Source organism: Rhodocaloribacter litoris (assembly GCF_011682235.2).
GTDB classification, from domain to species: Bacteria; Bacteroidota; Rhodothermia; order Rhodothermales; family ISCAR-4553; genus Rhodocaloribacter; species Rhodocaloribacter litoris.
On the sequence record NZ_CP076718.1, the window covers coordinates 956938 to 1014608 of the forward strand.

Annotated in this window: 42 protein-coding genes (2 of these 42 only partly in view); 9 read left to right on the forward strand and 33 right to left on the reverse strand. The window is 65.8% G+C overall.

The features are described from left to right. Positions 1–230, reverse strand: partial view of a S1C family serine protease gene (locus GQ464_RS04045; protein WP_166980704.1) — the start only. It extends 889 nt beyond the left edge of the window; only the first 230 of its 1119 coding nucleotides appear in the window; its start codon is at positions 228–230; its stop codon lies off the left edge, out of view. Positions 231–427: 197 nt separating this feature from the next. On the opposite strand from GQ464_RS04045, the gene GQ464_RS04050 reads away from it, so the two are divergent. The 9 genes from GQ464_RS04050 (at position 428) to GQ464_RS04090 (ending at position 14596) form a co-directional block, all read left to right on the forward strand. After that, complete coding sequence (locus tag GQ464_RS04050; RefSeq protein ID WP_166980702.1) at positions 428–1336, forward strand: dihydrodipicolinate synthase family protein; 909 nt, start codon at positions 428–430, stop codon at positions 1334–1336. Further along, the gene (locus GQ464_RS04055) at positions 1333–1998 is read left to right on the forward strand and encodes a GntR family transcriptional regulator (protein WP_228350577.1); all 666 of its coding nucleotides are present in this window, start codon (positions 1333–1335) and stop codon (positions 1996–1998) included. The genes GQ464_RS04050 and GQ464_RS04055 overlap by 4 nt, the downstream gene beginning before the upstream one ends. Before the next feature lie 77 nt (positions 1999–2075). After that, positions 2076–3674: an aldehyde dehydrogenase (NADP(+)) gene (locus tag GQ464_RS04060; protein ID WP_166979658.1), complete on the forward strand. Its 1599-nt coding sequence runs from the start codon at positions 2076–2078 to the stop codon at positions 3672–3674. A gap of 185 nt (positions 3675–3859) precedes the next feature. Next, positions 3860–4861, forward strand: coding sequence for a 4-hydroxyproline epimerase (locus tag GQ464_RS04065; protein ID WP_166979660.1), 1002 nt, complete (start codon positions 3860–3862; stop codon positions 4859–4861). 93 nt (positions 4862–4954) lie between these two features. Further along, complete coding sequence (locus GQ464_RS04070; RefSeq protein ID WP_166979662.1) at positions 4955–6181, forward strand: NAD(P)/FAD-dependent oxidoreductase; 1227 nt, start codon at positions 4955–4957, stop codon at positions 6179–6181. 421 nt (positions 6182–6602) lie between these two features. After that, a complete protein-coding gene (locus tag GQ464_RS04075; RefSeq protein ID WP_228350578.1) occupies positions 6603–9233 on the forward strand; it encodes a protein kinase domain-containing protein in 2631 nt (876 codons plus the stop codon). Positions 9234–9390: 157 nt separating this feature from the next. Next, positions 9391–9702, forward strand: a complete 312-nt coding sequence (locus tag GQ464_RS04080; protein WP_166979666.1) for a hypothetical protein — start codon at positions 9391–9393, stop codon at positions 9700–9702. Between the two features lie 114 nt (positions 9703–9816). Then, positions 9817–11898 carry a caspase family protein gene (locus GQ464_RS04085; RefSeq protein ID WP_166979668.1) on the forward strand — a complete coding sequence of 694 codons (2082 nt, stop codon included), beginning with the start codon at positions 9817–9819 and terminating at the stop codon, positions 11896–11898. A 55-nt stretch (positions 11899–11953) separates the two neighbouring features. Then, complete coding sequence (locus GQ464_RS04090; RefSeq protein ID WP_166979670.1) at positions 11954–14596, forward strand: caspase family protein; 2643 nt, start codon at positions 11954–11956, stop codon at positions 14594–14596. A gap of 10 nt (positions 14597–14606) precedes the next feature. Here the strand turns inward: GQ464_RS04090 and GQ464_RS04095 are convergent, their stop codons facing one another. The 32 genes from GQ464_RS04095 to GQ464_RS04250 all read right to left on the reverse strand — a co-directional run. Beyond that, entirely contained in the window at positions 14607–15005 is a 399-nt protein-coding gene (locus GQ464_RS04095) for an SWIM zinc finger family protein (RefSeq protein ID WP_166979671.1), read from the reverse strand. Positions 15006–15260: 255 nt separating this feature from the next. Then, the gene (locus GQ464_RS04100) at positions 15261–16508 is read right to left on the reverse strand and encodes a hypothetical protein (RefSeq protein WP_166979673.1); all 1248 of its coding nucleotides are present in this window, start codon (positions 16506–16508) and stop codon (positions 15261–15263) included. Positions 16509–17183: 675 nt separating this feature from the next. Beyond that, positions 17184–17651, reverse strand: a complete 468-nt coding sequence (locus GQ464_RS04105) for a hypothetical protein (protein ID WP_166979675.1) — start codon at positions 17649–17651, stop codon at positions 17184–17186. Between the two features lie 112 nt (positions 17652–17763). After that, positions 17764–18759: an NAD(P)H-dependent amine dehydrogenase family protein gene (locus GQ464_RS04110; RefSeq protein ID WP_166979677.1), complete on the reverse strand. Its 996-nt coding sequence runs from the start codon at positions 18757–18759 to the stop codon at positions 17764–17766. 70 nt (positions 18760–18829) lie between these two features. After that, positions 18830–20221: an aminotransferase class III-fold pyridoxal phosphate-dependent enzyme gene (locus GQ464_RS04115; protein WP_166979679.1), complete on the reverse strand. Its 1392-nt coding sequence runs from the start codon at positions 20219–20221 to the stop codon at positions 18830–18832. 170 nt (positions 20222–20391) lie between these two features. Beyond that, positions 20392–21492, reverse strand: a complete 1101-nt coding sequence (locus GQ464_RS04120; protein ID WP_166979680.1) for a nucleotidyltransferase domain-containing protein — start codon at positions 21490–21492, stop codon at positions 20392–20394. Positions 21493–21625: 133 nt separating this feature from the next. Beyond that, a complete protein-coding gene (locus GQ464_RS04125; RefSeq protein ID WP_228350579.1) occupies positions 21626–22924 on the reverse strand; it encodes an NAD(P)H-dependent oxidoreductase in 1299 nt (432 codons plus the stop codon). Between the two features lie 57 nt (positions 22925–22981). Beyond that, positions 22982–23836, reverse strand: coding sequence for a glycosyltransferase family 2 protein (locus GQ464_RS04130; protein ID WP_166979682.1), 855 nt, complete (start codon positions 23834–23836; stop codon positions 22982–22984). A 12-nt stretch (positions 23837–23848) separates the two neighbouring features. After that, complete coding sequence (locus GQ464_RS04135) at positions 23849–24772, reverse strand: hypothetical protein (RefSeq protein ID WP_166979684.1); 924 nt, start codon at positions 24770–24772, stop codon at positions 23849–23851. 21 nt (positions 24773–24793) lie between these two features. Further along, on the reverse strand, positions 24794–26593 hold the full coding sequence (locus GQ464_RS04140; RefSeq protein ID WP_166979686.1) for an asparagine synthase-related protein: 1800 nt from the start codon (positions 26591–26593) through the stop codon (positions 24794–24796). Positions 26594–26607: 14 nt separating this feature from the next. Further along, entirely contained in the window at positions 26608–28428 is a 1821-nt protein-coding gene (locus GQ464_RS04145) for an asparagine synthetase B family protein (protein ID WP_166979688.1), read from the reverse strand. Further along, positions 28425–29519 (reverse strand): endonuclease/exonuclease/phosphatase family protein, encoded by a 1095-nt coding sequence (locus tag GQ464_RS04150; protein ID WP_166979690.1) that lies wholly within the window; start codon positions 29517–29519, stop codon positions 28425–28427. Before GQ464_RS04150 ends, GQ464_RS04145 begins: the two co-directional genes overlap by 4 nt. After that, positions 29516–30559 carry a glycosyltransferase family 2 protein gene (locus tag GQ464_RS04155; RefSeq protein WP_166979692.1) on the reverse strand — a complete coding sequence of 348 codons (1044 nt, stop codon included), beginning with the start codon at positions 30557–30559 and terminating at the stop codon, positions 29516–29518. The genes GQ464_RS04150 and GQ464_RS04155 overlap by 4 nt, the downstream gene beginning before the upstream one ends. Beyond that, positions 30556–31593, reverse strand: a complete 1038-nt coding sequence (locus GQ464_RS04160) for a glycosyltransferase family 2 protein (RefSeq protein WP_166979694.1) — start codon at positions 31591–31593, stop codon at positions 30556–30558. The genes GQ464_RS04155 and GQ464_RS04160 overlap by 4 nt, the downstream gene beginning before the upstream one ends. A 3-nt stretch (positions 31594–31596) precedes the next feature. Then, positions 31597–32724: an SGNH/GDSL hydrolase family protein gene (locus GQ464_RS04165; RefSeq protein ID WP_166979712.1), complete on the reverse strand. Its 1128-nt coding sequence runs from the start codon at positions 32722–32724 to the stop codon at positions 31597–31599. Positions 32725–32788: 64 nt separating this feature from the next. Next, a complete protein-coding gene (locus GQ464_RS04170) occupies positions 32789–34669 on the reverse strand; it encodes an ABC transporter ATP-binding protein (RefSeq protein WP_166979714.1) in 1881 nt (626 codons plus the stop codon). Next, a complete protein-coding gene (locus GQ464_RS04175) occupies positions 34666–35649 on the reverse strand; it encodes a phosphoenolpyruvate carboxykinase (ATP) (RefSeq protein ID WP_166979717.1) in 984 nt (327 codons plus the stop codon). The genes GQ464_RS04170 and GQ464_RS04175 overlap by 4 nt, the downstream gene beginning before the upstream one ends. Before the next feature lie 286 nt (positions 35650–35935). Further along, positions 35936–36091 carry a lasso RiPP family leader peptide-containing protein gene (locus GQ464_RS04180; protein ID WP_166979725.1) on the reverse strand — a complete coding sequence of 52 codons (156 nt, stop codon included), beginning with the start codon at positions 36089–36091 and terminating at the stop codon, positions 35936–35938. After that, a complete protein-coding gene (locus GQ464_RS04185) occupies positions 36088–38175 on the reverse strand; it encodes a lasso peptide isopeptide bond-forming cyclase (RefSeq protein WP_166979727.1) in 2088 nt (695 codons plus the stop codon). The genes GQ464_RS04180 and GQ464_RS04185 overlap by 4 nt, the downstream gene beginning before the upstream one ends. A 104-nt stretch (positions 38176–38279) precedes the next feature. Further along, positions 38280–38720, reverse strand: coding sequence for a lasso peptide biosynthesis B2 protein (locus GQ464_RS04190; protein WP_166979729.1), 441 nt, complete (start codon positions 38718–38720; stop codon positions 38280–38282). Next, entirely contained in the window at positions 38704–38994 is a 291-nt protein-coding gene (locus GQ464_RS04195; RefSeq protein ID WP_166979731.1) for a PqqD family protein, read from the reverse strand. Before GQ464_RS04195 ends, GQ464_RS04190 begins: the two co-directional genes overlap by 17 nt. A 30-nt stretch (positions 38995–39024) precedes the next feature. After that, complete coding sequence (locus GQ464_RS04200) at positions 39025–40446, reverse strand: nucleotide sugar dehydrogenase (protein ID WP_228350580.1); 1422 nt, start codon at positions 40444–40446, stop codon at positions 39025–39027. Between the two features lie 40 nt (positions 40447–40486). Beyond that, positions 40487–41680: a glycosyltransferase family 4 protein gene (locus GQ464_RS04205; protein WP_166979315.1), complete on the reverse strand. Its 1194-nt coding sequence runs from the start codon at positions 41678–41680 to the stop codon at positions 40487–40489. A gap of 661 nt (positions 41681–42341) precedes the next feature. Continuing rightward, positions 42342–43028 (reverse strand): T9SS type A sorting domain-containing protein, encoded by a 687-nt coding sequence (locus tag GQ464_RS04210; protein ID WP_228350581.1) that lies wholly within the window; start codon positions 43026–43028, stop codon positions 42342–42344. Between the two features lie 627 nt (positions 43029–43655). Further along, positions 43656–47546, reverse strand: a complete 3891-nt coding sequence (locus tag GQ464_RS04215) for an arabinofuranosidase catalytic domain-containing protein (RefSeq protein ID WP_228350582.1) — start codon at positions 47544–47546, stop codon at positions 43656–43658. 279 nt (positions 47547–47825) lie between these two features. Then, a complete protein-coding gene (gene wecB / locus GQ464_RS04220) occupies positions 47826–48977 on the reverse strand; it encodes a non-hydrolyzing UDP-N-acetylglucosamine 2-epimerase (protein ID WP_228350583.1) in 1152 nt (383 codons plus the stop codon). A gap of 83 nt (positions 48978–49060) precedes the next feature. Then, complete coding sequence (locus tag GQ464_RS04225) at positions 49061–50335, reverse strand: glycosyltransferase family 4 protein (protein ID WP_166979309.1); 1275 nt, start codon at positions 50333–50335, stop codon at positions 49061–49063. Positions 50336–50474: 139 nt separating this feature from the next. Further along, the gene (locus tag GQ464_RS04230; RefSeq protein WP_166979307.1) at positions 50475–52166 is read right to left on the reverse strand and encodes a heparinase II/III family protein; all 1692 of its coding nucleotides are present in this window, start codon (positions 52164–52166) and stop codon (positions 50475–50477) included. After that, positions 52163–52987, reverse strand: a complete 825-nt coding sequence (locus GQ464_RS04235) for a formyltransferase family protein (protein ID WP_166979304.1) — start codon at positions 52985–52987, stop codon at positions 52163–52165. Before GQ464_RS04235 ends, GQ464_RS04230 begins: the two co-directional genes overlap by 4 nt. Further along, on the reverse strand, positions 52984–54060 hold the full coding sequence (locus tag GQ464_RS04240; protein WP_228350584.1) for a prenyltransferase/squalene oxidase repeat-containing protein: 1077 nt from the start codon (positions 54058–54060) through the stop codon (positions 52984–52986). Before GQ464_RS04240 ends, GQ464_RS04235 begins: the two co-directional genes overlap by 4 nt. A gap of 77 nt (positions 54061–54137) precedes the next feature. After that, the gene (locus tag GQ464_RS04245) at positions 54138–56330 is read right to left on the reverse strand and encodes a bi-domain-containing oxidoreductase (protein WP_166979298.1); all 2193 of its coding nucleotides are present in this window, start codon (positions 56328–56330) and stop codon (positions 54138–54140) included. Between the two features lie 297 nt (positions 56331–56627). Then, a protein-coding gene (locus tag GQ464_RS04250; protein ID WP_166979295.1) for an SGNH/GDSL hydrolase family protein crosses the window boundary here: on the reverse strand, positions 56628–57671 show its end. It continues 1560 nt past the right edge of the window; only the last 1044 of its 2604 coding nucleotides appear in the window; its start codon lies off the right edge, out of view; it ends in the stop codon at positions 56628–56630.

The window sequence follows — 57671 nt, forward strand, 5'->3', positions numbered from 1 at the left end:
ACCGTCAGCGAGGTGATGTAGACCACCGAGGGGGAGGCCTGCTCGAAGAGGGCGATGGTGGCCTTCTCCGCCTCGGTGAGGTCGGCCCGCGGCGTCACCGGGCGCGGGGCCGCCTGCTGCGCGGCCTGCCGGGTGGCCGACTGCCAGGCCACCCCGCCCACGAAGCCGAGGACACCGATCAACAGGGCCACCACCAGGTGCCCCACGCGTACCGTGATCTGTCGATTCATGATGCTGCTCCGCTGAATATTCCGGGTCAATATAGGGGGACAGCAGAAACAACGCAGTGATCCCCCTACCGGTTAGGCCCTTTACCCCCAATCTTCCCGAAAAAAATTCCTTTCCGCACGCAGCTTTGACATGCAACTGATATATCAACGGTGTATATTCTAAATCAACCCACTCACCATTCCTGCAAACACGCATCATGACGACTCCCTGGCGCGGCGTCTTTCCCGCTGTCACCACCAAGTTTACGGAAGACGGTCGCCTGGACCCCGAGGCCCAGGTGCGCCACACCGAAGCCATGATCGCGGCCGGCGTGCACGGCCTGATCGTGTGCGGCTCGCTGGGCGAGAGCAGCACCCTCTCGCCCGAGGACAAGCTGGAGGTGCTCCGCACGGTCCGCGAGGCGGCGGGCGGGCGCGTGCCGGTCCTCACCGGCATCGCCGAGCGCACCACCGCAGACGCCTGCCGCTTCGCCGAGCGGGCCGCGGCCGAAGGCGCCGACGGCTTCATGCTCCTGCCGCCCATGCTATACCGCTCCGACCGCCGCGAGACGCTCACCTTCCTCCGCACCGTCGCCGCGGCCACCGACCGGCCCATCATGCTCTACAACAACCCCGTCTCCTACGGGGTCGACGTCACGCCGGAGATGTTCGCGGAGCTGGCCGATGAGCCCGGGTTCGTCGCCATCAAGGAGTCGTCCGACGACGTGCGGCGCATCACGGACATCATCAACCTGGTGGGCGACCGCTACCGGATCTTCTGCGGGGTGGACGACCTCGCGCTGGAGGCCCTCCTTCTGGGGGCCGAGGGCTGGGTGGCCGGGCTGGTCTGCGCCTTTCCCGAGGAGACGGTGGCCCTCTACGAGCTGGCCCGGGCGGGGCGGCTGGCGGAGGCCCGGGCCCTCTACCGCTGGTTCATGCCGCTGCTGCACCTGGACGTCTCGACGAAGCTGGTGCAGAACATCAAGCTGGCCGAGGCGATGGTGGGGCTGGGCACCGAACACGTCCGTCCCCCGCGCCTGCCGCTCGAAGGAGAGGAACGGGCGCGGATCCGGGAGATCATTGAGGCGGCGCTGGCGAAGCGTCCCTCCCTGCCGGTGACGCCATGAGCGAGACGCCTGCCGCCGCCACACCGACGCTGGCCGCCCGCGCCTACGACGTCGTCGAGGAGATGATCGTCACGCTGAAGCTGCCGCCCGGCCACGTCTTCTCCGAGGCCGAGCTGAGCCGGCGGATCGGCATCGGCCGCACGCCCCTGCGCGAGGCGCTCCAGCGGCTGGCCGCCGAGGGCCTCGTGGTGGCCCTCCCCCGCCGGGGCATGATGGTGACCGAGATCAAGCTCCAGGACATCTTCGCCCTGCTGGAGACGCGCCGCGTCCTCGACCGGCTCGTGGCCGAGCGGGCCGCCCGCCGCGCCATCCCGGACCAGCGCGAGGCCCTCGCTGCCTGCGCCGGCCGCCTCCGCGACGCCGCCGCCCGCGACGACCTCGACGCCTTCATGCGGGCCGACCATGCCGGGGACGACCTGCTGGCCGCCGCCGCCCGCAACCCGTTCGCCACGCAGGCGCTCGCCCCCCTCCACGCCCACAGCCGCCGGTTCTGGTACCAGTACCGCCACGAGGGCGACCTGCGCCGCTCGGCCGACCTCCACGCCCACCTGCTCGACGCCGTGGCCGCCGGCGACCCGGACGCCGCCGTCGCCGCCTCCGACGCCCTCATCGACTACCTCGACGCCTTCGCCCGAACCGTCACCTTCGGCGTGGCACCGTAAACGGGTCCACGTTGAACGTTCACCGTTGACCCACCCGAACGTGCACCGCGCAACGTCCAACCTGTAACGTGAAACGCATGACCCTCCACGGAAAGCATCTGATCGCCGGCACCCCTTCGGGGGCGGGGCCGGCCGTGATCCAGGCCGTCAACCCCGTCACCGGCGAGGCGCTGGCGCCGGCCTATCCCGAAGCCACCCCCGACGAGATCGACCGGGCGTTGGACGCCGCCACGGAAGCCTTCCACACGGGGCGCACACGGACGGCCGATGAACGGGCCGCGCTCCTCGAACGCATCGCCGACGAGATCGAGGCCCTCGGCGACGTGCTCATCGAGCGGGTGATGGCCGAGACGGGCCTGCCCGAGGGGCGCGTGCGCGGCGAGCGGGGCCGGACCACCGGCCAGCTCCGCCTCTTCGCCGGGGTCGTCCGCGACGGCTCGTGGGTTGGCGCCCGCATCGACACGGCCGACCCAGACCGCCGGCCCGTGCCGAAGCCGGACGTGCGGCGGATGCTCATCCCCCTCGGTCCCGTGGTCGTCTTCGGCGCCAGCAACTTCCCGCTGGCCTTCTCCGTGGCCGGCGGCGACACCGCCTCGGCGCTGGCAGCGGGCTGCCCGGTGGTGTGCAAGGCCCACCCGGCGCATCCCGGCACCTCGGAGCTGGTGGGCCGCGCCATCGACCGGGCCGTGGCGGCCACCGGCTTCCCGCCCGGCACCTTCTCCCTCCTCCATGGCGCCACCCCCGAGACGGGGCTGGCGCTGGTGCGGCACCCGCAGACGCGGGCCGTGGGCTTCACCGGCTCGCTCCGCGCCGGCCGCGCCCTCTTCGACGCCGCCGCTGCGCGTCCCGACCCCATCCCGGTCTATGCCGAGATGGGGAGCGTCAACCCGGTCTTCCTCCTCCCCGGCGCCCTGAGCGAGCGGGGCGAGGCGCTGGCCGAAGGGCTCGCCGCCTCGGTGACCCTAGGCGCCGGGCAGTTCTGCACCAACCCCGGCCTCGTCTTCGCCCCGCGCGGCGACGCCCTCGACGCCTTCCTCGGCCACCTGGGCGCCGTGCTGGCCACCACCTCCGCCGGGACGATGCTCCACGCCGGCATCCGGGCCGCCTACGAGGCCGGCCTCGGCCGCTGGCAGGCCACCGAGGGCGTCCGCCCCGTCGCCGCCGGCCCGGCCGGCGACACCGCCACCCCCGCCCGGCCCGCTGTCTTCACCACCGACGCCGAGACCTTCGCCCGGACCCCCCACCTGCACGAGGAGGTCTTCGGCCCGGCCACGCTGGTGGTACAGTGCGACGACCCCGCCACGTTCGAGCGCCTCGCCCGAAGGCTCGAAGGCAACCTGACGGCCTCGCTCCACGGCACCGGAGACGACCTCCGCGCCCACGCGGGCCTCGTCCGACTCCTCGAGGACCGCGTCGGGCGGCTCATCTTCAACGGCTTCCCCACGGGCGTGGAGGTGTGCCACGCCATGCACCACGGCGGCCCCTACCCCGCCACCACCGACGTGCGCTCCACCTCGGTCGGCACCGCCGCCATCTTCCGCTTCGCACGGCCTGTCTGCTACCAGAACTTCCCGCAAGAGGCTCTCCCCCCCGAACTTCGCGACGACAACCCGCACGGCCTCTGGCGCCTCGTCGACGGCACGTTCACGCGGGAGCCGTTGCACGTTGCACGTTGAAACGTTGCACGTTGGGGTTCCCGAACGACGCATACGTGTAACCCGAAACGCACAACGTGTAACCCGAAACGCACAACGTGTAACCCGAAACGCACAACGTGTAACCCGAAACGCACAACGTGTAACCCGAAACGCACAACGTGTAACCCGAAACGCACAACGTGTAACCCGAAACGCACGACCCCATGTCCCGCCACACCTTCTTCTGCATCGACGCCCACACGTGCGGCAACCCGGTGCGGGTCGTCGCCGGGGGCGGGCCGCCGCTCGAAGGCGACACGATGCGTGCGCGCCGGCAGCACTTCCTGGCCGAGTACGACTGGATCCGCACCGGGCTGATGTTCGAGCCGCGCGGGCACGACATGATGTCCGGCGCGATCCTCTACCCGCCCACCCGCGACGACTGCGACGTGGCGATCCTGTTCATCGAGACGAGCGGCTGCCTGCCCATGTGCGGCCACGGCACCATCGGCACGGTGACGGTGATGATCGAGCACGGGCTGGTGACCCCGCGCACCCCCGGCGTGGTGCGGCTGGACACCCCCGCCGGCCGCGTCGACGCCCACTACACGATGGAGGGCACGCGCGTCCGGTCGGTGCGGCTGGTCAACGTGCCGGCCTTCCTCGCCGCCGAGGGGCTGACCGTCGAATGCCCCGACCTGGGCACGCTGACCGTGGACGTGGCCTACGGGGGAAATTTCTACGCCATCGTCGACCCGCAGGAAAACTACCGCGACCTGGCCGACCACACCGCCGCCGACCTGATCCGGTGGAGCCCCGTGATCCGGGCCCGGCTGAACGAGGCGCACACGTTCGTCCACCCCGAGGATCCGACGATCCGGGGGCTGAGCCACGTCCTCTGGACCGGCGCACCCACGAAGCAGGAGGCCCACGCCCGCAACGCCGTCTTCTACGGCGACAAGGCCATCGACCGCTCGCCGTGCGGCACGGGCACCTCGGCCCGCATGGCGCAGTGGGTCGCCCGGGGACGCCTCGACGTGGGCGACACGTTCGTACACGAGAGCATCATCGGGAGCCTCTTCCACGGGCGCGTGGAGGGACGCACCACCGTCGGCGGGCGTGAGGCCATCATCCCCAGCATCGCCGGCTGGGCCATCGTCACCGGGCTGAATACCATCTTCATCGACGACGAAGACCCGTACGCCCACGGGTTTCTGGTGGTGTGACACGCCATCGTTGAACGTTGATCGTTGAACGTTTCACGTTGCCTGTAATCCGAACGTTCAACCTTGAACGTGAAACCCGAAACGCAAAACGCCATGCCGGATGTGATCGTCGTGGGAGCGGGGGCCGTGGGGTTGTGCACGGCGTACTTCCTCCGGGATGAAGGCTTCGACGTGGCCGTGGTGGCGCGGGAGCCGGTGGGCACGGGCGCTTCGGCGGGCAACGCGGGGATGATCGTGCCGAGCCACGTGGTGCCGCTGGCCGCGCCGGGCGTCGTGAAGCAGGGGCTCCGCTGGCTCCTCCGTCCGGACAGCCCCTTCTACCTCCGTCCCCGCACCGACCTCGACCTGGCGCACTGGCTGTGGACGTTTCGCCGGCACTGTACCGCAACCCATGTCACCCGAAGCGCCCCCCTGCTGCGCGACCTGAGCCTGGCTTCGGTCGAGCTCTTCGAAGCCCTGCAGACCGACCTGGGCGACATCGGCTACGCACAGACGGGCCTGCTGATGCTTTTTCACACGGAGAAGGGGCGGCGGGCAAACCTGGAGGCGGCGGACCTGGCCGAGCGCTGCGGGCTGCGCGTCGAGCGGCTCGACGCCGGGGCCGTGCGTGAACGCGAGCCGGCCCTGCGCACGCCAGCCACGGGCGCGGTGCTTTACCACGACGATGGCCGTGTAGACCCCGACGCCTTCCTCCGCGCACTCGCCGCCGCCCTCGAAGCGCGGGGGGTGATTTTCCACACGGGACAGACGGTCACCGGGCTCCTGCGGGAGGGCGGCGGCGTGGCCGGCGTGCAGACCGATGCGGGCGCTCTCCGGGCGCCGCACGTGGTGCTGGCCGCCGGCGCGTGGTCCGGCCGGCTGGTACGGGACGCCGGCCTGCGCCTGCCGCTCCAGCCGGCCCTCGGCTACAGCCTCACCGTCCCCACACCGGAAAGCGGCCCCCGCCTCCCCATGATCCTCACCGAAGAGAAGCTCACCGTCACCCCGATGCCCGGACGGCTCCGCTTCGCCGGGACGCTGTCCCTGGTCGGCTTCGACGCCCGCATCGACCCGCGCCGGGTGGAGCCGCTGCGCCGCCTGGCCCGGACCTACACGCCCGACACCGACGCGCCGGTCTGGGCGGGCTTCCGCCCCTGCTCGCCGGACGGCCTCCCTTACCTCGGCCCCGTCCCCGGCGTGACGGGCCTGTACGTCGCCACCGGCCACGGCATGATGGGCCTGACGCTCGCCCCCGTTACCGGACGGCTCATCGCGGCCCTGCTCGCGGGCACCCCGCCCCCGCTCGACCTGGCCCCCTTCGCCCCCGGCCGCTTCGGCTGAAGTGCAACCGTCCCGCTCCCGGCACGTACTAGCTTTTTGCATATCGGATGCCCCTTCAAATCCCTGTGGCATCACCACATCTGTACAATGCGGGGGCATTTCCTTATGTTATTACTTCATCTACGCGGAAACCCTGGCGCGTTCTTGCCCGCGACCCCGGTCTGCTCCCGGCTTCCCGCCTCTTCGGGTCCTCTGGTACCCTTCCATGCAGCCTCCTCCGTCTCCAGACCGCTGGGAGCGTGCGCAACGGATCGTCCGGGAAGTTGCTTCTCTGAACGCCGCGGCCCGTGCGACAAGGCTTACGCAGGCTTGTGGGAATGACCCGGGCCTGCGCGGGCTGGTGGATTCGCTCCTGGATAGCCAGGCCGGCGCAGTCTCGGCACCGTCCTCTGCCGCATCGCCGGGGGATATGACCGGCCGGATGCTGAACCAGTATGAGGTGCAGGAGACGCTGGGCGCCGGTGGGATGGGCACAGTCTACCGCGCGTTCGATCACACCCTCGAGCGAACTGTCGCCCTGAAGTTTCTCGCCCCCGGTCTGAGCCGGACTCCCACGGCCCGCGCCCGCTTCATGCAGGAAGCCCGTACGGCCGCCACGCTCGACCACCCCAACATCGGCACCATCCACGACATCGGAGACGTCGACGGGCTGGTCTTCATCGTGATGGCGCTCTACGAAGGCGAGACGCTCCGCGACAGGATCGAACGCGGCCCGTTGCCCCCTTCGACCGCCCTTGACTATACAGGGCAGATCGCCCGGGGGCTGGCCCGGGCCCACGCACAGGGCATCATCCACCGGGACATCAAACCCGCCAACCTGATCGTCACCCCGCCCTCGCCCGCATACCCCTCCGGCCTGCTCAAGATCGTGGATTTCGGCCTGGCCAAGACACGCGACCTGGTCCTGACCCAGACGGGGATGGCGCCGGGCACCGTCGTCTACATGAGCCCGGAGCAGGCACGGGGCGAGGCCGTCGACCACCGTACGGACATCTGGGCGCTCGGCGTGGTGCTCTACGAGATGCTCACGGGCCGGCGTCCCTTCGGCGGCGAGTACGAGATGGCCGTACTGTACACCATTCTGAACACCGACCCGGAGCCGGTCACCTCCTGCAACCCCGAGGTACCCGACGGCATGGCACACATCGTGTCGATGTGCCTGGAAAAGGACCCCGCGCATCGCTACCCCGGCATGGCCGACGTGCTGGCCGACCTGGACGTGCTGGCGTCGGATCAGGCAACCCCCGCGGCACGGTCCACCCCCCATACCGGAAGGAAGGTGCCGGCTCCCGGACCCGTCGCCGGCCCCCCTCGCACGGCCTGGCTTCGCGAGCGCTTCGGGGCGCTCTGGATCGGGCTCACCGCCCTCGCCGCCGTGTCGCTCCTGTTTGCGCTGACGCCCCTGCGCGGCGTCCTCCCCGGCTTCGGCCTGCCGGAGCAGCAGAGCCTGGCCGTCCTCCCCTTCGACAATGTCGGCGGCGACGTGGCCAACCGGGCCTTCATCGACGGGCTCGTCTACACGGTCACGAGCAAGCTGACCGAGATGGAGACGTTCCGGGAAGCCCTCTCGGTGGTGCCCGCACGGGACATGCTCCAGGCCGGACTCATCGGCACGCGGCAGGCAGCCGAGCGGTTCAACGTGAACCTCGTGGTGGCCGGCAGCGTCGAGCGCTCGGCGACCGATCTCCGGCTCTCCCTCCAGCTGATCGACCCCCGCCGGGAAAAGGTGCTGGCGAGCCGGCAGCTTCAGGCACCGCTGAGCGACCTGTCGTCCCTGCAGGCAGGTGTGGTTCACACCCTGGCCGAGTTGCTGGCGCTGGAACTCGACCCGGACGCCCGGGCCACGCTCACGGCCGGCGGCACCACCGTCCCCCTCGCCTTCGAGTTCTACACCCGCGCTCTCGGCTACCTCCAGCGGTTCGAGGAAGAAACCCACATCGACCTCGCCGTCAACCTGTTCGAACTGGCCGTGCAGGAGGATCCCGGCTACGCCCTGGCCTACGCGGGGCTGGGAGAAGCCTACCTGCACAAGTACCAGGTCCACCGGGACCGTACGTGGATCGACGCCGCCGTTCGCAACGGTGAGCAGGCCGTGGCGCTCAACGACCGGCTGGCCCCGGTGCAGGTGACCCTCGGGATGATTTACGCCGAGACGGGCTTTCCGCAGAAGGCCGAGCGCGCGTACCGGCACGCCCTCACCCTCGATCCGCGTAACGCAGCGGCCCACTACCTCCTGGGCGACGTCTACGTCCAGCTCGGCCAGGACGACCGGGCCGAGGCGAGCTACCTCCGGGCCATCGACCTGAAGCCCTCCTACTGGCTCTACCACAATGCCCTCGGGCAACTCTACAGCCGCCTCGGGCATCACGAAGAGGCCATCCCCGCGTTCAAGCAGGTCATCGTCCTGCAGCCGGACAACCCGTGGGGCTACAACAACGTGGGCGTCCAGTACAACCGCATGAACCGGCTCGACGAGGCCATCACGTGGTATGAGCGGGCCACCCGCGCCAACCCCGACGCCCGGCGGGCCACCGCCTTCGCCTACATGAACCTGGCCGGGATCTACTATGCTCGCGACCAGTTTGCCGAGGCCGCCCGCATGTATGAGCAGGCCGTACAGAACCAGCCGGCCAACCGCCTGGCCTGGATGGACCTGGGTGACGCCCGCTTCTGGGCCGGCGACGCCGGGGCGGCCGCGACGGCCTGGCGCGAGGCGGAACGCCTCGCACGCGAGCGCCTGGCCGTCAACACGCAGGACCTCGAGGCCCGCGCCCTGCTGGCAGCCCTCCTGGCCCGCCTGGGCGACAAAGCCCGGGCCCGCGCCCTCCTCCTCGACCTGCCTCCCCGCCCCGACCTCTCGCCCGACGCCCTGATCGACCTGGCCAAGGCCTGGGAGATCCTGGGCGACCGCCCACGCGCCCTCCATTACATTCAGGCGGCCCTCGAACGCGGGCACGCCCCGGCCGTCCTCGCCTTCTCCACCTGGCTCGACGACCTCCGTACCGACCCGGCCTATATGCGCCTGCTCGACCAGCCGCCTCCTCTACACTGACGCCTACCCACAAACCACCGCCCCGGCTCCTGCCATGAAAAACCACGTCCAAGGCCCGCTCCTCGCCCTCCTGCTCTGCACCCTCATCCTGGGTACCGGCTGCCAGAATCGACAGGAAAGCACACCGGACACGTCTGACACTCCTGATCCAAGAGCTATGACCACGGCGCCCCGGACCCTTACCGTCACCATCTCGGCCGACGGCACCTTCTCCCCGGACCCGATCAGTCCCAACCCCGGCGACACGGTCGAGTTCATGGCCGATGGGACCGACGTGGTCCTGTGCGTGGAGCCGGCCTCCCTCTTCGGCGGCGAGCGCTATGAGATCCCGGCGGGGACGAGCCTGCCGCTGGAGGTGCAGCCCGACGCCATCAATATTTCGTTTGCCTACGTAGCCATCCTGGGCGACCTCTCGGCCGGCTGCGAGGGCGCTCGCGGGGGTGAAGGCGGCGGCACCACCGGCCCGTGACCCGCGCCCGTCCGGCCGACCCGTGCTGGCGTGCGGCTTCCTCCCCGTCGGGGGGCATCGTGTGCCACGGCCAGACCGCCGTCCTCTCTCTCTGATGCCAACCCCGACCGCCCCATGTCTCCTCGTCCCGCCCTCTCGACCCTGCTCCTCGGGCTCCTCCTCGCCGGCTGCGTCCCGGGCGAGACGCCGTCCCCGCAAGCCGCCCCGACGACGGCCACCACCTTCGCTTCGGAACACCCGGAGACACCCCCGCTCCCCGATTCGACGCCGTCAACGCCTCTCCAGGCTCCGGCCGCCTGTGCGCCGGGCGGCAACGGCGCGAGGGCAGTCCGCGCCCCCGACGGCAGTCCCACCCGGCTGGCCCTGCTCGTGGGGATCGACGCCTACCCCAACCTGTCCCGCTTCTCCCAGTTGAAGGGAGCCGTCAACGACGTGGCACGGATGCAGGCGATGCTCACCACCCGGTTCGACTTTCCCCCGGAGAACGTGTGGACGCTCTGCGACGGGGACGCCACGCGCAAGGGCATCCTCGACGCCTTCGAGCACCACCTGATTGCCCGGTCCCGCCCCGGCGACATCGTCGTCTTCCACTACAGCGGCCACGGGTCGATGCTTCCCGACGCCTCCGGCGACGAGCTCGACGGGCTCGACGAGACGCTCGTCCCCAGCGACAGCGACCGGCACGGCGCCCGCGACATCCGGGACGACGAGATCCAGGCGTTGCTGGGCCGGCTGCCCGAGGGGGTGCACCTGACCCTCATCTTCGACAGTTGCCACTCCGGCACCGCCACCCGCGACCTCGAAGGGGGACGCCCCCGCCGCCTCGACCGGGACAGCCTGCTGCAGGCCGCCGGCACGCGGAGCCTGGCCGGCGCCGACGCCGCCACCCTGGACGCTCCCGTCCGCGACTACGTGCTCATCTCCGGTGCCCGGGCCGACCAGCAGGCCAAGGAGCTGAAGGACCGGCCCAACGGGGCCCTCACCTACTACCTCACCGAGACGCTGAGCCGCGCCGACTCGGCCCTCACCTATACCGACCTGATGGATGTGGTGCGGGGCCGGGTCAACGAGCAGTTCGCCAACCAGACGCCCCAGCTGGAGGGCACCGGGCGGGAACGCTATGCCTTCAGCGACGCCTCCAGCCTGGCCGAGCCGCATCTGCTGGTGAAGCCCCTCCCCGACGGCCGGGCCCGCCTGCAGGCCGGGGCCGTGCACGGCATGACCGCCGGCTCCCGGTTCGACGTCTACCCGCCCGGCACCAAGCGGTTTGCGCCCCCGGCCGAGCCCATCGCCTCGCTCCGGCTGACCCACGTCGACGCCTTCACCTCCGAGGCCGAGGTCCTCTCCGCCCCGCCGGACGGCCTGCCCGAGGCGGCGCGGGCCGTAGAACGGGAGCACCGCTACCCCGAGCTGCACATGCAGCTGCGCTACGAAGGGCTGGCGGCCTCGCCCACCCTGCAGGCCGTCAGGCAGCGGCTGGACGCCCTGCCCCACATCCAGGCCGTCGCCGAAGACGCCGACACCTACCACCTGCGCCTCTACGAACACGAGGGCCGGATCCACGTCCGCCAGGATGAGGTGGTCTTCTCCACGCCCGTCCCCCTCGACGAAGCCGACGCCGTGGACCACGTCGTTCGCCAGGTCAGCCAGTGGGCACGGTGGTTCAACGTGCTGGCCCTCGAAGCCGCCGACGACCGCGCCCAGGTGGTGCTGCACCTGCGCTTCGACGACCCCAACCACGACGGCAGCCGCCCGTGGAACGACGTCTCGGAAGGCGCCACGATGTTCTATTCGTTCGAGAACCGGACCGAAAAGGACCTCTACATCACCGGCGTGGCCCTCTTTGCCACCGGCAAGATCCAGCCGTTCTACCCGTTCCCGCCCGGCGCCGGCGAGCGCCTCAAGGCCGGGCAGAAGAGCGACGAGTTCCGCATCCGCAACCTGAAGCTACCCGAGGGGGACGACCGCCCCTACACCCGCGACGTCCTGAAGGTGTTTGCCACCACCGCCCCCGTCGACCTCAGCAGCCTGATGCAGGAGGGAATCCGGGGAGAGGATCCCACCGGCCGGCTGGCCGAAGATCCCCTCGGCCTCTTGCTGCTGCAGGCCACCGGCAACACCACCCGCGACTTCACCCCGGAGGAGGTGGGCGACTGGTTCACCGCCCAGACGGCCTACGTCGTCCGCCGCCGCTGACCCCCGTTCCCTCCCCCCTGTCCCTTTCCGGAACCAACCCCGCTGGAGGCCCGCCATGTGCGCTCCCCGTGCCTGCCTCATCGTCGCCTGCCTGACCACGTTGCTGCTGGCGGCGCCTCCCGCCGACGCCCAGCGCTTCCGGACCGATAACGCCGAGGTCACGCTCCACCTCACGAACGCCACCGGGGCCCCCGTCCAGGTCTACTGGCTCAACTTCTCCGGCGAGGAACAGGATTACGGCGTGCTGGAGCCGGACATGACGTGGCAACAGGGCACCTTTGCCACCCACGAATGGCGCTTCCGGCAGGAGGGCCGCCTGCTGATGACCTACGTGGCCACCGACGAGCCCCGGCAACACGTGACCGTCCGCACCGCACCCCTGCGGGAGCTGAAGCCGCCGGCCTTCGTGGCCCGTCCCCCCTACCCGTCCATCGAACGCGGCGATAACGAAGTCCGGCTCCCCTATCGCCCGCTGACCCTGTGGACCCGGCAGCCCGTCTACGACCTCGACCGCAACCCCGCCTTCTCCGTCACCTTCGACGCCCTCCTCGACGATCCCCGCCAGGAACTCATCATTGCCTTCTCCGAGAACCGTATCCCGTGGGGCATCCCCGGCGCCGACGCCCTCACCCTGCGGGCCTCCCCCTCCGACCAGGACTTCTGGTTCCGCACCAATTTCTACGAAGGCTGGCTGGACGCCTGGCTCAACTTCGAGAGCGGCGAGGAGGTGATGCGGGCCGGCCAGTGGCAACACTACGAGCTGATCCTGACCGGCACCACGTTCAAGGTGATGATCGACGGCCGGCAGGTGGCCGAGGCCAGCCTGCGCCGTGCCAACATCCCGCGCAGCGGCCACGTGGGCCTCGTCGTCTTCGGCCACGAAGCGCTGGGCGGCACGACGATCGCGTTCCGCAACGTCGCCGTGTCCGACCACTTCGGCGACGCCCTGGTGGAGACGGCCCCCGCGCCGGCCCTCGTGCGCGACGCCCCGGTTCCCCTGCCCCTCGACCGGCTCGAAGCCCTACCCGCCGTCGCCGGCATCGAGGCCACGGCCGACGGCTTCAGCCTCCCCTACCGCCCCCTGTACCTCTGGACCGGGAGACCCGTGTATGACCTCGACGCGGCCGCCGCGTTCACGCTGGCCTTCGAGGCCCGGCTGGACGATCCCCGCCAGGAGCTCATCGTCGCCTTCTCCGAGAGCCGTCGGCCCTGGGGCGACCCCGAGGCCGATGCCCTCACCTTCCGCACCGCCCCCACCGACCAGGGCTTCTGGTTCCGCACCGGCTTCTATGCCGAGGGCCTCGACGCCTGGCTCGACTTCGAGGAAGGCGAGGAGATCGTCCGTGCCGGCCAGTGGCAGCACTACGAGGTGACCCTCACCCCCCGCGCCGTGGCCGTTTCCGTCGACGGGCGGCCGGTGGCGCAGGCCAGCCTGGAAGGCACCCCGCTCGCCCCGCGCGGATATGCCGGCTTCGTCGTCTACGGCAACGAGGCGCTGGACGGCACCCGCCTGGCCTTCCGCAACGTGCGCTACGTCACCGCCCGCGAAGCCGATCTGGCCGTTGTCAGCCCCGGCCCGCCCCTGCCCGAAGACGAACCCGAAGTGGACCCCGACGAGCCGCCCGAGGACCCGGCCCCCCTCGACCTGACCGGCGCCGAGCCGCCCCAGCCCGTGGCCGTCACGTTCGTCAACACCGCCAGTGCCCCCCTCGACCTGTTCTGGGTGGATGAGGCCGGCGTGGAGCACGAGTATGGCGTCGTCCCGAAAGACTCGATCCGGGTGCAGGAGACCCTGCCCACCCACACCTGGCGGCTCAAGCTCCTCGACGAACTCATCGACACCTACGAAGCCGGTACCGGGGCTTCCCAGGTCCATCTGATCAAGCCGCCCCCGCCCGACCTCCTAGCCCGCGCCACCGCTACCCGCGACTTCGAGTCCGAGACGACCCGGGACGACGCCGTCGATCCCGCCGCCGTTGGCAAGTACTACGCCTTCGTCATCGGCGTGCAGGACTATACCTCCGACGCGATCAACGACCTCACCTACCCGCTGCAGGACGCGCAGAACCTCATCAACACCCTGACCGAACACTTTACCTTCGAGCAGGAGGACATCGTCTTCCTGAAGAACCCGAAGAAAGACGACATCATGAACGAGCTGGACCGGCTGGCCCAGACGGTGACCGCCCGGGACAACCTCCTCATCTTCTACGCCGGGCACGGCACCTGGGATGACCGGATGGAGCAGGGCTTCTGGCTGCCGGCCGACGCCGAGAAGGAGCGGCGCTCCAAGTGGGTCTCGAACAACACCCTGCAGACCTACCTCAAGGGCATCCCTGCCCGGCACACGCTGCTCATCTCCGACGCCTGCTTCAGCGGCGGCATCTTCCGCACGCGTGACGCCTTCAGCACCGCCGACCGGGCCATCCGCGAGCTCTACAAGATCCCCAGCCGCCAGGCCATGACCAGCGGCACGTTGACCGTGGTGCCCGACAAGAGCATCTTCGTGCACTACCTGCTCAAGACGCTGCGCGAGAGCGACGCCGCCTTCCTCACGGCCCGGGCCGTTTTCGACCGCCTGCAGGAGCCCGTCATCAGCAATGCGCCGCCGGAGTTGCAGGCCACCGTCCCGCAGTACGGGGTGGTGCAGGGGACCGGGCACGAAGGCGGGGAGTTCGTGTTCATCCGTCGCCAGTGACCCGCAGCCCCTAGTCGCCACGCAGGAGCCGTTCCGCCTCGGCCTTCACCCGCTCGGCCAGCAGCGGGTCGTCCTCGACCAGACGCCCGACGAGCTGCACCAGCGCCGCCCGGTCCAGCGCTTCGAGCCGTGCCATGACCGGTTCCGCCCCTCTTTCGTGCAGGCACGCCAGGGCCACGGCCACGATGTGCTTGCACCAGGCCCCTGCATGATAAGGACAGGTGCACCGGGCTTCCACGAGGCCGCGCTCGTCGTGCCGCAGGCGAACCGTATAGGGCGTCGGTGCGCCGCCCCGCACGTACGCCTCGACCACATCCGGCCCCGCCCGCCGCAGCGACCGTACCGCCCCTGCCTGAAAGTATGCCCGCCCCCGTTCGATGGAATCTCCGGTCGCGTGGGTCTGGATCATCGCTTCACTCAAGCCCGGTATTTCCAGTACACCGCCCATGTGCGCACTTCTTGCTTTCGGTCCAGCCTATCGTCTTCCCTTCAGTATCCGACAAAGACCGGCAAAAGAAAAGGGGGGCGAAGAGGGATTCTGGCGTTTGATCCGGACCCACCGGGAAGAAAAAGACCGGGCTCCCGCCGCATTTCCACGACGGGAGCCCGGTCCCCGAGAGGGGGAAACGCCCACCTTGACGGCGTCGCCCGGCCGGGTGACTACCTAGTTCGTTGCCAGCAGGGCGAGGACGCGGCCGCCAAGCTCGGCCTTGCTGCTCGTCGCCAGGGCCGCGGCGGCTGTCGTCTCGGCATTGCTGTAGAAGCTGGCATGTGCCGAGGCCACGACCTCGGCCGACGTCGCCGCCTCGACGGCGGCATCGAGCGTGCCCTTGAGCGTATTCAGGGAGGTTTTGACCGTCGTGATGAGTGTGGTATCGACGTTCAGCTCGGCGGCCAGCTCCGCCTCGACGGTCGTCCGGTAATCCGCCTCGGCATCGGCCAGTGCCTCCTCGCTGGCTGCGGCGCGGAGACGTGCCATCAACGTGTTCCGTGCTTCGACGAGCGCATTGACCCGTGCCGAAGCAGCCCCGGAAGCTTCGAATGCCGTCTCAACGGCGCGGGCACGGGCATAGGCCGCCAGCAGGGTGGCACGCTTGCGAAGCGCGAACCGCGCCCGGGCCGAGGTGCCGGTGTAAAACTTCAGCAGGGCCGCCTTGCCGGCCTGCCGGGCCTTGGCCTGTACCTCGGCCGAGGCGCCGGCGTCGACATAGGCCCGGGCGACGGCCTCCTCCAGCGCCTGCAGCGCCGAGGCTTCGGCCTGCGCGTTGGCGGCCGCATGCAGCGCCGCCTGCAGGTTCAGAAACGCCTCGCGCTTGCGCTCGCGGCTACGGCCCACCGTCTCGTCGTCGACCTCGCCCTCATCCCGGGCATACTCTTCCTCGGCCTCCGTGCCGCGGGCCAGCGCCACGGCCACCTCGGCCGCCGTCGTAGTGCCGGCCTCGATCTCCGCGGCGACGTCCGCATCCACATGCACGGCCACCTCGGCCGCCGTCACCTCGTCTCCGGCGCGGGACCGGGCTTCCACATAGACGTCCGCCTCGGCCTTCGACTCGGTGGTCATCGGCATCGCCCGCACGGTGGCCTCTCCCCGGCGCTGTACGAGCACCTTCGTCGTGAAGGCTTCCTTGGTTGCCGTCAACACCATCACCTCGGCGTCGGTCTGGACGTCCAGCGCAAAGCGCCCGCCGGCGTCGGTGGTGGCCTGGCCGTCGAGGGCACGGGTCGAACCGTTGGCGGTCACCTCGGCCGCCGTCACCACGGCCCCCTCGACGTCCGCCATCGTCTTCCCGTACCCGGCCTCGTCGGTCACCCGGCCCTCCAGGCGAACCCGCTCGCCGTCATCCGGACCGGCCACCTCGTTGCTGTCGCATCCCCACAGCGCAAGCAGGCCCACCAGGACCAGCACCGGCATACTTCTTTTCCCAAGAGCGTTCAAACTTCTCATGGCTCTCCTTTGTCTTGTTAAAACGACACAACCGAATATTTTTGCCACCAAATCGTGACAAAAATATATTTCTCAAAGAGAAACAAGGTTGCACACGCCTATTCTGTCCGATTTTCGGACAAACAACGTGCACTATGGTAAAGGACGACCACCCGGCGCTCTTTTATTTCAAGAAACTGTCACAGATCGGCCACTTTTCCATACCGCCCTCGACGCGCCATTGTCACAAATTTCATACTAAATAAAGCATCTGCCGGAAATGCACCGGCCGTCCTGTGAAGGAGCGTATAGCGTTGGTCAATGCTATTGAGGGCGTCATGGTGAAGAGCGATGTAGTCGCACCCTTCACGGGTGCGCCCCCTGGTCCACAGGAGAGCCCGGGCTGCCCACATGTAGCCGCGGGCTTCCGCCCGGGCCCATCCAGCAGCCGGCAGGGCGCACTCTTCGCAACGACGCCTTCAACACGAATGGCCCACGCTATACCACGGCCTCCGGACCCTCCTTTCCCGTGGTTTTGCCCCCAGACCGGCACGTGGTCTCACATGGCCGGAGTGCTCCCCTTCGGCGTCTCCCGGAAAGAAGAAATGCCGCACCGGGAGAGCGAAGCGTCCCCTGATCATCAAAAGCCCTTCGGAGCTCGCCTCAATCCCCGCTGCCGTAATCCTGGAAGTAGACGTCCTGGAGGAGGCGATTCTCGGCCGACTCGTGTCGCTCGAACAGGGTGATCACGTCGGTGAAGCGCTCGCGGAGGCGACGGGTCCGGGCGGGCGACGGGGCCCGGATGTCCTTCAGGACGTTGAGCACGTGGTTGAGATCGGCCACCACCTTGTGGTGCTCCTCCTGAAGCGTCTCGACCCGGGCGGCATACTGCGGTGCCAGGCGCACCACGTCCTGGATGAACCCGCCCTCCTCCTCGAGATCGAACTGTTTGAGCAGGAGGGTCTGGAAATCCCGCAGGCGCCACAACAGATCGAGCTTCCACCGGACGAAATCGTCCGCCGGCATCTCCCAGGTTTCCGGCCGGGTGAGGGTTTCGATACTTTCCCCGATCCGCCGGTATCCGTCCTCGATCTGACGGGCAATGGCCATATCGACCTCGCGCGTTTCCATGACGTCCTCCTCCCGTTGAAGCTTGTGCCGGTGGGTCCCCGCTCTCCCATCAATCTTAAGAAAAACAGATCCCTGTCACAAGCCCCCGGGCGGCGACGCGGCAGGCGAGGGACTACCAGGCCGAGACCACCGGCAGGTCGCGCATGGTCACCAGCCCCGGCGCCGCCTCGTGGACGCGGCGGACGGCATTGACGGCGATGGCGACGGTGGAGAGGTCGCCGTTGGTGCCCCGGAGACGGACCTCCAGGTCGGGCCGGCCCGTCAGGCGGATCGTGTCGCCGTCATCCTCTTCGGCCAGCGCGGCGATGAAGGTGAGCACGGCGAACTCGCCCGTGTCGGTGAAGCCACGCGCCACCTGCCGGAGCCCGCGTACCTGCCCGGCCCCGACGCGGACGTGCTCCGTCTCGACGGGCGTCTCGGCCACGACCGGTTCGACGCCGTCCTCGTAGCGCACCAGCCTCTGCCCGAGCGTGTCGAACAGCATCGCCATCGACTCAGGCAGGCCCACGTGGCCCATGCGCCCCGCGGCCATCTGCTCCCGGAACGCTTCGACGGTCATCCCCGCGCCGATCTTCTTCTGGAACGGCCCGCGCCGCGTCGAGGCATTGATGACGCGGGTGACGGCCACGTGGCGCACCTCCTGGCAGATGCCCGAGAGCGCCAGCGGCAGCGTGTCCATCAGAAAGCCCGGGTTGACGCCCGTGCCGAGGACCGTCTTGCCGGCCTTCCGGGCGGCGGCGTCGATCTCCTCGGCCTCGGCCCGGTGATCGCGCCAGGGGAACGACAGCTCCTCGGCCGTGGAAACGACGTCGAGGCCGGCTTCGAGGATCTCCAGGATCTGCGGCTTGAAGAGATCGAAATAGGAGCTGGTGGTGTGCAGGACGACGTCGGCTCCGGTGCGGTCGAGCGTTTCGGCGAGCGTCCGGGTGACGGGGACGCCGAGCGGTGCGGGCAGGCCGGCCACCTCGCCCACGTCGCGGCCGGCCTTGGCCGGGTCGATGTCCACGCCGCCGACGAGGGTGAGGCCGTCGCGGGAGGCGGCCAGGCGCGCCACGGCACAGCCGATGGGGCCGAGGCCATACTGAATGACACGAATCGGTTGCGTCATGGAAAAGAAGACGTTGGTTCGCTGGTTTGCAAGGTAAAAAAACGGGCGCATCACGCGTCCGTAAAGGGGTTCAGGACAAAAAGGGGCGGATCCGGGCCGCCGCCCGCCGGCAGGCTTCGCCGAGGAAAGCGAGCTCGGCTTCGGCGTGCGCGGTCGTGGTGGCCCCGAGGCCGTGCACCGTATGCACGTTCTCGAGCAGCAGGGCCAGCCGGAGCACCCGTTCGGCGAGCTCCCGGTCCGTGAGCCGGGGATCGAGGGCTTCGTCCGGGGTGTCGAAGGGGCGGTCCGCGGCCTCCTCGTACGGGAAAAGCGGCATGTGGAGCGAGCAGCCGGGCAGGTCGTCGACGCGGTCCCCGGCGAAGCGAACGAAGATACCTTCGCCGGCAAAAGCCCCGGTGACGACCTTCCGCGTCTGTACCGCGCGCTCCCGGAGTACGGGGTAGACGTCCGCCTCGTGGGTCACCAGGTGCTCGAGCATCGTGCGGGCGGCCAGCATCGCCGCCGGGTGGGCCGCATAGGTGCCGCCATCGAACCGCACCGTGCCGCCGCGCCCGGCCAGGGCCAGCACGTCGGCCCGGCCTGCGACAGCAGCCACCGGCATTCCGCCCCCGATGGTCTTGCCAAAAGCAGCCAGGTCGGGTGTGACGCCGTAGAGCGCCCCGGCATCTCCGGCCCGGAAGCGAAAGCCGGTGATGATCTCGTCGAAGACGAGCAGGGCGCCGTACTGCCGGGTGAGCTCACGGGCAGCCTGGAGGTAGACCCGGCGGGCCGGGATCATCCCGCCGGCCCCGATGACCGGCTCGACGATGAAGGCGGCCAGGCGGTCGCCATACCGGCGGAACGTGTCGTGGAGGTGATCCGGGTCGTTGAAGCGGGTCAGGAGGACGTGTTCCGCCACCGAGGGAGGCAGGCCGTGGCTGTCCAGGTGGTCGAAGCCGTCGCGGAAGCCGACGCCCTTGAGTCCCCAGGGTTGCCCGCCGTGCCAGCCGCCCCCGACCTTGAGGATCAGCTCCCGCCCGGTGAAGGCCCGGGCCAGCATGAGCGCGGCCATCGTCGCCAGGGTACCGCTGGTGGTGAAACGCACCCGTTCGGCCCCGGTGCGGCGGCACAGGAGGTCGGCCGCCTCGGCCTGCGCCCGGTCGATGAGCCCGGTCTGCAGGCCATACCCTCCGGCGAAGGCCCGCGCCAGCACCTCCGTCACCACCGGCGGGTTGTGCCCGAGCAGGTTGGCATAGTGTCCCTGCCAGAAGTCGAGGATGCGGTGGCCGTCCTCGTCCTCGACCCAGGCGCCCCGTGCAGCCGTCAGGCAGGGCGGGAACGGCTCCACGTACCGGAGCCCGTGGCTGACCCCGTCGACGAGATGCCGCAGGGCGTGCGTGTGCCGCGCCGCCGAAGCCGGGGCATGGCGCGCGTAGGCCCCGGCCAGTTCGGCCATGAGCGGTGCGTAGTTCCGTTGCTTCACGGGGAACGTCGGACGAAAAGATCTGCGAGGCCGGGCGTAGCCACCCGCCTGCTCCGGTGCGCGGCTCGGCTTGCACCGGGCGGAACCGGCTGCCCGCACGCAGGCTAGCAAATCGCCCGCACTTCTTCCATCGCCGGCCGGCTAATTTGTACGCTCTTCACGGGCGCCGGTCAGGCTTCGAAGTCGAGCATGCGGCGCAGAAAGGCGAAGAAGAGATAACGGGCCTTGGTCAGGAGCGTGTTCTGCAGGGCCATGTGCAGGCGCATGCGTTCGCCGAAGGACGCGATGCCGAGTTCGAGTTGCCGGGGCAGTCGCTCCGTGAAGTACCCGGTGAGTTGCCGGACGGCCCGGTCCCGGTTGATCCCGGTGAGCACCTCCGGCGGCAGCGGCACCTCGAAGTAGTGATGGGCCAGGCTCAACCCGAGATAGAGAATCCGGAGGGCGCGGGTGCGCCGGGCCCGCGCCAGCGTCACGTCCCAGTCGAGGCCCGGATGGGACCGGATCAGCTCGGAAACGTCGCAGATGTATTTCAGCGTCTCCCACCGGTTCTTCTCCCCGTGGAAACAGAGAACCAGCAGCAGGTCCTCGGGCTGGAGCCCGTAGACCGTCCCGCCGGCCATGGGCACTGCCGCGGCCCGCTGCCGGAGCTCGTCGAACGGGATCGTGTAGTGGTACAGCGGCGGCATGATGTGGGTGTGCAGATCCAGGTTGAAGATCCCTTCGCGGGCGAACTGGTACTGCCGGGAGAGGCGAAGGTAGATCTGCCGGCGAAGTTCGTTACGCCGGGCCACCTGCGGGAAGGGAGTATAGTTTTCCTCGAGCAGCAACTGCTCCACGGCACGGAAATCGTGCGGCCGGATCAGGATGTCGAGATCGATGAAGGGTCGCAGCCCCAGGCTGCCGTAGGCCATCCGGGCCACGACGGGCCCCTTGAGGGCCAGCGACGCGATCCCGCGCGCTTCGAACAGGCGGGCCAGCCGCACCAGCTCACCGGCCAGAAAGGCGTTGAACGCGGCGATGGCGTGCACCTGGCGTCCCAGGTTCTGGAGCACCTCTTCCGGTATGGTACCGGAGGGCAGCCGGCGCAGCGTGTCGTACAGCAGGGGCCGCACGTTATGGTAAGCGGCCAGGCGAATCACCAACGGCCAGTCGATCCCGTGCTGGAACAGACGGTGCAGACGGTGTTCGTCCGCTTCCGAACGGTGCACACGGGCACACCGGACAACCAGTTCGAACTCGTTGCCCGGGTCAGCGGCGGGGACAGCGGTCATGGATGCAGCATTGCTCCGCACCGGTGCACGTATCAGGTCACGCCTGCTGCCTTCGATCATGGCGGGAAGAACCGGGTGAAAAAAGCGAAGGTGGGCAGATGAAAAAAGTATGGACGCCTCTCCGTTCCTCTTTTCAGGTGGCCTGTTGCGCCCGGCGATAGAGTTCAAAGTCGAGCCGTGCGGGATCGTAGATCAGGTGTTCCAGCAAGATCTTCTCGTCCTTCTTGACGTCGCGGGCCAGTTGCACCCCGTCGGCCAGGCACACGGGCAGGCCCGGGGCGACCGCCTGGTCGGCGACGTTCTCGATCAGGCCGTAGCAGGTGTAGCCTCCGATCCCGTCGAGCATCTCGCCGGCCTGCAGGTCGCGCTTGGCGTAGGCATAGACGTCGGTGCGGAAGCCGGCGCGGGGCTGGAGAAGGCAGCGCCCCTCCAGGAAGGCGGCGGCGATAGCATCCATGGCCTCGACGTGACAGAGGTGATAGGGACGGTAAAAGACGTAATACGGTCCCGGCCCCATCTTGTAATAGTCCATCATCCGGCGCTGGTACGGATGGTCGCAGTAGCCGACGGCAAAGACACCGCCGTTGGGTTCAGCCCCGAGGACGTAGTCGACGACGGCGCCGTGCTCCCGGCGGAGGGCGTCGAGGTCGAACCGTTCGGGCACCTCCCTCACGTGCCCGGCCCGGGGACCGTACATGCCGGGAACGGCCGTTTTCAGGCCCAGGGCATTGGCCAGCAGTGCCATCTCGATGCACAGTTTGGTGCCGTCGGTGTAGGCGGTACACATGCGGTAGTCGAGGTGGCGCTTGTCCGCCTCCGGAATGATCGAGGTAGGATTGGCGTACCGGTTCAGAAACCCCTTGATGTTACCGGCCATGACGAGTTCGAACCCCCAGAGCGTCAGGTCGTCAACGAGACGCTTGATGACGCCGTGCTGATCGCCGTCGCAGCTGGCATAGGTGACCCCGTTGGCCTCGGCCAGCCGCATGAAATACGGACCGAAGGCCAGGTCCGCCTCGGCGTTCATCATGACGAGGTGCTTGCCGTGCTCAAGAGCCGCGGTGCAGAACCGCCCAGCCTCCAGAATGGCGTTCGAGGCATCGATGAAGACCCGAATGCCTTCGGCACAGGCTAGCCACAGGGCGTCTTCACAGACGGCGAGCCGGCCCGCCCGGATGGCGTCGTGCAGCTCCCCCTCCGACGTGGCGACGCGATACGGCAGGCCGAGCGCTTCGGCACAGGCAACCGCCCGCTCCAGCCGGACGTCGGCCAAGGCCACACACCGAAAAGCGGGCGTGACCGTACACTGGTACAAGAGCCCGTGCCCCATCGCCCCGGCTCCCACGATGGCCACCGGGATCTCCTCCTCCAGCGCCAGCAACCGCTCGCGCATACTGAAAGGACGCTGTACGACTGAATTCGAGATGGCCATACCCGGCTGGGGCAAAACCGTTCTTGTTGTCATGATATAATGCAATGAGTGTTCCTGTCAATGCCAATAGCCGGCGACGAAGCGATAGCCGTACCAGATCCCCAGCGGGCGCAGTAGGGGAAAAAGCACCTCGGCCGGCCGGCGTACCTCACCCCGAAGAAGCCCCCGCACCAGGGCACGGTGGTTTTTCCGGTTCAGGACGTCGCGCAAGGTCTGCCCGGTACCGACGCTGATCCCCAGCAGCCGCAGGGCCATGCCTTCGTTGGCGCATCGTTTGAACAGGGATCGGATGGTATAGTGATGGCTGTGATGGACGGCGGCTTCGCGGCATGCCTCGACCCGCAGACCGGCCTGCACCGCCCGCTTCTGGAAGAGCTTGTCCGAGCACATGGGAATCGGGCCGAAGCCGGTGGCTTCCCAGGCGCGCCGGCTCACGGCCAGGTTGACGGTCGAGAGGCCGGGGAGACCGGGCCATCCGTACCGCTCGAAAAAAGGTCGCCATTCGCTGGTGGAATAGAAACGACCGATGCGCTCCCAGTAGAAAGTCTTATCGTCCAAAAGCTCCATGCCTTGAACCACATCGGCCCGCCCTTCCCGGATCGGCCGGGTAATCCGCTCCAGCCAGTGCACTCCGGCGGGACGGGCATCCTGCGAGATCGTGGCGATGATCTCCCCTTCGCACCGGGAAAAGAGCAGGTCACGGCTTTCTCCGAAAGAAAAGTCTTCGGGCCGGATACGATGAACGACGGCGCCGGCTTCGGCAGCGGCTTCCGGGGTTCCGTCGGTCGAGCCGCTGTCCAGGATGACGACCTGATGCGGCACGGGGCACACCTGCCGCGCCAGCACGTCGAGCACGGCCCGGAAGCCGTCGCCGCCGTTGCGGGTCAGGATGCCCACGGAAATCAGACGCACGTCCGGCATATTCTATAAACGAAGAAATCTGTGATCTTCGGGATCGATATAGCGGTCGAGAAAAATTTTATGGGAATCCTGGAGCCGCATCAGGAAAGTATCCCGCACGGGTGCCGGGACCTCCTCGAACCACGACGCATCCCGTCCGGCCGTGGCCCGTATCGAGGCCAGGACCGGCCCCTTCCGGTAGAGCATCTTGCGCATCCGCCGGGCCACACCGCCGACCGGGCGCGCCGGCAGGCCTGCCCCGTAGACCAGGCGCTTCTCCCAGCGGGAAACCCCGCGGACGAGGCGCAGCACCTCTCGCGGTGGCGTCGTGTTGATCGGCGGCAAGACCAGCGGCGCCAGCGGGGTGAAGTCCAGCCCGAGGCAGGCGGCCGCATCCGCCTCGAGGCCCGGTGTCCGTTTGACCCGGTCGAAAGGCCGCAGATGCAGGGCGGCCACCCCGTCGAGCCGCTCCCACCGCCTCACAAGGCGCATGTAGTTGCAACGACTCCATGCCGACTGCAGAAACCGCTCGAACGTGCGATGCCCGCGCGAACGGAGATACTGTCCGTAGAGCGACTGGAGGAAATCTTTCGGCGCCCGCAGGTAGAGCAACACCTCCAGGCGATATCCCTTCAAGTGTGCAGCCAGCTGTCGCAGGTAGGACGGCCCCAGCAGGCTGAAGTGTTCGGAGCTGAGCAGGATCCGGTCGGCCGGCGAGGCCTCGATCTCCTCCTGCAGCGCCTTCCACAACCGTTCGGGCGGCGCCGCCTGCCTCCGGTGGAACGACCACGATAGTTCATGGTGACTCCAGAGACTTCGCGCGCTGCGTCCGGTCCGGGGATACAGCACCCCCTGCCGGGCCAGCGTTCCGGCTGCCCTCCAGAAGAAATGTTGCAGGCTCGTGGTCCCCGTCTTATGGGTTCCGATATGCAGGTAAACCGTCTTCATGTATCTGGTTAAGGTGAAACGCTACGCGCCGGGTTTCTGTCGATACCGGACCGACCAGAGGACGACGCCCACGAGGGTTTTCAGCCCGGCGCCCTGGAGCGGGTCGGCCAGCGGCACGGGATCGCCGGGCGGGGGCAACAGGCTCCGGAAAACATCCACGTCGAAGAGGTCGGATACGGCGTCGAGCCGCCGGTAGGCCTGTTCCCGGAGCGCGGCCCAGGCCGGGTTGCGGTTCATGTCCCAGAGCCGGTGGTTCACGCGGGGCTCGTAGGCGGTGTGCCGGACACGCCAGGCCCGGACGCGCTCCCGGAGGCGCTCGGCCAGGATGTAGCGGCGCTGTGCCCACCGCGAGGGATAGCGGACAGCCCACTGCGCCAGCTGCCCGCCGTCGAGCGGCAGGGACGCCAGGCCGGGAAAGCGCCGGGCGAGCAGGTGCCGCTGGAGCCGCCGCGCCCCGAAGATTTCCTGCGGGATCTGCTGTGCTGCCCGTACGACGGCGGGCCGGCAGTACGGCACGAGCGGCCACGTGTGCCGGGCCATCACGAGCACGAGCCGGGCGAAGTTGTACCGGTCGCGGTGCATCAGGTCGAACCACCAGCCCCGGCGTTCGGTCGTGGCGCCCTGGGCGACGTACGTAGCGAAGAGCTCTTCCTGGCAGGCGGCGACGAGATCCGGGCCGTCCCCGCCGCGCCAGAGGCGCTCTACGGCCTCCGGCGGCAGGCCGTAGCCCCGGTTGATCCGCGCCGTCGTAACCCCGAAGGCTGCCTGTGGATCCTCCGTGCCGATCCCCCGGCCGATGTGGTTGCCGCCCATGACGATGTCGCCCAGGTAGCCGGTAGCCGTGGCCAGAGGCGACGTGCCGGCGTGCTCGCTCATCGCCCACAGCGCGAAATCCGTCACGGCGTTGGTCAGGTGTCCGGCGTCGATCTGCGCCTCCATCCAGGCCGGATAGCGTTCCACCGGCACGGGGACGACCCGGTGGCGCCACCCGCAGGCCGCGGCCACCCGGGCCGCCGCGCGGGCCTCGAGGTCGGAGGGCTCTCCGTACGTCCACGCCTCGGCGACGGCCCCCGGTCGCCCGGCCAGGTAGCCGGCCACCAGGCGCGAATCCAGCCCCCCGCTGAGCTGGAGGTTCACCGGCTTCGTCACCTGCTCTGCCCACGCCGCGAGCAGCCGGTCGAAGGTCCCGGCGTGCGCGTCCATGTCGCCCGGCTGCACGTCCTCCCGCGCGTCCCACATCGCCTCGGAGCGCGGCGGCCCGCCGGCCTCCCAGACCAGCTGGTGGCGCGGGCGGAGCCGCCGGATCGCCCGCCATACCGTCCGCTCACCGCACGGGAAGGAGTACATCAGGATGCTCGTCAGCCCCACGCGGTCGACCTCCCGCGAGCAGGCCGGATGCAACAGAAGGAGCGACGGGCTGCTGGCGACGAGCAACACGCCGGGGTGGTCGAGGAAATAGACGGGGAAAAGACCGAGCAGGTCGGCCGCCACCGAGACGCTCCCCTCGGCCTCCAGCCACACCTGCACGCCCAGATCGGCCGCCTCGAACCAGGCGTGGAAGGCGGCCTCCGGGTCCTCATCGCGAAGCGGGGGGATCGGCATGCCGGCTTCATCACCCAGACGCACGAGCACGCTGCCGTCCGCGTTGCGGTGCTTCCGGTACGGCGCGGGGGTCGGCGCCCGGACGGCCAGATGCCGTTCCCCGGCGACGACCTCGCGGACCGGCTCGCCCGGCTGTGCATCGAGCCAGCGGCAAGCGGCCGTCAGGTACTGCCGGCGGCGCTCCGGATCCGGATCGGCAATGAGGAAGAAATCGGCCATAGGGGGCACTTCGGTCAGATGAGACGGGGGTCCGGCGCGGGCGCATCGAGCACGTGCTCCTGCCAGAGCAGGAACGACAGGATCGTCCAGAGCAGCCACTGATGCGCCCGCCTGCCCTGCAGGTGTTCTTCCAGGGCCTGCAGGATGGGCTCCGTGCGAAAGAGGCCCGTCGCCGCCAGGCGCTCCGGCGTCAGCGTGGCGCGGACGAGGTCGCGCAGGGGCGGCATGGCGAGCCAGCGCCACAGGGGCGCCGCCTGCCCCAGCTTCGGCGCAAAGGCGATCTCGCGGGGCATGATCGTGGCCGCCACTTCCCGCAGCAGCGTCTTGTTCCGGTCACCCCGCAGGCGCGCCAGGAACGTAACGACATCGCGATCGAGATACGGATACCGAAACCAGAGGCCGTGCGCTTCGCCCCAGCGGTGGTTCCACCAGAGGATATGTTCTGCCGGCAGCATCGCACTCCCCATAAGCGCCATCCGATCCTCAGGGTTCTGTACACCGGCGGTTGGAGTCAGCGCCTCCATCACCGCCTGTCGGGCCATCTTGCCCGTTTCCACGAGGCGCGGATCCCGGTAGATCCGGCTCCGTGTCTCTGCGGAAAGAATCATGTTTACCCCTTTCCGGGTATACATCTCGGGCAGGGGATGCGAGGAAAGTTCCACAACGGGGCGGAGTCGTTTGAGGGGACCCAGACGGAACATCCATCGAACCCCTCGAAGTAGCCCCTTCGGGATACCCCGGGCCTCGATCGCAAGCGCAAGTCGAATGGTCCCGGGCAATTCCCACGCAACGGGAAAGCCCGGTAGAGCCCCCGTAAGCACCGTGCCGATGCTGCCGGCACTCAGGGTCTCCAGGCGAGCGGTATGGATGCCGAAGGTGAAGGGTTCTTCGTACTGACGGAGCAGCGACGGCAGGCGGTCGGCCACCCAGGCCGGCCCCATCGGCACCTTTTCGTGCCGCACGCCCAGATGCCGGGCCAGCCGGTGTGCTCGCTCGTATTCGTTCCACGGTCCCTCGTACCCCTCGTAGTCGAACGTGTAGGCCGTCACAGGCACGTCCAGCCAGCGCCGCAGGCCGGCCAGGATGAGCGACGAATCCACGCCGCCGGAGAGCAGCACGGCGAAGGGGCCGCCGGTGGCCGTCCGCCGCGCCAGGCTCGCCTCGATCCGCTCTTTCAGCGCCGGCACGAGCCGTTTCTCCCGGCGCACCTTCGGCCACACGACCGGGAGCCAGTACCGCACCGTCGTCGCCTCGCGCCCTCGGCGGACGAGCGCGTGCGCCGGCGGCACCTTGCGGATCGCCTCGACCAGCGTCCAGGGCGCCGGGAGGCAGCCCATCGCCAGGTAGGCATCGAGGGCGTGGAGGTCGACGGCCCGCGCGACGCCCGAGGCCAGGAGCGTCGTCAGGTCGGTGGCCCAGAGGAGGGCCGTCCCGTGCTCCGCGTAGAACAGCGGCGGCACGCCGGCCCGATCGCGCACGAGCGCCACCTCCCGGCCACCCTCCGACCAGACGACGCCGCTCCCCTGCGCGTCGATCCAGCCGAGTCCTTCCGGCCCCGCGGCATCCCACGTCGTGCGCAGGAGCCGGGCCGGGGCGTCCGCCGCCGGGTCATAGACCTCGCCGAAATAGGCGGCACCCCCGTCGTCGCCCGGTGCGTACACGTCCACCTCCGGCCGCGCCGTATGGGCTGCCACCGCGAGCACCGGATCCGCGGCGGGCACCCCAACCACCCGGTACCCGGCCGGCCAGGTGTGCGCCAGGAACCGGGCGGCCAGGCCCGTACGGTCGGGGTCATGAACGCCGGCAAGGACAGGACGACGGGGCAGATCGTTCATGGGCAGGTGCGGGTCGAATCGTTGGCCGGGGCGTCGAGGCGAAGGGCGGCGAGCACGGGGCGGTGGTCGGCCTCCATCGCCGGACCGATGCCAGCGGCCAGCACCTGCCAGCCCGGACCGGCCAGGATGTGGTCGATGCGGACGAGCGGCCGGCGCGCGGGGAACGTGGCGGCGTAGAGCGGCCCCCGCGCCCGGACGGCGTCGGTGAAGCCGCGGGCGAGTTCGCGGAAGGCCCACTCGTGCCGCGTCGCGTTGAAGTCCCCCACGACGAGCACGGGCCTCGTCTCCGCCTCGATGCGGCGGCGCAAGGCGCGGGCTTCCCCGGCCCGGACGAGCACGTCGTCGCGCAGCGTGCGCAGCGCCCGCCCGAGACGACCCAGGCCGGTGCGCCCCTCCTCCAGGGGCACCTTGCTCAGGTACGAGCGCAGGTGCACGTTGTAGACCACGAACGTACACCCGCACCACGACAGCTCCGCCCGGACGGCATGCCCTCCCTCCCCCGCCGGCCCGACGGGGATGACCTCGAACGTCCCGGCCAGGCCACGCACGAAGACGGGGTGGCCGACTCCCTGCACCCCTTCGCCGGACCGGTCCGGCAGCCCGTACCCGGCCTGGAGCACCGGGAAGACTTCGCCCGAAAAGCCCTGCTCTCCGTTACCGTAGAACGCGATGGCCGCTTCCTGCAGGCCCACTACGTGAGGACGGTACACGGCCAGCACGTCACGGAACGCGCGGGAGACGGTCCGTTCCGGCCCGCGGGCGTTGAGCGAGAGGACCACGAGCGTATCCCCGGCCGCCCCCGGAGGCACCGCCACCGGCCGCCACAGCCGCGGCACGTCGCCCCCGAAGCGGAGGGCCACGAGCACCAGCATCCCCGCATAGAGGCCCCGGAGCGCGAGGGGCGCCCGGCGGAGCAACACCCACACGGCGACGCCCACCACGACCAGGCTCAGCGGCGGCACGAGCGGCCCGAGGAGCTGGAGCACCCATACGCCCGGACCCGGCGCCACGTACGCCGCCGCATAGCCCCCGAGGAACAGGAGCGCCGGCACGACGAGCATCCCGGCCCGAACGCGACGCACTCCGCTCATCGCCCGGCCTCCCGCACGGTTTGCGCGTCACGCCGGACCGGCACGTCCGGCAGCACGCCCCGCTTCTTCACCAGCCCGTAACGGTCATAATGCCGGGGCCGGCCCCGCTCCCGCAGGTACTGCCGGATCTGGGCGAGCTGGTTGACCAGGCCAAACTCGACCGGGTCGATGCCCTCCGTCCGGCGCACCGCGCGGGGATGCGTGAGGCGCCACAGGCCGAGGTGCAGCCACCGTTTCACGAGCACCACACGGGGCACCCGCCACACCTCCCACGGGTGTTTCCGGTGGGTGAAGTCTGCCTCCGTACCATGCTGCCAGTGATGGCGCAGGTAGGCCATGGCCCGTCCTCGCCGCCGGGCCGCCGCCAGGAACGCCCGGCGGGTCAGACGCGCGGCGTCGGGGTGGTGCTCCACCGGCACATCACGCACCCACACCACCCGGAAGCCGGCCAGGATGAGCTGCTTCGCGAAGAGGGTGTCCTCCTGGAAGCCGTACGTCGAGCCGGGACCGAGTTCGGGATCGAAGGCCGGCACCTTCTCGAGCACGCGCCGGTGCAGGGCCATGCTGATCGTGATGGGATGCGGATCGCCCGCCCCGCGCTCCACCGAGACGGAGAGGTTGACACGGTGGAAGGGCGTCATCCAGGGGCGCTCCAGGTGCGGGGCCAGGACGGACGTGCCGCCCACGACGTCGGCCAGCCCGGCCCGGATCGGCGCGGTCATGGCATCGGCCCAGCGGGGGGGCAGGCGCACGTCGTCGTCGGTGAACAGCAGGATCTCGCCGCGGGCGGCGTAGAGGGCCGTCGTCCGCGCGTAGCCCGTGCCGGGGCGGAGCTCCTCCACCAGGCGCACCGGCATGTTCGGCAGGCGCGCCGACCGCACCCAGGCGGCCGTCCCGTCCGTCGAGCCGTTGTCCACCACCACCAGCTCGGCGGTGAGGCCGGGCGGCAGAGCAAGGCGTCCGACCGAAGCCAGCGTCTCCTTCAGGGCCTCGAGCCGGTCCCGCGTGCAGATGAGGATGGACAGGTTCGGCCCGCTCATGGCGACACCTCCGCCGGTCGTGGAGCCGGCGCCTGCCCGTCAGGCACCTCGCCGGCCTGCTTGACGAGCCCTTCCCGCGCGTACGCCCGGGGCCGGCGGCGCAGCCGTACGTACTCGCGGGCCTGCTCGTACTGGTTCACGAGGAGGAACTCGGCCAGGTCGATGCCCTCCCTCCGGCGCACCGCGCGGGGATGGGTAAGGCGCCACAGGCCCAGCCGGAGCCGGCGGATCGCCAGCACGGCCCACGGATGCCGCCAGACCTGCCACGGCCGGGTGCGGCGGGTCCACCGCGCCTCCGGCTCATGCCGCCAGTGGTAGGCGATGTAGGTCAGGCCACGTCCCCGGCACCGGGCCGCGTGCAGGTAGGCCGCCCGCCCCAGGCGGCTCGCGTCGGGGCGGTGGACCACCGGCGCCTCCCGTACCGTCGCCACGCGGAAGCCCGCCGCCTGCACCTGGTAGGAGAACAGCGTGTCGTCGAAGAAGCCGTAGTACGTGCCCGGGCCGAGATCGGGGTCGAAGCCGGGCACCCGCGCGAGCACGCGCCGGTGGAAGCCCATGCTCAGGCCCACCATGTCCGCGCGGCGGTCCTCATCCATCCCTTCGGTGACGGCCAGCACGGCCCGGTGAAAGACCTGCATCCACGGGCGCACGAGTGCGGGGTGCAGCACCGACGTGCCCCGGACGGCGTCCGCCGCCCCCGCGAGGATCGGCGCACACATCGCCGCGAGCCAGTTCGCCGGCAGGTCCACGTCGTCGTCGGTGAACAGGATGATCTCGCCCCGGGCGGCGGCCAGCCCGGCGTTGCGGGCGCGGGCCTGCCCCGGCCGCGGCGCCTCGACGACCCGCACCGGTATGTTCGGCAGGCGCACCGTGCGGGCCCAGGCGGCCGTGCCGTCCGTCGAGCCATTGTCCACGACGACCAGCTCGGGATCGAGGTCCGGCGGTACTGCCAGCCCCGCAACGGTTTGCATCGTCTCCCGGAGGGGCCCCAGGTGATCCCGGGTACAGATGAGGATGGAGACGGGCACGGACATGGGTCATTGGCCATCAACGGCCGGTCGGGTTCTCACCGGCAGTGCCCGGATGCGCGCGGCCACCATCTCGGCCAGCCGCCGGCTGCCTTCGGCGTTGAAATGCACTTCGTCTAGAAAATGCTCCGGCGTCCAGCCCCGGTCGGGCAGATCAGCCAGGACCATGCAGGGCGCCTCGTTGCAGAGGCCCTCCGCCAGCCCGTGGAACCGCCTCAGCAGCCCCGGCAGCGCGTCGTCGACGATGCGGGGCGTCCATGCGTGCGTCCCCTCGCGCCCCGCATAGGCCGCTTCGTTGACCACCTGCGGCACAAAGACGGCGTAGCCCCCGCGCTCCCGCACCAGGCTGCGCAGCGTCTCCAGGTTACGGCGGTAGACGCCGTCCACATACGGATCGGGGGCCCGGTACGCCCCCTCGGGCGCCGGCGTCGTCTCACCGCGCTCGTCGTCCAGGCCGAGCTGCCGCCCCACGAAGCCTGTGAGCCGCACCAGACCCGAACGGCTCTTCAGCTCCTCCCAGAACGAGGGCGGCGGCCCGGCGGCGACCTCCAGGTTCTCGTACTGCTCCAGTCCGTGCGCCCGGTACTCGGGCGTGGCGTCGAAGCGATGGTAGTTGCGCAGGTCGTCCAGCCCGGTGTAAAAGACGACGACATCCGGCCGGACTTCCGGCAGGATCAGGGCCGTCTGGATGACGTGCTCGGCCGTCGAGTAGCCGGGGACGCCGAAGTTGAAGACGGCGTAGCGGTCGCCCAGGGCCTCCTGGAGCCGGGCCGGCCAGGTGTCCTCGTCCGGCAGGTGCGCCCCGAAGACGGCCGAGCCACCCAGCACGGCGACGCGGATGCGGTTCCCGGCGTCCGCCGGCGCCCCCGTCCACCGGGTGCGCTGTGCGGTCAGCGTCACCTTCTTGCCCCACAGCGGCACCTGCAGCGTGGCCGCTGGCCGCCCCACGAGGTAGGGGTGATGTTCAAAGACCACGCTCATCAAAGGGGCGGGGCGCCCCCGGTACAGCCAGCGCCCCTCCTTCACGCGGAAAAGGGCCTGCCCGCTCAGTTCAGCCAGCAGGACCACCAGAAAAAGGGCGCCTGCGCCAAGCAGCAAACCGCGAAAGAAGCGTGCAAAGAAGGACGAACGTTTCATACGAACATGATTTACCGGAGGGAAAGCTTTGCAACCGACACCGCCTCCTCCTATCGCGAGACCGTCAGTTTTCCGAAATCTGAGCCCGTTCAGCCTGGATCTGTTTCTGCCACGACTCGGCGTAGAGGCCGCCGCGCGCCAGGAGCTGCTCGTGCGTGCCCGACTCCACCAGGTGGCCGCCCTCCATGACGTAGATCAGGTCGGCCCGCATGGCGGTGGTGAAGCGGTGGGTGACGATGAGCGCCGTCCGCCCGCGGACGAGGTCGCGGAAGCGGTCGAGCCACTGCATCTCGGCCCAGGAGTCCATGAAGCTGGTCGGCTCGTCGAGCAGGACGAGGGGGGCATCCCGGTAGAAGGCCCGCGCCAGGGCGATGCGCTGCCACTGCCCGCCGCTCAGATCCACGCCGCCCTCGAACTCCTTCCCGAGCATCGTGTCGAGCCCGTGCGGGAGCTGGTCGACGATGGACCGGGCCCCCGCCGCGTCGATGGCCCATTGCAGGCGTTCGTCCGAGAGCGGCACCTCCACGTTGCCGTAGGCGATGGACTCGCGCACCGTGCCCGCATAGTTGACCGGATACTGGAACAGCACCGTCACGCGCCGCCACAGGTCGCGCGGGTCCACGTCGCGGATGTCCACGTCGTCCCACCGCACGGCGCCGGCCTCGGGGTCGTAGAAGCGGCACAGCAGCTTGATCAGGGTGCTCTTGCCGGCGCCGTTCTTCCCCACGATGGCGACCGTCTTGCCGGCCGGGATGAACAGGTTGAACCCGTCGAGGGCCAGGTAGTCGCTGCCCGGATAGCGGAACGAGACGTTGTCCACGGTGATGCCGTGCCGCAGCGTCGCCGGCACCGGCTTCGGCTGCGCCGGGACGCGGACGCGCGGCTCGAGCTCGAGGAACGTGAACAGGTGTTCGAGGAAGAGGGCGTCGGCGTAGAGGGTGCCGACGCTGCTCAGCAGGGCCCGCATGAGCCCCTGCCCCTGGTTGAAGGCCTGGTAGAAGAGCGCCACGTCGCCGAGGGACGCCAGCCCGCGGATGGCGCGAAACACCATCCAGGCCATGATCCCTCCGGTAGCGGCCAGGGCCCAGAGACTGGCAAAGAGCGACGCCGTCCGCTGCCTCCGGCTGAGCCGGATGAAGGCGTCGCGCAGGTTCTTCCGCACGCGCTGATAGGCCGTGAGAAACTGCTCGCTCAGGCCGAAGAGCCGCACCTCCTGTGCCGACTCCCGCCCGGTGATGACCCGGTCGAAGTACCGCGCCCAGCGTCGCTGCTGGGTTGTGCTACGCCACCAGGCGTGGTAGATCCGCTGGTGCACCAGCAGGATGCGTAGTGCAGGCAGTGTAGAGCCAAACAGCACCAGGGGCACCCACCAACCGTACGCCAGGAGAATACCCGAGATGGCCGTGATGGTGACGAGGTTCTGTAGGATGGCGCCCGTGCCTTCAAGGATCGTCAGCACCCGCCGATCCGCCTCCTCGTTGGCCCGGGCCATGTGATCGAAGTACTCGGGAATGTCATAAAATTCGAGATCGACACGAGCCGTCTTGCGGTGGATCAGGGCCTTGATGTGGTCCGTGACGAGCTCCGCCTGGGCATTGCGGACCCAGATGATGCCCTGCTGCACGACCTGCCCCAGAATCAGGATGGCCACCAGCAAACCACCTGAGAAGATGACCGGTTTCAGGTACTCGAAGCTCAGGTCACCGCCGATGCTGCCGGTGAAGGCATCGACGACCACCTTCGTCAGGTAGACCGTCGCGGCAGGAAAAAGCCCCTGGAGCAGGAGCATGACGGCCCAGGCCGTCGTCCACGGTCCGGCGGCCTTCCAGGCAATCTTCAGCGCCCGGCCGATGTGCACGAGTTTCTGCCGGACGTTGGCCCAGTCCAGCCGGTGTGGCGCAGGCGCAACGCCAGGGTCCCGATGGGATGTCGTAGGCTCGTTCATGCGCTGCCCGCCTCCTCCCGCCGCTCCCCGCTGGCGGAAACAGCCTCCGGCATCCGAGCGGCCACGTCGGCACGCACGAGCTCAACGAGTTCGTCCAGACGCGACAGGTCCCGCGGCCGGCGCAGACGTCGAACGGGCAGACCCTGCGCCAGACGAGCGCTCTCGGCCAGGTGCTGCGGCGTGGCCCCCTGCTCACCAAACATGCGGAGCGCGAACGAATGCCGCATCAGCTCCACACACGCCTCGCGAGCCGGGATGGGTTCGACCCGGGGCGACGCCTCCGGCTCCTCATGCCAGTCGAGCACGTAGACGCAGGCCAGCGGCAGCGCCTCGGTCACGAACCGGTCTCGCACCGTCACCAGGCGCTTCGTACCCAGCGGACTGATCGGCACCTGGCGCGCCGGGTCGTCCAGCCCCACCGCCTCGACGGCATCGGGGAGCAGCTTCAGGCCGGGAAACGCCGGCAGCGCTTGTACTTCGCCGTCCTTTAGCACGACAGGCAGCACGTCATCCGTCAGCACCGGGTGGCCGTGCCGGTGAAAGGCCGCCGTCGTCGTGGACTTCCCCATCCCCTTCCATCCGACGAACCCCACCGCCACGCCGTCGATGGCCACGGCTGCGCCATGCAGCGACGGGATGCCTCGTTGATGGAGCACGAAACCCATTCCGATACCGGAAACGAGAAAGCGGAAGCCTCGCTCCATCGCACCCGGCGCCGGATCGATGATCATCTCACACCCGGAGCGGATCACCAACCCGCCAATCCCGTGCATCCAGAAATGAATCTCCTCCGATGTCGTCACGACCTCCCAGCTGCCATCTTCCTGCCGGGGCGTGGGCAACGGGGAAACGCGATCATACCGGATCACTACGTCTACACGCTCACTCGGCTCGATTTCGACGAGTTCGGGAAGTGCGAGTTCAGAGGCTACTTCCAGTCCATAACACCGGTAGCAATGCTTCCTCACGTCATTCATCATCCGGCACGGCCTGCTGATTCATCTCATCCTGGCGGAAACCAACCATAAAAGCGAGGCACATCAGAGCATAATCCATGCCCGGCTTTGCACGATCCGGCGGAGCGCTCGTTCCTGCCCTGCGATCGCACCGGACGCGTACGCCGCGAGGCAACCAGATCTCCGCCGGCCCCATGATACAAAAACGTGAAGGGCGAAAGCGCCGGTGATCATTTCGACCCGCACCCTGATACAAAAAAAAACCGGCCTACAGCAGGAAACCCACTGTAGGCCGGCATGCCAACACCTGTTACTTGACACCAACGCTGTAGAAGGTGTTGTCGATGTTGTTGACCCCACAGGGATGGTCGCAACCACCCGCACTCTGGTTGCCCGTGATGGTGGCAACGGACCCGTAGATGGTGAGGGCCGGGGCCTCGTAGCCCTTTTTGATGGACGTGTTCATAGACACTCCTCCGGTTTTGGTTTGGGGTTGATACGAACGGCATGACCGTTAGATCCTGCCGTAATAGTATCCACGATCCGTGGATCCATTTTCTTACAAGTAGGCCGGGATGTGAAGGCTGTTTTCAGTCCCATCCATTGTGCAAGTGCAAGCGCACGCCAGAGCACGATCCGCTCGGCCTCGCGCCGGGGGTCGGATAGATGACCGGCGACCAGTTGCCTGGCCAGAGCGACCACCGGCTCCTCCTGAAGATAGTTTCCGGGGAATCCCTCTGCTTTGATCGTACGGGCAAACTGTTGCAACCGAGGCGCATCTTCGGCCTGCAGCGCCCGGATGTACCCCGGTGCCAGGTTGGCTTTGTCCCGGCGCCACTGGACCTCCGCCGGCAACACCCCTTCCAGGGCCCGGCGCATCACCCAGCGCCCCAGACCATCACGCCGCTTCAGGTCGGCCGGCAGGGCCAGGCAGTACGCCACGAGGCGAACGTCAAAGAACGGCATGCGTACCTCGATGCCGGCCGCCGCGGCCTGCGCCTCGATCAGCCGGGCACCGTACGACATGATCGGACGCACCAGCTTGGCATGATGCCGGGCTCGCTCGGTCGGGTACTCCGCGGACTCCGGTACTTCCGCCAGATAAGGCGCCATCCTGCCCAGAAAGTCTGCGTCGAAATACGATTGCCATGCCGTTCCCGCCCAGGTGGTTCCCAGCGAAGAGAAGGCCAGCGCCGTACCGTACTTCGTCTGATTACGCTGGCGGCGTCTCCGTAGCATCGGCGACATCCAGGGGTGCCCGTAGGCAAACTCTTTCATCCATTTGACGAAGGCCCGCCGGGCATGGCGCTCTTTTCCGCCCATATTCAGGACGGTGGCCCGAACCTCTTTCCAGAGCCGCACCCAGCGGTACTGCCACAGCAGTTCGTAAAAGATCCCGTCGCCGTGCGACACCGTCGTGTCACCATCGAAGCCATCGAGCACCACCCTCACCCCCTGCTCACGGGCCTGGTGGTGGAGATCCCAGGACAGGTAGGCGTTGATGCCCTCGTTCGGGCGTTCGAGGTACCACGTCAGTTCCTCGTTGTGTGCCAGCGGGCTGCCTTGGTCCGCAGCGTAAAAATGGGGCCTCATCGCCTCCGGGTACATCCGGAGCGCGGCCTCGATGTAGGGACGCTCGTTACAGGCCGGGATACTGTCGAAAACGGCGGAATACGTGTGCAGCGGACCTTTTCCGGCTTCCTGCAACTGGCGCGCGGCCGTGCAGGCAACGGAGGTCGAATCCAGCCCGCCGCTGAGCATCGAGCCGACCGGCGTGATGCTGCGCAGGCGACACCGCACGGCCTCGTCGAACAGCTCTTTGAACCGCTCGATATAGTCCTCGTCCCGGTTGTAACGGACTTCCCGCTCCGGGTCGAGCGCCCAGTACATCTCCGCGCGGGACACACCTTCTCGCGGAACGAGCACGGTGTGGGCCGGCGGAACGGCCTTCGCGTCGCGGAAGAAGGTCATCTCCGGCGTGACCTGCACGGGGATGAGCAGAAACTCGGCGATCTTGCGCTCGTTCGGCGACTCCGAAACCAGCCCGAGCGCCCGGAGGGCTTTGATCTCCGAGGCGAACGCCAGCACCTCGCCGGGTCGGTGGACATAATACAGCGGGCGGAGGCCGAAGTGATCGCGGGCCAGGAGCATACGCTGCTCGCGGGCGTCCCAGACCGCGAAGGCGAAGTCGCCCAGCAGGTGTTCCGGCGCTTTGGCCCCCCAGCGGCGGTACGCGGCCAGTACGAAGGCCTCGTCGGGGGCCTCCCGGTATGCGTCCGGCAACGCCAGCGTACGAAGCAGGTCCGCCCGGTTGTCGATCCGCCCGTCAAAGACGAGCACGATCTGTCCGTCGTCGGAGATCAGCGGCTGTGCTTCCCCCGGGGCCTCCGGCACCGTGCGGAACAGGAGCTGCCCCATCCCCACCGGTCCTTCGGTCCAGACGCCCGTGCCGTCCGGCCCCCGGTGGGCGATGGCCGCCGTCATGCGCCGGAGTTCATCCGACGCGACCGGCTTGCCGTCAAGGTGCCATATGCCTGCGATGCCGCTCATGTCTGCTCAAATGCCTCTGGCGAATACACTTATTATAACCGCATCAGGACGTCAATGCCTAACCTTTTTCGACACGACCCGCTCCGGTGTGGAGCAATTTTTCCTCAGGCGGCGGACTTCCGCCCGGGTGTAAGCGGGCGTAGCGGTACGTACCGGTGGATTGAGCTCTCCCCGCCGATGAGTACCCGGCCACGATATTCCACCCAGGCATGAGCCAGCAACTCGCGCGCCGGTCCCTTCGCCACCCCGATATGCAGCACGGTATCAACGCCGGCACGGTGAAGCAGGTATCGCACGGCAAGGGCCTGCGGCAGGCAGGGCCGGTCGCCCAGCAAGCGGCGGGCAACGGCCCGTACCAGACGGGCCACCCGGGCGGGGTCGTACCGCACCGCTTCCCCGGCCGGCGTTCGGTCCACGAACCGGACGACCCGGCGATACGGAAACAGCGCCAGCCCCACCCGAAAGGTCATCACCAGCACCAGGGCCTTCACCAGCAACCACCGATCGGGCCATGCAAGCCGCCGCCATTTACGCCAGGTGTTCATTGGTCACCTCAACCAGACCGTGGCTTTTGAGTTGATTGAGAAAGGCCAGTACGTCTTCCAGGATTTGCTCGGGCGTCGCATCGTAGATCTCCAGCATCCGCTCAACCACCACCCGCACCGGCTGGGGCTGCCGGATCGTCTCCAGAATGAAGGCACCGACTTCGTTGAGACCGAAATAATTCCCGGACTTCACATCGAGCACGATCGCCTCTCCCCCCAGATCGGCAGTCGTAAGATCTTCGGAAACGACAACTACAGAGTCCGGGCTGATCATGGGAATTCCCATCTTGCTATCGATTGTGGATCAGACGCGCCCCGCAAGGCCACGTCCCAGAAGATAGATTTTTTCAGGGTTACAGGCCACCTCTTTGAACGCATTGCGGGTGTCGATGATGTAGCGGGCCTGCCGGGCGATCTCCTCATACGGAAACGCGTCGTGGTCCGTCAACAGCACCACCACATCGAAGGACGCGACCGCCTCCGCCGTCAGCGCGATCCCCTCAAACGTACGCACCCCCTCGGCCAGCGGCACCCGGAACACCGGCACGTGCGGGTCGCTGTAGGCCACCTCCCCGACCCCCTTCCGGCAAAGCAGCGCCAGCACCTTCTCCGAAGGACTGTGACGGGTGTCGTCCACGTTCTTCTTGAAGGCCGCCCCCAGAAGGAGCACGCGCGCCTCCGCGAGCCGAACCCCCTGACGCGCCAGCGCCTCGACCACCTTCTCCACCACGTAAAACGGCATCTCCTCGTTCACGCGCGCCGACAACGTGATGAAACTCGTCTCGAAATCGTACCGCCGCGCCAGCCACGACAAATAGTACGGGTCGATCGGAATGCAGTGCCCCCCCAGCCCCGGACCCGGGTAGAACGGCATGAACCCGAACGGCTTCGTCGAGGCCGCCTCGATCACCTCCCACACCGACACCCCCCCCATCCGGTCGCACAGCCGYGCCAGCTCGTTCACCAGCGCAATGTTCACGCTCCGGAAAATGTTCTCCAGCAGCTTCTCCATCTCGGCCACCTTCGGGCTCGAGACCCGGTGCACGTGCGCCACGATCTGCGCCAGCGCCGTCGCCGCCACCTCCGTACAGGCGGCCGTCACCCCGCCCACGACCACCGGCGTGTTGGCCGTCGTGAACTGCCGGTTGCCCGGGTCGATGCGCTCCGGGCTGAAGGCCAGGAAGTAATCCCGGCCCAGCACCAGCCCCCGCTCCCGGGCAACCCGCTCCAGGATCGGCTGCACCAGCCCCTCGGTCGTGTTCGGGTACGTGGTCGACTTCAGCACGACGAGTTGCCCCCGGTGCAGGTGCGGTGCCAGCGCTTCGGTCGCCCTGCGGATGTAGGACGTGTCCGGGTCCTTGTGCTCGGTCACCGGCGTGGGCACGCAGATGAAGACCACGTCGGCCCCGGCGAGCCCCTCGACGTGGTCCGCCGCCCGCAGGCAGCCCGTCTCGACGAGACGGCGCACCAGGGCGTCGTCGAGGTCGGGGTTGTAGTTCTGTCCCGCGTTGAGACGCAGGACGCGTTCCGAATCGAGATCGATCCCCAGGGTCCGGAAGCCGCGGCCGGCGTATTCCACCGCCAGCGGAAGCCCCACATACCCCAGACCAATCACCCCGATGACGGCTTCCCGGCGCTCCAGACGATCGAGGAGCTCCCGGGCAGGAGCCGGGAGGGGGGCAGGCCGAACGCCATCATATACAAGTGTATCCGACTGGAAATGCATCAGATAGCTCAAAGCAAGTGAATCAAGGCAGCACCTCCCTCTAGGAAACGGACTCATACCGCTCGGCAACCGCCTTGCGCTCATCCCCGGATTCGATTTTCTCCGCTTCGTGTCTCAAATTCGCCTCCCAGTGGGAAGATGCCTTTGTTTCCGAGACGGCGAAACGGCTCTGAATCTCGGGCCGCGTATACGGCTGGCGATAGACTTTGAGCCGGTTCAGCCCGACGAACGAAAGAGAAAGCGCCAGTCCGAACAGCAAGAACCCCGTTGTCGGGGAGGCGACCGACATGAACACAGCTATCGTGCCAAAACAGGTTGCAACGGCATAGAGCAGGAGCACAGCCTGGCGCTGCGGCCACCGCCGGACCATGCGATGGTGGATGTGATCGTTGTCTGGAGCGAAGAGGGCCCGCCCGCTGAGCAGCCTGCGAATGATCGCAAATCCGGCGTCGAGCAGCGGCAACCCCATCACGGCCACCAGCGTCAGAAACGACAGCAGGGGATCCAGGTGCGCCTGCCCTTCCAGCGAATAGGCGGCGAGCATGAAGCCGAGAAAGAGGCTGCCCGAGTCCCCCATGAAAATGCGGGCCGGGTTGAAGTTGTAGAAAAGGAAACCGGCCAGCCCCCCGACCATGACCAGCGCCGGCAGCACAATGGCGGGTCCACCATGGAAGCTGAAGATCAATCCCAGGTAGGCGAAGGCAATGATCGAGACGCCGGCCGCCAGCCCGTCGAGCCCGTCGATCAGGTTGATGGCATTCATCACCCCCACGAACCAGAGCAACGTCAGGGGGATGGAGAGGAGCATGTGTTGCGCCGGATCGTCCCCCATGAAAGGCAGGCCCGAGACATCGATGCGGTAGCCTCCGCAGATCAGGGCATAGGCCACCAGGACCTGCACGGCGAACTTATGCCGGAAGCTCAACCCGCGAATGTCATCGATGATGCCGGTAACGAGCATCACGAGCGCCCCGCCCCACAGGAGGGGAGACACCGGCTCCCATCGGAAGGAAAGGTAATCTTCGGAGAAATAGAGCAGCGCTATGCCGACCACATACCCGAAGGCGATCCCAACCCCCCCCAGCGACGGGACGGGGCGAGCGTGCAGTTTCCGCTCTCCGTCGGGCACATCTACCCACCCCTTGCGGATCGCCAGCCAGCGAACGACCAGCGTAAGAAGCAGCGTCGCTCCGAGCACCAGCGCGAAGATCCCCAGCAGAAAGAGGTACTCCATAGGCAGGACTGTTTCGACCGCCCCAGGTCATCACACGGATCGAGAACAACACGAGGAGAGAACGTCTGAAAAGGCGAGGATCCGGATACAACCTGAGATGTTTTGGGAAGCAGGTGTTGAGACGACGGTGCTCCGTGACCGCTCCCTTCCGGCCCGAAGGAAGAGAACTATGCCACTTTGCTCTGCCCGCCCCTCAGGGCAATCCCCGGGACGGCTAACGTTTGTTCATTTGGATCAAGGAATAATGGAAAACAGTACTTTCATACACTCGGACCAGGACGGGGACCCAGCCCTATGATTTTGAAAAAGCGAAACATATGAACAAAGAAAAGGACATAACCAAATTCAGGACGACACACAACAGGTATGTTCTTTACAGATACGTTTCGAACCCTTCGCCGGCAGGTGAAAGGACTGTACCTCTGCTTTCCATACACTGCCCGCGACGACGGGGATAGTGTACTACACGGCGAACGGAAAATAAAGCGGCCTGCAGCGATACGGCCAAATGTTACAATCTCGCTGCCGCCCGGACGAACCCGGGGCAAAGGAAAAGAGAAGGGCCCTTCCCGCCGGCCGGTTTCGGGAAGAGCCCTCCGCGCGTTCGTATGGTGCCCGTCCGGCCGGAGTTGCAACACGCTCCCCGGCCGGCCATGGCGGTTTACCGGACAAGCAGGGCGGTGCGGGTCACCTCGAAACTTTCCCCCCGTGCCCGGATCAGGTACAACCCGCTGCCCAGGCCGGTGCCCGAAAGCACCAGTTCCTGCCGTCGTCCCGGCGTGAGTTCACCGGCATAGAGCGTCTGCACGCGCCGGCCGAGGGCATCATAGACGGCCACCTCGACCCGTTCCCGGCGTGCCACTTCCAGGTCCAGGCGCGTCTCCGGGTTGAACGGGTTCGGATAGGCCGCACTCAGAAGGTACCCGTCCGGCAACCCGACCGACACGCTCACCTCGGCCGAATAGGCAAAGCTGCCGTCGAAGTCGACCTGCCGGAGGCGGAAACGATGCGTACCCGCCGGCAGGGCCTCGACGCGGTGCCGGTAGGTTCGGGCCTCGTTCGTGGAGCCGTGCCCTTCCACGAAGGCCAGCGGCGTGAAGGCCGTGTCCCGGGCCGCCGCGTGCTCAACCCAGAAGCCGGCGTTGTTCGTCTCGGAAAGCGTGCGCCAGACGAGCACGGCATCCCGGCCGTCGGCCAGGGCATCGAACTGCGCCAGTTCCACCGGGAGCGCGGCTCCGGTGCTGATGCTCTCCATGACCTCGATCTCGCTGGTGGTGTAGACGCCGTCCCCGGACGCATACGTCACCACCACATCATCCACGCTTTCATCAACCGAAGGACGATACACGCTGTACGCGATGGATGCACCTTCCGGCAAGCCCGGATCACCCGTAAGCGGGTTCTCGCCCCATACGGTGATGCTGGCAGCCTCCCCTTTCTTGAAGGTGACCTGCCCGACACAGAGGGCCCCGTAACGCGCAGTGATGACATCACCGGTCTGCAAATCCGTGGTCACGCTGGCGGGCACAACCACCAGCGCACTCTTTCCGGTCTTACAGGCACAACCGGCCTCCGTACCGCATTCATTGGTCTGTGCTATCAGCGGATTGGCGAGAACAAACGCGAAAAGGAAAAGCACTACTCCTTTCATGACACCTGCCGATCTTGATCCCCCTCACCGACTGCACTGGAACCCTCCAGGATAGCGGCGAAGTGTTGTTTGTTTTCACGTTAGCCTTGCGGCGTTCGCTTACGGGATCAGTATCGGCATGGCTGAAGAGTCGATTAAACCATAACCTTCTCTTTTTTATGGCAAAAGCATGACACCCGGAATCATCGTTTTAACCCATATTTAACACAGCAAAAAAGGGGAGCCTCACCGGACGTGAGGTTCCCCTTTCTCGAACGCGAAGACGGTCTATCCGACGATGCGCCGCGTGACGGGCATCGCCACTGGACGCGTGACGCGTCCACCTTACGGACTCAAGGGATAGGTCAACACGGCCACCCCGGAAACATACATGCGGTATCCCTGTCCCGGTTTCATGGTGCCGATGTCGTTGATCCCGAACTCGGGGTAATAGATGCGCCCGAGGTTGTCGATCACGACCACGAGCTTGTCTGCGATCGAGGCCAGGGCCGTTTCCAAAGGCATCTCTTGTGCGGGCAGGAAAGGCACGAGGTTCCACCCGGTCGTCAGGTTGATCGGCATGGCGACCGGGGAGATCGGCGTCCCCTCGACCGTCAGCGTGGCCGCCGCCCGGGTGTTGACCTCATAGGCCTCAAGCAGATTCCACGTTCCGATGTCGTTGATGCCGAACTCGGGATAGTAGACCTTTCCCGTGTTGTTCTGCACCAGGACGAGCTGGTCCCCCAGACCGGCCAGCAGCGTCTCAACGGCGAGGTTGGTGGGCGACACATTGAGCGAGACGGTGTTCCAGCCTGCCGCGAGCGTAAGGGTCTGGGTCGTGGTCTCGCCTCCCTCGACGTCATCCGGCTCGGTGGTCGTGATGGTGTACTGCAGCGACTTGTTCGTCGGCATCGAGATCGCCGTGCCAGGGTTGCCGTGCAGGTCGAAATGCACGGTACGGACACTGGTCTTGGTCTGGTACGGATCGTAATAGATCTGTGTGGAAAGCCGCACTCGCTGGGCTCCCTCGGGAAAACCGACATAAACGTACTGTGGTCCCTCTCCCAGAAGAAAGTCCCGCCCCAAACGGAGTTTGGTGGTCGTTACGATTTCAGGGATACCATCGCCATTCTGATCTTCCGGCATGGGCTTCCAGGAAGAACCATTCCAATATTCTATGGTAGTATCATTTAGATACATTTGCGGTTTATCTCCTGGGGTAGAGCTTGTCATTCGCAAGAATACGGGAATAGAAGCCCACAGCTCAGTGATCATGTCCGTAGCATCTGAGATAATGGTATGCGTTACACGAGCACCGTTGGAAAGAGCCTCTATCTTGTTCTCAATGATCACTTGCCCCTCAAGCTCGTAACCTGTCTCCTCACCGGATTTCTTCGAAGTTACATCCACACTTGGATCGTTGAAAAAATTCTTCACAGTCACGCTAGGCGGAAAACGATTTAAGTCAAATACTGCGGTTCGTTGGAGATGCTGCCCTCGTAAGTGCAAAGTACTAAATCCCTTGCCAAACTCATCTTTTCCCCAGACATGGTGACCCGCTTTATAATCAAGGTTATCCCAGCACCCGGAGTCTTCAGTATTGCCATCACATCCCCCTTTACCATGACGATTGATAAGAATGACGCCAGTCGTTTCTGTCCAAAAGGTTTCGATTTTTCCTCCATACCATCCACCATAACCACCCTGGCGAGATTGAGCCTCCACAAAAAAACCCCAATCACGCACCCCATCGGTGTTCTTGTAGGCCCAGTACTCGTAGCCCGTTGGTGGGCCACCAAATACCTTGCTATAATAATAGCCAGAACGAGCAATTGGAGGGTAGCTATTATTCGTACCTTCAAGCGCTTTCAAACGCGAATACCATCCTTTTGCGGGGACATATTCGGTTTCCTTTACCCATGGCGACCACCCATTCCATTCTCTTGGAGTACCCACATAAACTGCCTGCATCTCAGATGTACGCTCAACTAAATACTCCGCAATATCCCTGATCATATTAATTCTTGATGGCAGCAAGGGATTGTGCTCATTTCTATAAACTCCTTCATACGCCAATTCGTTAGGGAAAAGATCAGCTATAACTTTGTATTTGACCCCTGATGCCTGACCCAAGGGCACACCTGCACCCGTACGCCCTACATATCCGGCTCCACCGTGATACTTATAAGCTGTTCTTGGTCCCTTATTGTTTTGCCAGATTCCTGGTTCGTAAAACATCTGATAGAGGCGAAATTCTTCCATTCGACGGATAACTTCAACCATAAACTGCCACTCTGATGGTATCGCACCTGTATTCCGATCTAGGACTGCAGCCACGGCTCCTGTCAAATGATAAAGAGATTCTCCACCATAGAAAATGTCAGGCTGATCCCCCTCCATAATGTATCCTGTTGGGCTAAAGACTCCTCCTCTTGGCTCTGTGCCATCCAAAGGAAACACTTTATGCTTTGTCTCCAATTCTCCATCTGGGTAACCAAAAAGCCAGCGTTTGACGGCCTGCACTGCTTTAGCCTTAAGTTCTGGATTATTTGTGGCCATGTAAAATTCTGCTGCACCGTGAATGAAGAACATATCCATGTTGGTATTCACAGCTCGCGGCGCCATATCACTAGTAAGTGCGTGATCAAGGAAATAACCCATACCTTCCTCAAAGGCATCACGCACATTCTGCGGCATAACTTCTCCGGCCCAGCGATAAGCTTCAGCCCAGCTAAGGAAAGCTTTCCCAAACATGTCTCCCCAAGCAGCATAATTATTACTCAAAAGATCTTGGTGATACATTATCATGTCCACGATAGCTACTATCATAGCGCGGCGTCCCATGGCTGGATCTTTGTAGTATGGGTTACCTTGACCTCCTCCAGATAGAGGAATATCCAAATTATAAATCTGAGCTGGCTCATTAGCCCAACTACGAGCAGGATTGCCACCATATTCGCTTCCAGGCTCATGCCATATGCGCACTACACCTGTAGCTTCAATACCTTTGCCATTACCTGCATCCAACACATACCACTCTGGTTCTCCACGAACGACACGACTTGTTGTCAAGTTTCCTGTTGCAATCCAAAGATCAGCAAGTTCATCATCGGTTAGAATATCCGGATCAAAAGTAAAAGATTTACCCATATCTAAAGCCACATCTTCTACAGCAATAGTTTCAAGCCAATCGTATAAGGTAACTTGATATGAATATGTTTGAGGCAGGAGAGCATCCCGATTAAACCCAGGGTCACCAATATTGAATGCTAATGCCATGTTCACATAATAGTCTAATGGCTCTAGCTTATCGTACTCATCGTAAATTATAACCTCAGAAATAAGACCCGTAAAATTATTACCACCTACTTCAACATCATCCCCCTCCCTTTCTAAGGCACAATCAGCATCATCAGTCCAAGTCTTGGTTTTCATGAGTGTATTACTTTGCCAAAACTCCACCGTATTCAATCCATTTCGCATTACGATGGGAAGAAAGGCTGCCTCCGAAAAAGGAGTAGGACCTATATCTGGTTTACATTTATTAGTATTGACATAACTTTGAACTCCTCTGTAAGCCAAACCTTCATGAGCCCTAAGCCGGGAGGAAACCTGTATCATCGTCGGCTCACGCGATGTATCGCCCGTTCTCTGAACGAGTGCAGCCAACATATAGTCTGTAGTAGAGATCGGTTTTTGCAGATCTTGTACACTAAGCTTTGTGTCTACTAGTCCTCTAGGGTTGTCACTCGCCCGAAGAAAGAGAATAGTAGGATCATCTGTGTCAGACTTGATCATAACGCCATTTTCCACAACAATCGGCTGTGCACCAGGATCAGACTGACTGACATGCGCTCCATTACCACTCTGGTCGTACCATTTCACCACATATCCGTCTCCAGCTCCTACAAACGCAAGAAGGGCTGCTTCGTCAATGAGCCCATCAGCACCAAAGCCGATGTCCTGCTCGGCGTTGTCGCTCGAGCGACGCACCCGGATGACCGGGCCGTCATACGAGCTGGAGAGCTTGCGCAGGCTGTAGGCAGCGTAGGCGTCGGGATAGTCGTCAAGCAAGTAGGACTGGGCTGCGGCGGGAGACATACCGCAAACCAGCAGCAGGAGACACCCCACCACATACCCCGCCAACATACCCTGCCGCCGGGTGGAAAATTTTTTCCGCACCGTTTCCATCGAGGATGACGTGTTGTTGCCTGCCATAATGTCGATCCAGCACATTCCCATGGTCACAAACTACGGTAAAGACGGTTTTTGGGCCGTGTTCCAAGGTGGGTTAAGACCTGCGGCTAACATCGTCCCCCCGCTCGAGCAGCTTTAATACCATAGCCGGGAAAATGGGGTGGGAATCTTTCCCGACCTTCGGCGTCACCGGGGCCGGAGAGGCGCCACATGCCCCGCGTCATGTCAAAGAAAAGGGCGAAGCGGTACCTACCGCCTCGCCCTCAACAGGGGCAGATGTATAGTATAAAGCAAGACTGTCCCGCAGAGGTCACACAGCTATGGCGAGTTTGTAACGACTTCTGAACCTTCGAGCACCCCGGCCAGGACCTCCACGATGCGCCGGGCGGCCTGGCCGTCCCAGAGCGGCGGAATCCGCCCCGTTTCGTACACGCCGGCCCGCAACGCCGTCACGCACCGGGCAATGCGATCGGAGTCGAGCGGCATCAGGGCGTTGGTCCCCAGCTCGATCGTGACGGGACGCTCGGTGTTCTCGCGGAGCGTCAGGCAGGGAACCTGCAGGTACGTCGTCTCCTCCTGGATGCCGCCCGAGTCGGTCACGACCACGGCGGCGTGCTCCATCAGACGGAGAAATTCCAGGTAGCCCAGCGGATCGAGCAGGTGCAGGCGAGGGACGGCGGCCAGCCGGCCAGCCAGATCAAAGTCGGCGAAGCGGTTGCGCGTGCGCGGGTGGATGGGGAAGACGACGGGCAACTGTTCGGTGAGGGCTTCGAGCGTTTCGAGCAGCTTCTGCAGCCCTTCTTCCCGGTCCACGTTGGAGGGGCGGTGCATCGTCATGAGCACGTAGCCGCCGGGCTTGAGGCCAAGGTCCTCCAGGATGGTCGTCCGGGCGGCCTTCTCGCGGAACTGCACCAGCGCGTCGATCATCACGTTGCCGACGAAGAAGATCTTCTCCTCCGGCACGCCCTCGGCACGGAGGTTGTCCAGCCCGCTCTGTTCGGTGACAAAGAGGAAGTCCGAGACGGCGTCGGTGGCGATGCGGTTGATCTCCTCGGGCATCGTGCGGTCGCCGCTGCGCAGGCCGGCCTCGACGTGCGCCACGGGCACATGGCACTTCGCCGCCACCAGGCTGCACGCCAGGGTCGAGTTGACGTCGCCGACGACCACCACCAGATCGGGCCGCTCGTCGAGGACGATCCGCTCGAAGGCCACCATCACGCGGGCGGTCTGCTCGGCGTGCGTGCCGCTGCCGACGCCCAGGTAGACGTGCGGCTCGGGCATCTCGAGCTGGCGGAAGAAGATGTCGCTCATCCGGGCGTCGTAGTGCTGGCCCGTGTGGACGATGCGCGAGGCAAACGCCGGGTGTGCCTCGAAGGCCCGGTGCAGCGGCGCCACCTTCATGAAGTTCGGCCGCGCCCCGACCACGTTCAGCACTTTGATTTTGTCCCTGACTCCTTCGAAAATGCTCATGCTTGTCTCGTTTCTTTCGTCTGATTTCGTACCATTTTTCGAGGAATACGCGCAATGAGCCCGGTGCTGGTCCAGCCGGGTCTTCATACCGCCTCGGCTTCGGCGGGTGCCCGCAACTCCGGTGCGGGTGCCGTGCCCGCGATGCGGGCGAGCAGGTCCGCATAACACCGCGCCAGCTTTTTCCGGTCGAAGTGCGCGTGCACGAACGCGTGGCCGCGCTCGCCCATCTGCGCGTGCAGCACCGGGTCGTTGCGCAGCCGGAGCACCGCCTCGACGAGCTCGCCGGCCTCCTCGGGCGTGATCGGGATGCCCGCACCCGCGGCCTCGATGATCGCCCTGGTCTCCCCTTCCACCCCCAGCACGATCGGCGTCCGCGTGACCATCGCCTCGAAGATCTTCGACGGGATGACCGTCTTGAACAGGTCCGACCGCCTCAGGTGCACGACGCTCACGTCGGTCAGCGCCATCAGGTAGCGCACGTCCTCCTTGGGCACCTTGTCCACCAGGCGGACGTTGGGCAGGTTGAGCTCGGCCTGCCGGGCTTCCAGGCGGGCCCGCTCGGCGCCGGTACCGACGACCATGAACACGACGTCCGGATCGGTGCACCGCTGCGCCGCCTCTAGCATCACGTCGGCGCGGTGCGCCATCCCGATGGTCCCGATGTAGGCGGCGACGAACTTGCCCTCGACGTCGAGGCGCTTCCGCCAGGCCGCCAGGCGCTCGGGGTCGAGCGGCTGTCCCCAGGCGTCGAGGTCCGCCCCGTTCTTGACGACCGTGATCTTCTCGCGCGGGATCCCCCGGTTCGTGATGAACGCCTTGAAGGCATCCGTGACGACGACGATGTGGGCGGCGCGCTCGTAGAGGAACTGCTCGACGCGCTCGAAGAAGCGGATGACGGCGTTCCGGCGCACCGCCCCGACGGCCACGACCGACTCCGGCCACAGGTCGCGCACCTCGAAAACGAACGGCACCCGCAGCTTCTTTCCGACCAGATACCCGGCGATCCCGGCGAAAAACTGCGGCGACGTGGCCACGACCACGTCCGGCCGCTGCTGCAGGCGCCGCACGTGCCAGCGGGCCGAGAGCATGAAGGAGATGTAGCTGAGCGTGCGTTTGAGCACGCCTTCGTTCGCCGTGACGTACATCGGCACGCGGGTGACCCGGATGCCGTCGACCACCTCCGTGGCAAAGCGGTTGGCGTACCCGCGGTACACGCGTCCTTCGGGGAAGTGCGGGGCGCTCGTGAGCACCTCCACCTCGTGCCCGTCGGCCACCCACTGCTTCGCGTGCTCATAGAGGCGGGTCGCCGGCGCGTTGACCTCGGGCGGAAAGTTGTTGCTGATAAAGAGAATGCGCATCGTTTCAGGCAGATCGTTCCGTCTCACTTTCCCTACTCATCTTCTCATTGCGAGACGGAACGCGGGCTGACGCTCAGGTTCGCAAACGGAAATCAGGTGTATGCACGCCCTGAACAAGCGCCGTGCCGATCACCGCGCCCTATTCGGATAGACGTTCCAGTGAAAAACCTCCCTCGCATGGTGCCGGTGGATAACGCATCACGATCTGTGTGCAGGGATGAGCCTCTCCGAAATCAGGAAACCACTCGGCCGTTACCAGTTCGACTTCGGCGTCCGTCTCCAGGCAAACATCCACGTCCTCTCGTCGAATCAGCCACGTGTCCGCCTGCTGCTCCACGCGACAGCCTGGATGCAACAAGAGCCGGGCTTCCACGTCTTGCCCGGCTCCTCCATGTATCTGGTCCCTCACCACGATTTTTTGCGGAGACACTTCATACCTTCGCCGGTGCACCGGCCGCCCGAGAAGGTATCTGTAGCCGTCATGCTCGCCGACAAGAATGAATCCTCCATTCCGTTCTTCATACTTGATACAGCGCACACGTGCCAGACGACCTACTCTGAATGCTCCCCAGAATTCACACTGATCCTTACCATCTATGGTAACCGTATTGTGTGCTTTCGTACTTCTGGAATAATGCCTCCGTTCTCCGGGATTGTACTCATAGACCCCTGTATCCACGATTATGCGCTTACCGCCGATCGTCCACTCGAAAGAAAGAATGTCTCCATGACCATGTGCAGGCAATTCTTCAGGAGCAATGATGCCGCAATCAACCAACACAAAATTCCCATCCCGAAAACCATAGTATCCGGCTTCTTTCAGTGCGAAGGAACGACGTGGCGTCTTCCCTCGCCCGCCCAAATTCTGCCATACACGAAGACTTTCGTCCGGTGCAAAGGCCATGTTCAAACCACCGTCATTGAAAAGGCTGACTTTGCCGTCCGGATGGGTCAAATCTACCAGCACCTGTGCCATCTGATCCAGAACAGAACCCAGATGCTTCTTGAGTTCGCCCTCCTTCAATACGTAGTAACATTCGATCAGGTCGGCAAATACTTGTGCGTGATATGCCGGGGAACGTTCATAGTGCATTCCATCCGGCAGTATCTGCCGTGCCACTTCGCTTCGCAAAAGTTCTGCGCCCTTTTCATACCATTTGTCAGCTTCCCGAAGATTCCAGAATCTGCCGGCCCATAACAGGGCCTTGATATTCTTGATGAGATGATTGCCTCCGATATCTAATTCAATGTTTTCATAGAGGAAACGCTGTTGCACATACAGCGAGATAAGCATACGCTTCCTGAAACTCTCCGGCCACCGTGTCCACCTCACGGCGTATTGCTGCATCCATACGACACAGCGGATGGAAAGCGCATAGCTGTTCCAGTTGTCGAGCCAGTATTTCTCCTGATACGGCAGCACCCGTTCGATCCAGTCGTCAATGACCGCCCTGCAGGTTTCATCCGACAGCGCTTCGAGGAACTCCATGTAGTGAAGGTTCAAAAGCCATAGACGGGTGCCGTATTGAAGCTCTTTCGGACGCCAGTCGAAGGGCAACTGGAACGTACGCGATTCGTTCAGGAACGTCAGAACGACACGATCTGCTTCTTCTCGCGCGAGTTGGGTCCGCGGTGCAAACAGAGGACGCGGCAGAGGTTCCCGAAGGATCAGTTCAGGAACCGGGGCTTCCAGCAACCGCCGCCGGTATCGTTCCGCGTGGCGAACCCGCCAGTGACGGCGAAGCATCAGGTGCAGACGTGCCCAGAGTTGTTCCGGGCGATGATGCCACACCGTGCGCCAGAAACGCATCCACTCGTCAGGCGACTTCACGCTGTGCTCGTGTTTGACGTCGAGAGGTACTGCCCCTGCGCGAGGCGGCGTGCCAGCAGTTCCTTGATGGCAGGGGCCATCACGAAGCACTGCCGGTGCTGCTCGGCGTGCTGAAGGGGTGGCGGCAACGAGGCCGGGGGATGGAGAACCGTTTCCAGCAGGGCACGCACGCCCATGGCCACACACCGGCGACGTAAGGTCTCGATCGTATCCCCGGGGCGAACCGGCACCGGATGAGTGGAGATCACCCCCCCCGTATCGATCCCGCGGTTGATGAGATGAATCGTGACCGTGGGGGCATATCCCAGAAGCAGTGACCATTCACAGGCATTCATGCCACGAATTTCCGGCAGCGGACCGGAATGCGCATTCAGAATACGGCCTCTGGCTGCATCGATGATCGCCTCACGGAGGATACCCCCACCGCCGTATACCACCCAGTCCGGTTGCTTCTCGCGCACGAGTTCGACGGCCTCTGACTCATTGATCGAGGAGACCATCCGATACGTCACATTCGTCTTGCGCGCCCAGGCACGCAGCGAACCGGCCCGGAGGCCCCACTCCTCCATCAACTCGGCGAGGTCATCGGTTCCTTCTTCGGCCACTTCGGTATCCGCTCCCAGCAGACGAGGGATGGCAGTGCGAACAAAGCTTCCTCCTCGCTGCCGGATCAGTCCTCTCAGTCTCTTCCAGTTATACGGGCTGACAACGATGAGTCCTTCGATACGACATCCTCGCTGCTGCAACGCCTGGGCCAGAATCGATACGTGCGGGGCGCGATCAAATCCCGCCGTCAGTATTACACGCGGTTCGTCCTTCATGCTTCTCGTTCGAGGCGTTCCATGAGCAGCATCAGGGCATCGGCGTGGAATTTGGCAGCCCAGTTGGGATAGCGTAGGGCCATGTAGCGCCCCCACACCGGCCGGGAACCGGCGATGCCCCCACGTATCCCGCCATGCGGGTGACGCAACGACTGCGTCGAACAGACGTAATCGACCAACTTGCAGGCCGCATTAACCAGACGAAGGTCTTCCGATCGCGCCTCGTATTTGAGCAGGCAGATGGCCGTCTGCACGTTCCCCGTCAGGCAGGAGAAACGGTCATCTTTCCTCCAGGCCTCGTCGTAGGCCCCGGCAAGCCTGCCCCGGTACAGTTCGGCCTGCCGGTAGAGACGCTCCAGCGCCGTTTCGGTCGGTGCACCGTACGTTTTCCAGTCATCGAGCAGGCGAGCACTTTCCAGCAACCCCCGCAGGGTATACGCAATCGTGTGCGTGAACGCCGGCCGCTCCGGATCAAAGCCCCAGCCCTGAATCACTCCGTTGGCCCGGCGTCGCGACAGAATACGATCCAGGACACGCACCGCCGCCGCGTGAACCGGCTCGTCGCCGGATCGCTTCCACACCTCCAGCATCGGCCAGGCGACCCTCGTGTAATAGGAGGGATTGAAACCGTCCCGGTAGTTTCCCTGCTCCCATTCCCCTTCACCATTCACACCCTGCGCCAGCCAGCGCGCGCCCGCTCTGGCCGCATCGAGCCAGACGGCATCCTCCGTTTCGTCGAACAATGCGCAGAGTCCCAGCAAAATCTGTCCTGTGTTGAAGATACTGGGATTCGGCCGCGCGGGCGGATGGGTTCCCCCGTGCCAGTACCCTCCTTCATCCTGAATACCGAGCAGCCAGTTGCCCAGCCCCATGGCACGCTCACGCGCCTCCGAGGCACCCGTCACGCGCGCATAGTGCAGCAGGGTTGGAATGATGTAGCCGGTAGTTTCCGGATACGGCGGCGCCCACCGCCCCCAGACTCCGAAATAGGCACAGGAACCGCCCTTGCCATGGTCGATTGATCGATAGAGCCACGCTACCGTGGCGTCGAGGTGCGTTTTATAACGCTTCAAAGCAGGCCATTGCGCTGTGTCTGCTTCCTGCCTGCCATGTGCTTCTACTACCGCGCTCGCGTGCATACCAGAGCCGTTCAATTCTCGAATATTTTCTCCATTCGATACGGCGTCAGCTCGACGGGCTGCCCGGAGGCCAGCGACTGCCGGGCCGCAAAGACGGCCTGCATCCCGTTGACCAGTTCGTCGAACGGGATCGGCGCGGCGCCCTGCGTGCGGAAGGCTGCGACCGTCTCGGCCAGTTGGCGGGCCTGGCCCTTGTCCTGGTTCATCGCCTTCTCCCGCTTCGTCGCACCGCCGCGGGTGATCTCCAGCCGCCGGAAGTCGTCGAGGACGGCCACCGTGCCGCCGCCGTAGACCTCCAGCCGCTCCTTCGGCGCGGCCTTGTCGCCCACGGTGCTGTAGGCCAGCGTCCCCACCGAGCCGCCGTCGAACGTGAGAGTGATGACCACGTTGTCGTGGTCGGCCAGGTCGGCGCGGTGGAGGGCCAGCGCCTGCGCGTAGACCCGCACGGGCCGCTCGCCGGAGAGGTACTGCATCAGGTCGATGAAGTGGCACATCTCCCCGACGAGCATCCCCCCGCCCTCGTCCGGCTCGTGGAGCCACGTGGAGGTAGGAATGGCCCCGCTGTTGACCCGGTAGATCATCTGCTTCGCCCCCGCCGGCAGGGCCTCCCGCATCGCCGCCACCATCGGCGCGAAGCGGCGGTTGAGGCCCACCATCAGCCCGACGGGCCGCTTCGCCAGCGCCGCCTCGTAGGCTGCCTTCACCGCCTCGAGCTGTTCCTCCGAGACCACCATCGGCTTCTCGACGAAGACGTGCTTGCCCGCTTCGAGCGCCCGCACGGTGAAGTCGGCGTGGGTGCTGTGGCGCGTGGCGATGAAGACCGCGTCCACATCCGGATCGTCAAGGACGGCCTGCAGGTCGGTGGTGCAGTACGCGAAGCCGAACTTGTCCGCCTTTTGCCTGGCATTGAGGCCGGTGGCCGTGACCAGCCCGGCGAGCGCAACCCGGTCATCCTTCTGCAGGTGCGGCAGCAGGTGGAGCGCCGCGTAGTTGCCGGCTCCCACGAACCCGACGCCGAGGCGATCCTTCGCCGTGTGCGCCGAGGCCGGCTTCACCCGCACCACGGGCACCTGCGGGCGGTCGACGTCGTACGTGAGCACGATCCCCACGTACGGCTCCTTCCCCTCGCTGATCAGTTCGTAAGCCTCCAGCGCCCGGTCGATGGGGAAGCGATGGGTGGTGAGGGGCTTCACGTCGAGGTAGCCGCGGACCATCAGGTCGAGGACGGCCTCCATGTTGCGCTGCTCGGTCCACCGGACGTAGTCGTACGGGTAGTCGATCCCGCCCTCCTCGTACGAGGGGTCGTACCGCCCCGGCCCGTACGACATCGAGATCTTGACCTCGAGTTCCTTCTTGTAGTAAACGTCGCGCGGGATGTTCATCCCGACCGCCCCGACCGCGATGACCTGCCCCTTCCGACGGGTGATCTCGCCGGCCAGCTCGATGGGGCCGTTGCTCTTCGTGGCCGCCGTGATGAGCGTGTAATCGGCACCCCGCCCCCGCGTGAACCGCTCAACGGCGGCCACCGGATCCTCCTGCGAGGACACGACCCCGGTGTCCATGCCCAGCTCGAGGCCGAGGGCCACCTTCTTCGGATCGAGGTCGAGGCCGAGGACGCGGCAGCCGCCTGCGCGCAGGAGCTGCACCGTGATCAGGCCGATGAGCCCCAGCCCCACGACCACCACGTTGTCCCCCAGTTCGGGGCGGGCCAGGCGCACCCCCTGCAGGGCGATGCTCGCCACGGTGGTGTACGACGCCTCCTCGAACGAGACGCCATCCGGGATGAGGGCCACCAGGTTCTTCGGCACCACGTTGATCTCGGCGTGGTTGGCGTACCCGGCCCCGGCGATGGCCACCCGGTCGCCCGCCTTGAAGCCCGTCACCTCGCGCCCCACCGCCTCCACGATACCGGCGGCGCTGTAGCCCAGCGGCATGGGCTTCTCCATCTTCGACATCACGTTGCGGAAGGTGTTCAGGAGGCCCTCCTTTTTCACCTTCTGCAGCACCTGCCGCACGAGGTCCGGCCGCGCCTGCGCCTTGCCGACCAGGCTCTTCTGCGCCAGGTCGATGAGCATCTTCTCCGTCCCGGCGCTGATGAGCGAAGCCGCCGTGCGCACCCGCACCCCGCCGGCCCAGTCCGCCGGAGGCGGCACCGTCTCCAGCCGCGTCTCTCCCGATTTTATGTTCTGAAGGATCTGGTACATGTAGTATTTTCTCTGTGATGGTATCCCCCCAGGGACGGCACGCCGGCGGAGCGAAAAGGACGGAATCCCATGATGCTTTTCAGTTACGGTCGGCAAACCGACACAATCGATCGGCCGCCTGCACCAGGTTCTCCAAGTCCGCCCCGCCGCCCCAAACACCCGAACCACCCTACCCCGGGATACCGCCGAAAGGTTTCCGTAACGTCTTCAATACAGACTTGTCCCTGATCTCGTTCGAGCGACCCAAACGGGCCTATCGAGATACTAGGTCAATGTCATCCACAACAAGCATCTTCATCAGTTTTCTGTGGCGATTCTATCCACAGAAACGTCCTTTTCTAATGATTTCAACCCAAGTTCCAGAGCAATATTCTGCTTTAACAACTCCTGGTACAGTCTGTCTGCAACCAGAGCATGACCTTTTGCATTCGGATGCCAATCCCACGGCGCAACGATGATGGAAGAAACCTCTTCTCCTTTATAAACTCCTTCCAATTTTATAGTGACGAACCCTGCTTCGTGTGCGAGCTTCTCCAAGTAAGCAGCTTCCTCTGCTTCACCGGGCATTGCCTCCGGCATGGGCAACAGAATCCATACCGGCCTTGCGCCATAAGCACGTGCTGCAGTTGCAAGTTGTCCATATCCCCACCGAATCACTTCCTCTCCATAGGGACGCAACCGGCGCTGGATCTCAACTTCAGTCATCTCTCCATGTACTCCGGCCTGCTCTATGATCTGCCGAAGTCCCGGATAGGGAATTGGAAAGTTGTGACGTATAATCGAGTTCAGCTTTGTGAGTGTCCGCTCAATCTCACCCGGATGTAACACATAGAAGATCGCATCAGGGCGAAAAGACGTGACTTTCTGGTCGTGTACATAGACGATTGGCACAAGACTGTACGCCGTCACCGAAAAATTGAGGACTTCATACCGTTCGTAAACCCCTCCGGCGTGTTCTCGGTTCAGTCGTTCTTCCAGTATAGCTTCGAACACCTCTTCGTCTGCAACACCGGATCCCATGGCATGGGATGCTCCCAGGACAGCAATCCGGTACGTTTGTGGCGGCTTCGCTTGCTCATAATCCTTGTCCCGCATCCCCCACCGATTGGTACGCAGACGAGCCCGGTTGAATATGACATCTGATAGCGGAACGAGCTCTTTCACTGCCATGTCATTGGTCTGACGAGTAAAAAGGGGCTCCAGAGCCATACCCCATTCTTTGGGTTTCCAAGCGACTTTCCAAAGGGTTGAGGTGTATTTGTCCGTATTGAGTAACCCCTCGTAATAGCCACGTTCCATCAACGCTTCGTCGCGCTGGTTAAGACGTTCTTCGCTGAGCGA

What these genes read in the sequence shown, in the direction of transcription:
- wecB (WP_228350583.1), bottom strand. Translation starts at nt 48,977, where the DNA reads ATGAGCATTTTCGAAGGAGTCAGGGACAAAATCAAAGTGCTGAACGTG.
- GQ464_RS04180 (WP_166979725.1), bottom strand. Translation starts at nt 36,091, where the DNA reads ATGAACACGTCCATCAAAAAGGGCTACGAGGCCCCGGCCCTCACCATC.
- GQ464_RS04075 (WP_228350578.1), top strand. Translation starts at nt 6,603, where the DNA reads ATGCTGAACCAGTATGAGGTGCAGGAGACGCTGGGCGCCGGTGGGATG.
- GQ464_RS04150 (WP_166979690.1), bottom strand. Translation starts at nt 29,519, where the DNA reads ATGAGCGGAGTGCGTCGCGTTCGGGCCGGGATGCTCGTCGTGCCGGCG.
- GQ464_RS04135 (WP_166979684.1), bottom strand. Translation starts at nt 24,772, where the DNA reads ATGAAGACGGTTTACCTGCATATCGGAACCCATAAGACGGGGACCACG.
- GQ464_RS04190 (WP_166979729.1), bottom strand. Translation starts at nt 38,720, where the DNA reads ATGAACACCTGGCGTAAATGGCGGCGGCTTGCATGGCCCGATCGGTGG.
- GQ464_RS04070 (WP_166979662.1), top strand. Translation starts at nt 4,955, where the DNA reads ATGCCGGATGTGATCGTCGTGGGAGCGGGGGCCGTGGGGTTGTGCACG.
- GQ464_RS04195 (WP_166979731.1), bottom strand. Translation starts at nt 38,994, where the DNA reads ATGATCAGCCCGGACTCTGTAGTTGTCGTTTCCGAAGATCTTACGACT.
- GQ464_RS04205 (WP_166979315.1), bottom strand. Translation starts at nt 41,680, where the DNA reads ATGGAGTACCTCTTTCTGCTGGGGATCTTCGCGCTGGTGCTCGGAGCG.
- GQ464_RS04235 (WP_166979304.1), bottom strand. Translation starts at nt 52,987, where the DNA reads ATGAAGGACGAACCGCGTGTAATACTGACGGCGGGATTTGATCGCGCC.
- GQ464_RS04065 (WP_166979660.1), top strand. Translation starts at nt 3,860, where the DNA reads ATGTCCCGCCACACCTTCTTCTGCATCGACGCCCACACGTGCGGCAAC.
- GQ464_RS04170 (WP_166979714.1), bottom strand. Translation starts at nt 34,669, where the DNA reads ATGAACGAGCCTACGACATCCCATCGGGACCCTGGCGTTGCGCCTGCG.
- GQ464_RS04060 (WP_166979658.1), top strand. Translation starts at nt 2,076, where the DNA reads ATGACCCTCCACGGAAAGCATCTGATCGCCGGCACCCCTTCGGGGGCG.
- GQ464_RS04225 (WP_166979309.1), bottom strand. Translation starts at nt 50,335, where the DNA reads ATGCGCATTCTCTTTATCAGCAACAACTTTCCGCCCGAGGTCAACGCG.
- GQ464_RS04080 (WP_166979666.1), top strand. Translation starts at nt 9,391, where the DNA reads ATGACCACGGCGCCCCGGACCCTTACCGTCACCATCTCGGCCGACGGC.
- GQ464_RS04100 (WP_166979673.1), bottom strand. Translation starts at nt 16,508, where the DNA reads ATGCCGGTGCTGGTCCTGGTGGGCCTGCTTGCGCTGTGGGGATGCGAC.
- GQ464_RS04175 (WP_166979717.1), bottom strand. Translation starts at nt 35,649, where the DNA reads ATGATGAATGACGTGAGGAAGCATTGCTACCGGTGTTATGGACTGGAA.
- GQ464_RS04095 (WP_166979671.1), bottom strand. Translation starts at nt 15,005, where the DNA reads ATGATCCAGACCCACGCGACCGGAGATTCCATCGAACGGGGGCGGGCA.
- GQ464_RS04155 (WP_166979692.1), bottom strand. Translation starts at nt 30,559, where the DNA reads ATGAGCGGGCCGAACCTGTCCATCCTCATCTGCACGCGGGACCGGCTC.
- GQ464_RS04090 (WP_166979670.1), top strand. Translation starts at nt 11,954, where the DNA reads ATGTGCGCTCCCCGTGCCTGCCTCATCGTCGCCTGCCTGACCACGTTG.
- GQ464_RS04165 (WP_166979712.1), bottom strand. Translation starts at nt 32,724, where the DNA reads ATGAAACGTTCGTCCTTCTTTGCACGCTTCTTTCGCGGTTTGCTGCTT.
- GQ464_RS04215 (WP_228350582.1), bottom strand. Translation starts at nt 47,546, where the DNA reads ATGTGCTGGATCGACATTATGGCAGGCAACAACACGTCATCCTCGATG.
- GQ464_RS04125 (WP_228350579.1), bottom strand. Translation starts at nt 22,924, where the DNA reads ATGGCCATCTCGAATTCAGTCGTACAGCGTCCTTTCAGTATGCGCGAG.
- GQ464_RS04105 (WP_166979675.1), bottom strand. Translation starts at nt 17,651, where the DNA reads ATGGAAACGCGCGAGGTCGATATGGCCATTGCCCGTCAGATCGAGGAC.
- GQ464_RS04110 (WP_166979677.1), bottom strand. Translation starts at nt 18,759, where the DNA reads ATGACGCAACCGATTCGTGTCATTCAGTATGGCCTCGGCCCCATCGGC.
- GQ464_RS04140 (WP_166979686.1), bottom strand. Translation starts at nt 26,593, where the DNA reads ATGGCCGATTTCTTCCTCATTGCCGATCCGGATCCGGAGCGCCGCCGG.
- GQ464_RS04245 (WP_166979298.1), bottom strand. Translation starts at nt 56,330, where the DNA reads ATGTACCAGATCCTTCAGAACATAAAATCGGGAGAGACGCGGCTGGAG.
- GQ464_RS04145 (WP_166979688.1), bottom strand. Translation starts at nt 28,428, where the DNA reads ATGAACGATCTGCCCCGTCGTCCTGTCCTTGCCGGCGTTCATGACCCC.
- GQ464_RS04055 (WP_228350577.1), top strand. Translation starts at nt 1,333, where the DNA reads ATGAGCGAGACGCCTGCCGCCGCCACACCGACGCTGGCCGCCCGCGCC.
- GQ464_RS04120 (WP_166979680.1), bottom strand. Translation starts at nt 21,492, where the DNA reads ATGACCGCTGTCCCCGCCGCTGACCCGGGCAACGAGTTCGAACTGGTT.
- GQ464_RS04185 (WP_166979727.1), bottom strand. Translation starts at nt 38,175, where the DNA reads ATGAGCGGCATCGCAGGCATATGGCACCTTGACGGCAAGCCGGTCGCG.
- GQ464_RS04085 (WP_166979668.1), top strand. Translation starts at nt 9,817, where the DNA reads ATGTCTCCTCGTCCCGCCCTCTCGACCCTGCTCCTCGGGCTCCTCCTC.
- GQ464_RS04160 (WP_166979694.1), bottom strand. Translation starts at nt 31,593, where the DNA reads ATGTCCGTGCCCGTCTCCATCCTCATCTGTACCCGGGATCACCTGGGG.
- GQ464_RS04050 (WP_166980702.1), top strand. Translation starts at nt 428, where the DNA reads ATGACGACTCCCTGGCGCGGCGTCTTTCCCGCTGTCACCACCAAGTTT.